The 52,089-nt window shown below is 73.0% G+C and carries 50 protein-coding genes, 2 tRNA genes, 1 other RNA gene and 1 riboswitch; of the genes, 33 read left to right on the forward strand and 20 right to left on the reverse strand.

What is annotated here, in order from left to right; translation table 11 throughout:
- Positions 1 to 36 precede the first annotated feature (36 nt).
- A complete protein-coding gene (locus ACFWDO_RS02385; protein WP_380320966.1) occupies positions 37 to 927 on the reverse strand; it encodes a MetQ/NlpA family ABC transporter substrate-binding protein in 891 nt (296 codons plus the stop codon).
- Between the two features lie 430 nt (positions 928 to 1,357).
- Positions 1,358 to 1,454: signal recognition particle sRNA small type (ffs, locus tag ACFWDO_RS02390), an RNA gene on the reverse strand.
- Between the two features lie 180 nt (positions 1,455 to 1,634).
- Here ffs and ACFWDO_RS02395 point away from each other — a divergent pair.
- Positions 1,635 to 1,719: transfer RNA gene (locus ACFWDO_RS02395), tRNA-Ser, on the forward strand.
- A gap of 61 nt (positions 1,720 to 1,780) precedes the next feature.
- On the opposite strand, the gene ACFWDO_RS02400 is transcribed toward ACFWDO_RS02395, so the two are convergent.
- The 4 genes from ACFWDO_RS02400 to ACFWDO_RS02415 form a co-directional block, all read right to left on the reverse strand.
- Positions 1,781 to 5,758, reverse strand: a complete 3,978-nt coding sequence (locus ACFWDO_RS02400) for a S8 family serine peptidase (RefSeq protein WP_380320963.1) — start codon at positions 5,756 to 5,758, stop codon at positions 1,781 to 1,783.
- A gap of 13 nt (positions 5,759 to 5,771) precedes the next feature.
- A complete protein-coding gene (locus tag ACFWDO_RS02405; RefSeq protein WP_380320960.1) occupies positions 5,772 to 8,486 on the reverse strand; it encodes a choice-of-anchor J domain-containing protein in 2,715 nt (904 codons plus the stop codon).
- A gap of 104 nt (positions 8,487 to 8,590) precedes the next feature.
- On the reverse strand, positions 8,591 to 8,749 hold the full coding sequence (locus tag ACFWDO_RS02410; RefSeq protein WP_380320957.1) for a hypothetical protein: 159 nt from the start codon (positions 8,747 to 8,749) through the stop codon (positions 8,591 to 8,593).
- Positions 8,750 to 8,861: 112 nt separating this feature from the next.
- On the reverse strand, positions 8,862 to 11,798 hold the full coding sequence (locus ACFWDO_RS02415; protein WP_380320954.1) for an AAA family ATPase: 2,937 nt from the start codon (positions 11,796 to 11,798) through the stop codon (positions 8,862 to 8,864).
- 110 nt (positions 11,799 to 11,908) lie between these two features.
- On the opposite strand from ACFWDO_RS02415, the gene ACFWDO_RS02420 reads away from it, so the two are divergent.
- The 3 genes from ACFWDO_RS02420 (at position 11,909) to ACFWDO_RS02430 (ending at position 13,794) form a co-directional block, all read left to right on the forward strand.
- On the forward strand, positions 11,909 to 12,670 hold the full coding sequence (locus tag ACFWDO_RS02420) for a class I SAM-dependent methyltransferase (RefSeq protein WP_380320951.1): 762 nt from the start codon (positions 11,909 to 11,911) through the stop codon (positions 12,668 to 12,670).
- 132 nt (positions 12,671 to 12,802) lie between these two features.
- Positions 12,803 to 13,099, forward strand: a complete 297-nt coding sequence (locus ACFWDO_RS02425) for a type II toxin-antitoxin system VapB family antitoxin (RefSeq protein WP_380320948.1) — start codon at positions 12,803 to 12,805, stop codon at positions 13,097 to 13,099.
- 50 nt (positions 13,100 to 13,149) lie between these two features.
- The gene (locus ACFWDO_RS02430; protein ID WP_380320945.1) at positions 13,150 to 13,794 is read left to right on the forward strand and encodes a LytR C-terminal domain-containing protein; all 645 of its coding nucleotides are present in this window, start codon (positions 13,150 to 13,152) and stop codon (positions 13,792 to 13,794) included.
- 22 nt (positions 13,795 to 13,816) lie between these two features.
- Here ACFWDO_RS02430 and ACFWDO_RS02435 read toward each other — a convergent pair whose 3' ends face one another.
- The 3 genes from ACFWDO_RS02435 to ACFWDO_RS02445 all read right to left on the reverse strand — a co-directional run bounded on the left by ACFWDO_RS02435 (position 13,817) and on the right by ACFWDO_RS02445 (position 16,879).
- Positions 13,817 to 15,121: a uracil-xanthine permease family protein gene (locus tag ACFWDO_RS02435; protein ID WP_380320942.1), complete on the reverse strand. Its 1,305-nt coding sequence runs from the start codon at positions 15,119 to 15,121 to the stop codon at positions 13,817 to 13,819.
- Positions 15,122 to 15,241: 120 nt separating this feature from the next.
- Positions 15,242 to 16,165 (reverse strand): LLM class F420-dependent oxidoreductase, encoded by a 924-nt coding sequence (locus ACFWDO_RS02440; RefSeq protein WP_380320939.1) that lies wholly within the window; start codon positions 16,163 to 16,165, stop codon positions 15,242 to 15,244.
- Positions 16,166 to 16,228: 63 nt separating this feature from the next.
- A complete protein-coding gene (locus ACFWDO_RS02445) occupies positions 16,229 to 16,879 on the reverse strand; it encodes a DsbA family protein (RefSeq protein ID WP_380320936.1) in 651 nt (216 codons plus the stop codon).
- A 48-nt stretch (positions 16,880 to 16,927) separates the two neighbouring features.
- Here ACFWDO_RS02445 and ACFWDO_RS02450 point away from each other — a divergent pair, with 48 nt between their 5' ends.
- The 3 genes from ACFWDO_RS02450 (at position 16,928) to ACFWDO_RS02460 (ending at position 19,243) form a co-directional block, all read left to right on the forward strand.
- Entirely contained in the window at positions 16,928 to 17,182 is a 255-nt protein-coding gene (locus ACFWDO_RS02450; RefSeq protein WP_380320933.1) for a hypothetical protein, read from the forward strand.
- Positions 17,183 to 17,268: 86 nt separating this feature from the next.
- Complete coding sequence (locus ACFWDO_RS02455; protein ID WP_380320930.1) at positions 17,269 to 18,171, forward strand: TetR family transcriptional regulator; 903 nt, start codon at positions 17,269 to 17,271, stop codon at positions 18,169 to 18,171.
- 92 nt (positions 18,172 to 18,263) lie between these two features.
- A riboswitch (FMN riboswitch) is annotated at positions 18,264 to 18,406 on the forward strand.
- A gap of 126 nt (positions 18,407 to 18,532) precedes the next feature.
- On the forward strand, positions 18,533 to 19,243 hold the full coding sequence (locus ACFWDO_RS02460; RefSeq protein ID WP_380320927.1) for a nicotinamide riboside transporter PnuC: 711 nt from the start codon (positions 18,533 to 18,535) through the stop codon (positions 19,241 to 19,243).
- Between the two features lie 29 nt (positions 19,244 to 19,272).
- Here ACFWDO_RS02460 and ACFWDO_RS02465 read toward each other — a convergent pair whose 3' ends face one another.
- The gene (locus ACFWDO_RS02465) at positions 19,273 to 20,790 is read right to left on the reverse strand and encodes a DUF222 domain-containing protein (protein ID WP_380320924.1); all 1,518 of its coding nucleotides are present in this window, start codon (positions 20,788 to 20,790) and stop codon (positions 19,273 to 19,275) included.
- 333 nt (positions 20,791 to 21,123) lie between these two features.
- Between ACFWDO_RS02465 and ACFWDO_RS02470 the strand changes: the two genes are divergently transcribed.
- A complete protein-coding gene (locus tag ACFWDO_RS02470) occupies positions 21,124 to 21,810 on the forward strand; it encodes a GPP34 family phosphoprotein (RefSeq protein WP_380320921.1) in 687 nt (228 codons plus the stop codon).
- Positions 21,811 to 21,814: 4 nt separating this feature from the next.
- Positions 21,815 to 22,378: a histidine phosphatase family protein gene (locus ACFWDO_RS02475; RefSeq protein ID WP_380320919.1), complete on the forward strand. Its 564-nt coding sequence runs from the start codon at positions 21,815 to 21,817 to the stop codon at positions 22,376 to 22,378.
- Positions 22,379 to 22,447: 69 nt separating this feature from the next.
- On the opposite strand, the gene ACFWDO_RS02480 is transcribed toward ACFWDO_RS02475, so the two are convergent.
- Entirely contained in the window at positions 22,448 to 23,692 is a 1,245-nt protein-coding gene (locus tag ACFWDO_RS02480) for an acyl-CoA dehydrogenase family protein (protein WP_380322179.1), read from the reverse strand.
- A 250-nt stretch (positions 23,693 to 23,942) separates the two neighbouring features.
- Here ACFWDO_RS02480 and ACFWDO_RS02485 point away from each other — a divergent pair, with 250 nt between their 5' ends.
- Positions 23,943 to 24,425 (forward strand): NUDIX domain-containing protein, encoded by a 483-nt coding sequence (locus ACFWDO_RS02485; protein WP_380322176.1) that lies wholly within the window; start codon positions 23,943 to 23,945, stop codon positions 24,423 to 24,425.
- Positions 24,426 to 24,501: 76 nt separating this feature from the next.
- Here the strand turns inward: ACFWDO_RS02485 and ACFWDO_RS02490 are convergent, their stop codons facing one another.
- Complete coding sequence (locus ACFWDO_RS02490; protein WP_380322172.1) at positions 24,502 to 25,809, reverse strand: Nramp family divalent metal transporter; 1,308 nt, start codon at positions 25,807 to 25,809, stop codon at positions 24,502 to 24,504.
- A gap of 118 nt (positions 25,810 to 25,927) precedes the next feature.
- Between ACFWDO_RS02490 and ACFWDO_RS02495 the strand changes: the two genes are divergently transcribed.
- The 4 genes from ACFWDO_RS02495 (at position 25,928) to ACFWDO_RS02510 (ending at position 30,739) form a co-directional block, all read left to right on the forward strand.
- Positions 25,928 to 27,223 carry a glycosyltransferase 87 family protein gene (locus ACFWDO_RS02495; protein ID WP_380322169.1) on the forward strand — a complete coding sequence of 432 codons (1,296 nt, stop codon included), beginning with the start codon at positions 25,928 to 25,930 and terminating at the stop codon, positions 27,221 to 27,223.
- Positions 27,224 to 27,355: 132 nt separating this feature from the next.
- Positions 27,356 to 29,203 (forward strand): choice-of-anchor I family protein, encoded by a 1,848-nt coding sequence (locus ACFWDO_RS02500; protein ID WP_380322166.1) that lies wholly within the window; start codon positions 27,356 to 27,358, stop codon positions 29,201 to 29,203.
- An 81-nt stretch (positions 29,204 to 29,284) separates the two neighbouring features.
- The gene (locus ACFWDO_RS02505) at positions 29,285 to 29,956 is read left to right on the forward strand and encodes an ANTAR domain-containing protein (protein WP_380322163.1); all 672 of its coding nucleotides are present in this window, start codon (positions 29,285 to 29,287) and stop codon (positions 29,954 to 29,956) included.
- An 84-nt stretch (positions 29,957 to 30,040) separates the two neighbouring features.
- The gene (locus ACFWDO_RS02510; protein ID WP_380322160.1) at positions 30,041 to 30,739 is read left to right on the forward strand and encodes an ANTAR domain-containing protein; all 699 of its coding nucleotides are present in this window, start codon (positions 30,041 to 30,043) and stop codon (positions 30,737 to 30,739) included.
- Positions 30,740 to 30,744: 5 nt separating this feature from the next.
- Here the strand turns inward: ACFWDO_RS02510 and ACFWDO_RS02515 are convergent, their stop codons facing one another.
- Positions 30,745 to 31,368 carry a PAS and ANTAR domain-containing protein gene (locus ACFWDO_RS02515; protein ID WP_380346779.1) on the reverse strand — a complete coding sequence of 208 codons (624 nt, stop codon included), beginning with the start codon at positions 31,366 to 31,368 and terminating at the stop codon, positions 30,745 to 30,747.
- Between the two features lie 127 nt (positions 31,369 to 31,495).
- Here ACFWDO_RS02515 and ACFWDO_RS02520 point away from each other — a divergent pair, with 127 nt between their 5' ends.
- The 4 genes from ACFWDO_RS02520 to ACFWDO_RS02535 all read left to right on the forward strand — a co-directional run bounded on the left by ACFWDO_RS02520 (position 31,496) and on the right by ACFWDO_RS02535 (position 33,673).
- Positions 31,496 to 31,891, forward strand: coding sequence for a hypothetical protein (locus ACFWDO_RS02520; protein WP_380322154.1), 396 nt, complete (start codon positions 31,496 to 31,498; stop codon positions 31,889 to 31,891).
- Entirely contained in the window at positions 31,891 to 32,397 is a 507-nt protein-coding gene (locus tag ACFWDO_RS02525) for a hypothetical protein (protein ID WP_380322151.1), read from the forward strand. The genes ACFWDO_RS02520 and ACFWDO_RS02525 overlap by 1 nt, the downstream gene beginning before the upstream one ends.
- A gap of 36 nt (positions 32,398 to 32,433) precedes the next feature.
- Complete coding sequence (locus tag ACFWDO_RS02530; RefSeq protein WP_380322148.1) at positions 32,434 to 32,970, forward strand: toxin; 537 nt, start codon at positions 32,434 to 32,436, stop codon at positions 32,968 to 32,970.
- 76 nt (positions 32,971 to 33,046) lie between these two features.
- Positions 33,047 to 33,673, forward strand: a complete 627-nt coding sequence (locus ACFWDO_RS02535; protein WP_380322145.1) for a dihydrofolate reductase family protein — start codon at positions 33,047 to 33,049, stop codon at positions 33,671 to 33,673.
- On the opposite strand, the gene ACFWDO_RS02540 is transcribed toward ACFWDO_RS02535, so the two are convergent.
- Positions 33,640 to 34,362, reverse strand: coding sequence for a hypothetical protein (locus ACFWDO_RS02540; RefSeq protein ID WP_380322142.1), 723 nt, complete (start codon positions 34,360 to 34,362; stop codon positions 33,640 to 33,642). The genes ACFWDO_RS02535 and ACFWDO_RS02540 overlap by 34 nt on opposite strands.
- A 187-nt stretch (positions 34,363 to 34,549) precedes the next feature.
- Between ACFWDO_RS02540 and ACFWDO_RS02545 the strand changes: the two genes are divergently transcribed.
- Positions 34,550 to 35,038 (forward strand): DUF2087 domain-containing protein, encoded by a 489-nt coding sequence (locus tag ACFWDO_RS02545; protein ID WP_380322139.1) that lies wholly within the window; start codon positions 34,550 to 34,552, stop codon positions 35,036 to 35,038.
- Here ACFWDO_RS02545 and ACFWDO_RS02550 read toward each other — a convergent pair.
- The gene (locus tag ACFWDO_RS02550) at positions 35,035 to 35,379 is read right to left on the reverse strand and encodes a hypothetical protein (protein ID WP_380322136.1); all 345 of its coding nucleotides are present in this window, start codon (positions 35,377 to 35,379) and stop codon (positions 35,035 to 35,037) included. The genes ACFWDO_RS02545 and ACFWDO_RS02550 overlap by 4 nt on opposite strands.
- A 147-nt stretch (positions 35,380 to 35,526) precedes the next feature.
- Here ACFWDO_RS02550 and ACFWDO_RS02555 point away from each other — a divergent pair, with 147 nt between their 5' ends.
- Positions 35,527 to 35,958 carry a MarR family winged helix-turn-helix transcriptional regulator gene (locus ACFWDO_RS02555; RefSeq protein ID WP_380322133.1) on the forward strand — a complete coding sequence of 144 codons (432 nt, stop codon included), beginning with the start codon at positions 35,527 to 35,529 and terminating at the stop codon, positions 35,956 to 35,958.
- A gap of 2 nt (positions 35,959 to 35,960) precedes the next feature.
- Entirely contained in the window at positions 35,961 to 36,551 is a 591-nt protein-coding gene (locus tag ACFWDO_RS02560; RefSeq protein WP_380322130.1) for a TIGR03086 family metal-binding protein, read from the forward strand.
- A 39-nt stretch (positions 36,552 to 36,590) separates the two neighbouring features.
- On the opposite strand, the gene ACFWDO_RS02565 is transcribed toward ACFWDO_RS02560, so the two are convergent.
- Positions 36,591 to 37,085: a hypothetical protein gene (locus ACFWDO_RS02565; protein ID WP_380322127.1), complete on the reverse strand. Its 495-nt coding sequence runs from the start codon at positions 37,083 to 37,085 to the stop codon at positions 36,591 to 36,593.
- 54 nt (positions 37,086 to 37,139) lie between these two features.
- Between ACFWDO_RS02565 and ACFWDO_RS02570 the strand changes: the two genes are divergently transcribed.
- Both ACFWDO_RS02570 and ACFWDO_RS02575 read left to right on the forward strand, forming a co-directional pair.
- Complete coding sequence (locus ACFWDO_RS02570) at positions 37,140 to 37,784, forward strand: hypothetical protein (protein ID WP_380322124.1); 645 nt, start codon at positions 37,140 to 37,142, stop codon at positions 37,782 to 37,784.
- Between the two features lie 78 nt (positions 37,785 to 37,862).
- Positions 37,863 to 38,381, forward strand: a complete 519-nt coding sequence (locus tag ACFWDO_RS02575; protein WP_380322121.1) for a hypothetical protein — start codon at positions 37,863 to 37,865, stop codon at positions 38,379 to 38,381.
- 191 nt (positions 38,382 to 38,572) lie between these two features.
- Here the strand turns inward: ACFWDO_RS02575 and ACFWDO_RS02580 are convergent, their stop codons facing one another.
- Complete coding sequence (locus ACFWDO_RS02580; protein WP_380322118.1) at positions 38,573 to 38,803, reverse strand: hypothetical protein; 231 nt, start codon at positions 38,801 to 38,803, stop codon at positions 38,573 to 38,575.
- Positions 38,804 to 39,254: 451 nt separating this feature from the next.
- On the opposite strand from ACFWDO_RS02580, the gene ACFWDO_RS02585 reads away from it, so the two are divergent.
- The 3 genes from ACFWDO_RS02585 (at position 39,255) to ACFWDO_RS02595 (ending at position 41,341) form a co-directional block, all read left to right on the forward strand.
- Positions 39,255 to 39,875: a hypothetical protein gene (locus ACFWDO_RS02585; protein ID WP_380322115.1), complete on the forward strand. Its 621-nt coding sequence runs from the start codon at positions 39,255 to 39,257 to the stop codon at positions 39,873 to 39,875.
- A 525-nt stretch (positions 39,876 to 40,400) separates the two neighbouring features.
- Positions 40,401 to 40,589 carry a hypothetical protein gene (locus ACFWDO_RS02590; RefSeq protein WP_380322112.1) on the forward strand — a complete coding sequence of 63 codons (189 nt, stop codon included), beginning with the start codon at positions 40,401 to 40,403 and terminating at the stop codon, positions 40,587 to 40,589.
- 242 nt (positions 40,590 to 40,831) lie between these two features.
- Positions 40,832 to 41,341 carry a hypothetical protein gene (locus ACFWDO_RS02595; RefSeq protein WP_380346781.1) on the forward strand — a complete coding sequence of 170 codons (510 nt, stop codon included), beginning with the start codon at positions 40,832 to 40,834 and terminating at the stop codon, positions 41,339 to 41,341.
- A gap of 181 nt (positions 41,342 to 41,522) precedes the next feature.
- Here the strand turns inward: ACFWDO_RS02595 and ACFWDO_RS02600 are convergent, their stop codons facing one another.
- Positions 41,523 to 44,327 (reverse strand): DNA methyltransferase, encoded by a 2,805-nt coding sequence (locus ACFWDO_RS02600; protein WP_380324737.1) that lies wholly within the window; start codon positions 44,325 to 44,327, stop codon positions 41,523 to 41,525.
- A 393-nt stretch (positions 44,328 to 44,720) separates the two neighbouring features.
- Between ACFWDO_RS02600 and ACFWDO_RS02605 the strand changes: the two genes are divergently transcribed.
- Entirely contained in the window at positions 44,721 to 45,194 is a 474-nt protein-coding gene (locus tag ACFWDO_RS02605) for an NUDIX hydrolase (protein WP_380324734.1), read from the forward strand.
- Here the strand turns inward: ACFWDO_RS02605 and ACFWDO_RS02610 are convergent.
- Positions 45,162 to 46,307, reverse strand: coding sequence for a hypothetical protein (locus tag ACFWDO_RS02610; protein ID WP_380324731.1), 1,146 nt, complete (start codon positions 46,305 to 46,307; stop codon positions 45,162 to 45,164). The genes ACFWDO_RS02605 and ACFWDO_RS02610 overlap by 33 nt on opposite strands.
- 121 nt (positions 46,308 to 46,428) lie before the next feature.
- Between ACFWDO_RS02610 and ACFWDO_RS02615 the strand changes: the two genes are divergently transcribed.
- The 6 genes from ACFWDO_RS02615 to ACFWDO_RS02640 are packed head-to-tail and all read left to right on the forward strand — an operon-like array spanning position 46,429 to position 51,760.
- Positions 46,429 to 46,875: a plasmid replication, integration and excision activator gene (locus ACFWDO_RS02615; protein WP_380324728.1), complete on the forward strand. Its 447-nt coding sequence runs from the start codon at positions 46,429 to 46,431 to the stop codon at positions 46,873 to 46,875.
- A complete protein-coding gene (locus tag ACFWDO_RS02620; protein WP_380324725.1) occupies positions 46,875 to 47,243 on the forward strand; it encodes a hypothetical protein in 369 nt (122 codons plus the stop codon). Before ACFWDO_RS02615 ends, ACFWDO_RS02620 begins: the two co-directional genes overlap by 1 nt.
- Positions 47,243 to 48,733, forward strand: a complete 1,491-nt coding sequence (locus tag ACFWDO_RS02625; RefSeq protein ID WP_380324740.1) for an FtsK/SpoIIIE domain-containing protein — start codon at positions 47,243 to 47,245, stop codon at positions 48,731 to 48,733. The genes ACFWDO_RS02620 and ACFWDO_RS02625 overlap by 1 nt, the downstream gene beginning before the upstream one ends.
- A complete protein-coding gene (locus tag ACFWDO_RS02630; RefSeq protein WP_380324722.1) occupies positions 48,733 to 50,265 on the forward strand; it encodes a replication initiator in 1,533 nt (510 codons plus the stop codon). Before ACFWDO_RS02625 ends, ACFWDO_RS02630 begins: the two co-directional genes overlap by 1 nt.
- 46 nt (positions 50,266 to 50,311) lie before the next feature.
- Positions 50,312 to 50,539, forward strand: a complete 228-nt coding sequence (locus ACFWDO_RS02635; RefSeq protein WP_380324719.1) for a helix-turn-helix transcriptional regulator — start codon at positions 50,312 to 50,314, stop codon at positions 50,537 to 50,539.
- 3 nt (positions 50,540 to 50,542) lie between these two features.
- Complete coding sequence (locus ACFWDO_RS02640) at positions 50,543 to 51,760, forward strand: tyrosine-type recombinase/integrase (RefSeq protein WP_380324716.1); 1,218 nt, start codon at positions 50,543 to 50,545, stop codon at positions 51,758 to 51,760.
- Positions 51,761 to 51,826: 66 nt separating this feature from the next.
- On the opposite strand, the gene ACFWDO_RS02645 is transcribed toward ACFWDO_RS02640, so the two are convergent.
- Positions 51,827 to 51,916, reverse strand: a tRNA-Ser gene (locus ACFWDO_RS02645).
- Between the last annotated feature and the right edge of the window lie 173 nt (positions 51,917 to 52,089).

A 52,089-nucleotide genomic window follows, 5' to 3' on the forward strand; every position in this document is an offset into this window, starting at 1 on the left:
CGGGCTGGCCGCCCGTGCGCCCCGGCCGTCGGCGGGTCAGGAGGCGGCGCGGATGTCGTCCTCGAGGCCCGTGAGGATCTTCTGCAGCTCCTCGGGGGTGTTCTTCTTGATGACGGCGGTGCCGCCCGACTGCTTCTTCTCGGCCGCGACGACGGCGTCGGAGTGCGAGATCTCCGCGAGCTTCAGCAGGTCGGGGTCGTCCTTGTCCTCGGCGCGGGCCACCCACACGTTGATGTAGGGCTCCGCGGCGGCGGAGTCCGGGTCGTCCTGGAAGAGGGCGTCGTCCGCGGAGAGGCCGGAGTCCTCGAGGAAGTCGTTGTTGACGATCGACGCGTCCACGGACTGCAGCTGGATCGGGGTCTGCTCGGCAGCGACCGGCGTCACCTTCACCTTGGAGCTGGGCAGCACGTCGGCCTCGGTGGAGACGGCGCTGCCGCCGTCCTTCAGCTCGATGAGACCGGCCTCCTGGAGCACGAGGAGCGCGCGGGCCAGGTTGGTCGGGTCGTTCGGCACGGCGACCTGGCCGCCGGCGGGGATCTGGTCGAGCGAGTCGTGCTTCGACGAGTACAGGCCCAGCGGGTAGACGGCGGTCGCGCCGATCGGCGTCAGGTCGTCGTCGGCGTCGACGTTGTAGCCGGCGAGGAACTGCAGGTGCTGGAACTGGTTCGCGTCGAGCTGGCCCTGCGAGAGCGACGGGTTGGCCTGCGTGTAGTCCTGGAGGTCGACGAGCTCGACGTCGAGGCCCTCGGCCTTCGCCTCCTGGGTGAACGCGGCCCACTTGTCGTCGGCGGCGCCGACGACGCCGACGCGGAGCTTGCCGTCGCCCGAGGCGGTGTCGGTGCCGCCGCCGCAGGCGGACAGCGCGAACGTGGTGACCGCGGCGATCGCGGTGACGGTGAGGAGACGGTTGCGGGTGCTGCGGGACATGGTGAGTCCTTCCGGGCAGGCGCCAGGTCGGCGCCGAGGAGGCGGGGTGGGTGCTGCGGCCACGGCCATCAGCTCGAGGCGGCGAGGTGCGGGGGTCCCGGCACGGCCGGGGCGGGGCGACGACGGCGGGCGTCGTCAGGCGCGATTCCGAGGGGTCGTCAGTCGAGCACGCACATTCGGCCCGCGACGGTCGCGCGGCAGCACATCTCGCCGCGACGGCAGGAGCGCGCGGTCGAGGATGCTGCGGGAGCGATGCGGGGCATGCCGTCAAGGTGACCATCCGCGGCGGCCCACCACCAAGCCCGCCAGGCAGAAATCTCACGGACCGGACGAATTTGTGTCCGCATCGTGGATTGTGTGACCCGCGGCACTCTCGCGTCCTCGCGAGGGGCGGATCGGGCCGTCACCACGGGCAGCGGGCGACCGGAAAAGTAAGGACCCCCCGCACACCCACCAGAGCTCACTTACCCTTGCTGCCTTCCGGCCCTGGGGGAGTTCGGCGAGATGGTGCCGCACGAGGGGTCTGCCCGACAGCCTAACCGAGACCCCGCCCCGTCCTGAAACCGGCACCGTCCCGAAACCGGCCGAGGACGGCACCGGGCGCGCCGCCGCACGGAGACCACCGTCACGCCCCCGCGATTCGGACGGACCCCCGGGTGTCCGCTATCCTGCTGAGGCTGCTGGCGCTCGATGCCGGCTGCGCTCCAGGAGGATTCGCCTAGCGGCCTATGGCGCACGCTTGGAAAGCGTGTTGGGTTCACGCCCTCGGGGGTTCGAATCCCCCATCCTCCGCGGCAGAAGGGCCCGCACCGATCGGTGCGGGCCCTTCGTCGTCCTGCGGTCGGTCGAGCGGTCAGCAGGCCAGCCGGTCGAGCGCGAGGTCGACCTGCGTCGGCCGCGACCCGACCCGCACCGTCCGGGACTCCGGCACGAACCCGTCCAGGTGCGCGGTGACCGTGAGCGGGTTCTCGCCCCGGTCCACCCACCGCGCGTACGACCCGTCGGCGGGGACGGTGAACGACCACGTGCTCGCCGAGCCCGCGACGCTCACGGCGGCCCCCGCAGCCGGGGCGGCCGCACCGGTGCACGAGACCCCCGACACGGTGCCCAGCACCTTGCCCCAGGACCGCGGCGGCGTGACCGTCAGGGTGACGTCGATCGGCGCGACGTCGGTCGGCGTGTCCTCGACGAGCCGGAGCTGGGCCGTGTACTCGCCGGGCTGCCCGAGCACCGTCGAGTCCAGCCGCACCTCGACCCGCGTCGACTCGCCCGGGTCGAGCGTGACCTCGCCCGACCCGGCGGACAGCCACGCGGCGTCGGACGAGTGCCCGGTGCAGTCGTCGTAGCCGGGCAGCATCTCCGCGCCGACGGTCGGCCGGAAGTTCCCGTCGCTCGAGCCACCCACCCGGACGAAGCCGCACGCCGCGGCGCCGCGGTAGACGACGTCGCCGGAGGCCGGCAGCCCCGTCCACGCGTCGGCGTCGGGGTCGTACGCCCAGCCCTCGTTGGTCAGGGCGTTGTCGGCCACCCCGCCGGACACCAGCAGGCGCCCGTCGGCCGCGGCGTAGCCCGCCGCCCAGACCGCCCGGGGCATGTCCGTGAGCTGCGTCCAGGTGTCCGTCGACGGGTCGTAGGCGTACGCGCTGCGCGACGCCGTCCCGCCGGCGACGCCGCCCGCGCACACGATCCGGTCCTCGAGCGCGCCGCACGACGTCCAGGCGGTCGCGACCGGGTACCGCGCGACGGTGCGGTAGGCGTCGGCCGCGACGTCGTACGCCGTCACGACCGCCGACCCGCAGGTGGCGGTGCAGCCGCCCACGGAGTACACGACGCCGTCGAGCGCCGCGACGCCCGCCGCGGCCATCGGCTGCGGGTTCTTCGCCCCCGTGGTCCAGCTGTCGGTGCGCGGGTCGTAGATCGCCGTGACGTCGACCATGCTCCCCGGGGCGCCCCAGCCTCCGATGACGTAGAGGCGGTCGTCGACGAACGCGCCGCCCGGCTTCATCCGCGCCTGCGGCATCGGCTCCTTCTCGTCCCAGCGCAGCGTGCGCGGGTCGTAGGCGTACACGTCGGCCGTCCCGTCCACGCCGTCGAACGTGCCGCCCACGGAGTAGGTCACGCCCCGGTACGTCGCCGCGACGTTGTCCATCACCGCGGTGGGGTGGTCCGCGAGGTCCACCCACGGGGCGGCCTGCGCCCCCGCGACCGTCGGTTCGTCGGACCCGGGACCGGCGCCGTCCGGCGCCGCGCCGCCGCGCAGCGGCGACACATCCGCCTCGACCCGGCGCGGCTCCGTGGTCCCCGCGGACGCGACGTCCCACGGCGTCACCGTGCCGCCGTCGGCGAGGGCGACCTCGAAGCCCTGCTCGCGGTCGGCGAGCTCGAACGTCGCCGGCGCGTTGCCGACGTTGCGGACCTCGACCTCCCGCGTGACGGCCCCGCCGAGCTCGACGGCACCGCTCACGGAGGTCGTGCCGACCTCGAGCCGCCCCGCACCGAGGGCGAAGTCCGCCGTGGTGGCGGCGTGCGCCCGCACGTCGGCGCCGGTGGTCCCCGGCGCGTACGCGCCGCCCAGGCGTGCGGTGAAGTCGTGCGCTCCCGTCAGCGACGAGAACAGCCAGTAGAAGCCGTCGCCCAGGGCCCGGTCGGAGCCGGCGGCGACGCTCGTCGTGGTGTCGTCCGGGGCGTCCACGCTCTGCACGCGGGCGCCGACGACGCCGTCGCCCGTGAGCGCGTCCGTCACGTGCCCCACGACGATGCCGCCCTCCGCCGGGGCGCAGTCCGCCGCGTAGCCCGCCGCGGCGGCGCAGTCCGCGACCGTCAGCGCCTTGTCGTGGACGACGTCGCCCGCCACGGTCACCGCGTCGGTGGCCGGGGCGTAGCCCGGGTAGGTCGACTCGACGACGACGTCGTACGAGCTCCCCACCGGCAGCACCACCGAGTACTCGCCGGTGGCGGGATCCGTGTACGCCGTGACCGGCGTGCCGGGCACCCGGACCCGCGCATACAGCGGCCAGCCCTGGCCGGAGCCGTCCGTCACCGTGCCGGAGACGGTAGCCGACGGCAGGCGGTCCAGCGCCACGTCGTGGTCGAGCGTCCCGTCCTGCGTGACCTCCACGTCGACGGACGTCGGCTCGGCGTACCCGAACCGCGTGACGTCCAGCCGGTAGGTCCCGACGGGGAGGCGGAACTCGAAGGCGCCGTCGGAGCCCGTCGTCATCGACCGCTCGGTGGCGCCGGCGACGCTCACCTGCGCCGCCGCCAGCGGCTCCCCGGTCGCGGCGTCCGTGACCGTGCCGGCGACCTTCCCCGCCGGGCCGGCGGGCACCGCCTCGACCAGCGCGAGCGCATCGAGCCGGCCCTCGCCGTAGACGTTGTTGTTCTCCGCGGTGCCGCCGCACGACAGGTCGGTCGTGTCGATCGCGGTGCGCGCCAGCAGCTCGCGCGTGCCCTCGACGTCGCCCCGGGCCGCGGGCCGCGCCGACCAGAGCAGCGCGACGGCGCCCGCCACGTGCGGCGACGCCATCGACGTCCCGTTCATCGACGCGTACTGGCCGCCGGGCTGCGCCGAGCGGACGTTCACGCCCGGCGCGGCGATGTCCGGCTTGACCTCGCCGTCCTGCCCCGCGCCGCGGCTGGAGAAGTCGGCGATCCGGTTCGTGGAGTCGTACGCCCCCACGGAGTAGTTGATGGTGCGGCTGCCGGGCCGGCCCGACGTCGCGCACTGCGGACCGATGTTGCCGTTGGACCACGACACGAAGATGCCCGAGGCCGTCCAGGCGGCGCTGATGTCCTCCAGGAACGGCTGCGTGGACGGCAGGTTGGAGCCCCACGAGTTGTTGATCACCTGGGGCCGCATCGACGCCTTCGGGTTGGCGCCGTGCAGGTCGGTGGGCTCGAGCAGCCACTGGGCGGACGCGATGATCGTGGCGTCGCTCTCGCAGCACCCGTTCGTCGCGATCCACCGCGCGTCGGGCGCGACGCCGATGTGGTTGGTGCCGCCGTCGTCGCCGACCATCGTGCCCATCGTGTGCGTGCCGTGGCCGTGGTCGTCGCACGGCGCGTCCGTGGGGCACACGCCGCGCGCGTCGAACCAGTTGTAGTCGTGCGTGAACGTGCCGTCGCCGTTGTTGCCGCGGTACTGCCGCACCAGGGCGGGGTGGTCGTACTGGACGCCGGTGTCGAGGTTCGCGACCACGATGCCCTCGCCCCGGGCGCCCTCCTCCTGCCACGCCTGGTCGGCCTTGATGTTGGCGATGCCCCACTCGACCGCGTCGACCGTGGCCTCCGCCTCACCGGCCGTCACGGTCGGTTCGGTGACCGCGAACTCGGGCCACAGCGCCGCGACCTCGTGATCGGTCGCCAGGCTCGTCGCCAGCGCCTCGTCCGCGCCGGTGACCTTGATCGCGTTGGTCGCCCAGAAGCTCTGGAACTCGACGCCCGCGGCGCGCAGCCGCGCCTTCGCGCCGCGCTGGCTCCTCTCTGCGGTCGCGCGCAGGGCGTCGGCCACGGCCGCGCCGCGCTCGTCCCAGTCGTCGATCGCGGCGGCCCGGGTGAGGTCGGCGCGGGCGTCGAACTCGATCCACAGGTCCACGGGCTTCCCCTGCTCGAGCTGGCGCTCGAGGCCGGGCGGGACCTTGGCCGCGGCGGCCGCCGCCTCGGACGCGTCGGCCGTGCCGGGCACGCTGCCCGCCGCGGCCGTCGCCGCCGAGCCCGGCGCCGCGAGCGCCAGGACCGTCCCGAGGGCCGCGGCCCAGACCGCGGCGGCACGGCCGCCCCGTCGTGCTCGTGACGCGCCCGCGTGCGCGGGCGTGCTGCGTCGTGTCGACATGTCTTCTCCGCCCTCAGCAGCCGGTCTCGGTCAGCGTGATGTCGTGCACCGTGGCGCGGCCCCCGAGGCGCACCTCGCCGGAGCCGGGCGCAAACCCGTCCCGTCCGGCGGTCCACGTCACGGGGTTGTCCGCGCGGTCGAGCCAGCGCAGGTAGCGGCCGTCCTCCCCGGTGACCTGGGCCCACCGGCCGGACCGGGTGCTCAGGGCGAGGGTGACGCGGTCGAGGGACACGACGTCGCCCTCGCACGTGCGCCCGGACACGGTGCCGCTGAGCGGCACCCATGAGCGGGGCGCGGTCGTCTCCATCGCGACGGTGGGGCGGGCGACGTCGTAGGGCGTGTCCTCCAGGAGGCGCACCTCCGCGAGGTGGCGCCCCGGCTGCCCCGCCGACGTGGCGTCCAGGCCGGTGCGCACGGTGACCGTCTCGCCGGGCTGCACGGTGACGGCGCCGCCGTCGAGCACCAGCCACGACGCAGCGGGCGAGGAGTCGACGCACGGCCCGTAGCCGGGCAGGGTCTCGACGCCGCGAGTCGGGTACCGCACGGACATGCCGCCCACGCGGACGACGCCGCACGCCAGCCCGCCCCGGGACACCGTGTCGCCGGCGGAGGCGAGCGTGGTCCACGTGTCGGACGCCGGGCGGTACGCCCAGGTGAGCCGGGTGGCGGCGCCTCCCGACGTCCCGCCGGTGACGACGACGCCCTCCCCGGCGGGGACCGCACCCGCGCCCTGGAAGGCGCGCGGGGCCTTCGCGACGGGGGTCCACCGGTCGGTGGACGGCTCGTACACGTAGGCCGAGCGGGTGTCCTGGCCGTCGGCCGTGCGCCCGCCCGCGCAGAAGACCCGCCCGTCCACGCCGGCGCACGCCGGGAAGGACACGGCCTCGGGATAGTCGGCGACGCGGGTGTACTCGTCGAGGGTGGCGTCGTAGGCCACGACGTCCGTGTGGCTGCAGCTCGCGGCGTCGCACCCGCCGACGGCGTACACGAAGCCGTTCAGCAGGGCCGTGCCCGCCGCGGCGCGCGGCGCCGGGCTGTCCGCGCCCGACGTCCACGCGTCGGCGGCCGGGTCGTAGAGGAGGGCGGCCGCCGGGACGCCCTTGCGGTTGTTCGAGTAGCCGCCGACGGCGACGAAGCGCCCGTCGACGAACGCGCCGGACGCGTTCTCCCGGCCGCCTCCGGGCATCGGCGCGATCTCGGACCACACCCGCGTCGTCATGTCGAGGGCGAACGAGCGGCCGGTGGTCCCGGTGGTGCTCGCCCCGCCGAACGAGTACACGGTCCCGTCGTGCAGGCCCGCGGCGTTGTCCATGATCGAGATCGGGTAGTCGGGCACCGCCTCCCACACGGCCGCGGGGTCGGCGTCCTGCGAGCCGCGCGCTACGGGGTAGGTCGGCGTGCCGAACGTCCCGTCCGGCTGACGGAGCGCGAAGCCGCGGTCGCGGGGCACGAGCCGGAACGTGGCGGGCGCCGTGCCGGTGTTGGTGACGTCGACCGAGGCCTCCCCCGAGGAGCCCACGCCGACGGCGGCCGCCAGGTCCTTCCCGGCGAGCTCCAGCCGGCCGGCGTCCAGCGCCACGTCCGCGCGGACCACCGTGCCGGGAACCACGGTGGTCTCCGCCTCCGACGCGCGGTACTCGGGCTTGGTCGCGGTCACGGTCGTCGGTCCGGGACGCCGGGAGAACGCCGCGAAGTACCCCGCGCCGTCGTCGGCGCCGTCGTCCGTGTCGCTGCCGGCGCCCGTGATCACGGGGCGGCGGACGCCGTCCACCACGACCTGCGCGCCGTCGGCCCTCGCCCCCGTGACGGCATCGTGGACCTCACCGACGACGAGCCCGCCGTCCACCGGCGCGCACGACGCGTCGGAGACGGTCACGTCGTCGACCTTCCACCACCAGTCGGAGTCGCCGAGGGAGTAGCGCCACCGCACGCGCACGTCGTCCTTCCCGGCAGCCTGCGGGAGGCCGACCGTGACATGGCGCGGCCCCCGGAAGTCCATGAGGCGCTTGCGCCAGACGTTCGCCCACGTCTGCCCGCCGTCCACGGACAGGTCGACGTCGGCCGTCTCCAGGCCGGTCACACGGAAGTCCGTCGCGAACCGCACCCGCGGCGCGGAGACGCCGCGGAGGTCCAGCGCCGGCGACACCAGCGACGTGTCCTGCTTGCCGCCGCGCCCCCAGCTCAGGCTGTCGATGACGGCGAACCCCCCTCCGCCACCCGTGTCGTTGCCCCGCCGCCCGGGGTCGTCGAACTCCCAGACCTGGCCCAGCCCGGCATGGTCGCGCACCTCCCAGCCGGGCGGGAGCGCGCCGTCCTCGAACTGCTCGTCGAGGGCCGTGTAGCCGAGCGCCCTGCACGCGGCGGCGTCGACCGGCACGTCGACGTCGAGCGACGAGGCACCCGCCGCGACCTGGACGGTCCGCGACGGGTAGCCCGGGTCGACCGGGTCGACGGTGACGCTTCGGTCGCCGGTGCCGGACGCAGACAGCGCGTACGCGCCGGTCGCCGGGTCGGTGTACGCCACCGCCCCCGGGTCGCCGTCGACGGAGACCCGGGCGTACAGGGGCCACCCGTGCCCCGAGCCGTCGCGCACCGTCCCCGACAGCGCGGCCTCGTCCGCCGCGGCCGCCGGGGCGACCACCGCCGCGGTGCCGGCCAGCGCCGCCACCACGGCGAGCGCTCCTGCCGCACGCCAGCGCCCTCCTGGGGGCAGTCCGTTCCCACTCATGCGCCTACCTCCTGTGTCCGCGGGTTCGTGCCGGTCCTGTCGTCCCCGACCGTGTGCGTCGGGGACAGTCGATCGGGATCGTCGATCGGGGTCGTGTCGCGCGGTCATGCCGGGAACCACCCGTCCGGGACGTCCGGCTCCGCCGGCTCGTCCGCGGGTGCGTGCGCCCCGGGGGCCTCAGGGGCCTCAGGGGCCACGTCCGCGGCGGGGCGCTCGGCCTCCGTGCCGGGCAGGTCGTGGTCGAGCGGGGCGGACGACGGCATGCGGCTCTCCGGGACGTGCGACGTGGCGGGCGCCGGGCACGGCCCGACACCTCGAGGTCGTCCCGAGTCTCGGCGCGGGGCACCCGGCGTCGCTATGGGGAGAAACCCGCATCTATCGCGGGAGGACGTCCCCGGCGTGCGGTGGGACCTGCCCGGCGGGTCGCAGGTCGGCGTCGAACAGCTGACGCGCCAGGCCGGCGCGCGACCCCGCGCCGAGCTTTCTCTTCGCGGCGCTCACGTGCTTCTCGACGGTCTTCGCCGACAGGTACAGCTCGCGCGCGATCTCCTCGTTGGTCCGCCCCTCGGCGACGAGCGCCGCGACCTCCCGCTCCCGGGGCGACAGGTCGTCGCCGTACCCGCGCCGCCCACCCCGGTGGCGCCCGGGGACGGGCACGCCCACCCTCCGGGCCGTGCGCGCCGCGCGCGCCTCGTCCCACGCGGCGCCCAGCTCCGCGTACGCGGCGAGGGCGGAGCGCAGCCGCGCCTGCGCCTCGGCGTGCTCGCCGGCCCGTTCCAGGCAGGCAGCCGCGGACTCGGCCGCCTGCGCCGCCTCGTACCGGCACCCGGCCGCAGCGTAGTGCTCCGCGGCGGCGACGAGGTGACCTGCCGCGGCCGCCCAGTCGTGCGAGGCGGCGGCCACGTGCCCCTCCGCGTGCCGCAGCGCGGGGGCCGCGAGGGGCGCGTCGAGGTCCCGGACGGCCGCCGCGACCCGGGACACGACGGCCTCTGCCTCGTCCTCGCGCCCGGACCGCACCAGTGCCTCCACCAGCGGCGGCACGACCCGCAGGGCCGGGGCCGGCAGCCCGTGCGCCTCCGCCCCCTCGAGGACCGCCGTGCCGAGCCGGACCGCCTCGTCCGTCGCGTCGCGGGCCGTGTGCAGACGGACCAGCGCCGCCGCCGGGACCGGGAGGAGGACGTAGATCCCGGCGTCGTCGACGGGAGCGGTCACCTCCTCCAGGCGCCGTCGCGCGTCGTCCAGGTCCCCGCGCGCCAGCGCGAGGCACCCCGCGACGGCGTCGAGCGACGCCCGCAGGTGCGGGTGCTCGGCGAGCTCGTCGACGAGCTCCTGCACGCGGTCCGCGAGCCCGTCCCACGACCCGGTGCAGTAGTCGAGGACCGCCGCGGCACGCCGCACGCGGAGCTCGAGCTTGCGGCTGCCGCAGCGGGCGGCACCGTCGAGCGCACCCCGCACGAGGGACGCCGCCGTCTCGTGGTGACCCGCGTAGCAGGCCTCGATGGCCACCGACTCGCACGCCTTGACCGCGCGGCGGGTGGCGGGCTCCCCGGCGGTCTCCTCCACGATGCGGCGGACGAGCGGCGCCCAGGCCGGGTCCCCCATCGGCGCCAGCACCATGGCCGCCTTCCCCCGCAGGAAGACACGGAAGTCTGGGTCGGCGAGCGTCGGGACGATCTGCATCGACCGGTGCAGCCAGTCGCGCAGCTCGGCCACGGGGACGTCGCGCACCGTGGGGATGCCCAGCGCGATCATCGCCCACGCCCGCAGGTCCGGCCGGTCCTCGAGCTCCTCGACCGCCTGCGCGTACATCTGCCGCCGCGCCACCGGGTCGCCGCCGCGCTGCTCCAGGTGCGTGCCGACGAGGAACCGCAGCTCGCCGCGCACGCCGGCGGGGACCCCGGCGTCGAGCACGTCGGCGAGGAGCTGCGCCACGTCGTGGCCGGCGTCGAGCGACTCGGTCGCCGCCCGCGCCAGCTTGACCGCGAGCCGCCCGCGGTCCTGCGCGTCGAGCGGCGCGTGCCGCAGCACGTCCTCGAGCAGGCGGCACGCCTGCGAGTCGTGGTGCAGCTCGACCGCCTTGTCGGCCGCACGCTCGGCCGCCTGCACCCACGCCTGCGCGGCGCCCGCGTGCCGCAGGTGGAACGCGACCTGACCCAGGGGCCGGGGCTCGAGGTCCTGCAGCACCGCACCGGCCCGCGCATGCAGCAGGCGCCGCCGCGAGGCGGGCGTCGCCTCGTACACCGCCTGCGCCGCCAGGACGTGCCGGAAGCCCGGGCGTGCGTCGTCGTCCGCCAGGATGCCGGCGGAGACCGCCTCGTCGAGGCCGTCGAGGACGTCGCCCTCGGAGCCGCCCGCGGTCGCCACCAGCACTTCGAGCGGCTGCGGCTCCTGCAGCACCGCGGCGGCCTCGACCACCGCCCGGGCCGCCCCGGACATACGACCGACCCGCTCCAGCACCGCGTCGCGGATCCGCCGCGGCACGTCGAGCTCGTCCAGCGCCCGGCGCACCCACGCCGACCCGTGCCGGACCAGCGTGCCGCGCTCCTGCATCAGCGCCAGGAGCTCCTCCACCGCCAACGGAAGCCCCGACGTCCGCTCCCACAGGTACCCGACGAACTCGTCCGAGAGCCCGTCGAAGTCCAGGATCCGCGCCGCCATCGCCCGCGTCTCGCCCGCGCTCAGCGGCTGCAGGTCCACGTGAGCGCGCGCGACGGCGGGCGGCGCGGCGTCCGCGAACGCCCGGTACCGGGCGGGCACGTCCTCGTCGCGGTACGTCACCACGAGCGTGAGGCCGGGCGGCGGGTCCGCCGCGAGGTGGCCGAGGAACTCGACGGTCTGCCCGTCGGCCCAGTGCAGGTCCTCCACCACCAGCAGCACGGGCCCGAGCGCCGCCACGACGTCGACGAGCCCTCGGAAGACCCGGTGCCGCTCCGCCAGCGGGTCCGCCAACGGCTCCGGCAGCGGGGGCAAGGAGTCCGCCAGCTCCGGGAGGAGGGGCCGCAGCGCGCCGGCGACGGGCGAGAGGTCCAGCTCAGTGAGCGCGGCGCGGTGACGCAGCAGCCCCTGGACGACCGGGCCCAGCGGGAAGGGGTCGCCGATGCGGCGGCACGCGCCGACGATCTCCGGGCGGCCCGCCTCCGCGTGCCGGGCCCGCAGCTCCGCGACCAGTCGGGTCTTCCCGATCCCGGGCTCGCCGGTCACGACCGCGACCGCTGGGGCTCCGGACAGCGCGGCCGCCAGGACCTGCAGCTCGTCGTCCCGCCCGACGAGGCCGGTGGACCCACCCCGCGTCCCCACCACGGTGTCCGTCATCGGTGATCGCGGTCCCCTCGTCGAGAAGGCTCGGCGGGCGCAGGCCGTCCGGCGCTCGAAGTGGACAAATCATGGCACGGCCGTGCCGGACAGGTTGCAGGATGGGAGGCATGGACCGCACGTTCGACGAGCTCGTCGCCGAGGCAGACTCCGCACCGATGTCCGGCTGGGACTTCTCCTGGTTGGAGGGCCGCGCCACGGAGGAGCGCCCGAGCTGGGGCTACTCCCGCCTGCTGCACGAGCGGCTCGCCACGGTCGACGCGGCGCTCGACCTGCAGACGGGAGGCGGCGAGGTGCTCGGCTCCGCCCCCGCGCTCCCCCGCCTGCTCGTCGCCACCGAGGGCTGGCCGCCGAACGTCGCCGCCGCGACCGCGCTGCTGCACCCGCGCGGCGTCGCCGTCGTCGCGCACGACGACGACTCCCCGCTGCCGTTCGGCGACGCGGCGTTCGACCTCGTGACGAGCCGCCACCCCGTGGTGCCCCGCTGGGCCGAGATCGCCCGCGTGCTGCGGCCGGGCGGCACGTACCTGGCGCAGCACGTGGGGCCCGCCAGCGTCTTCGAGCTGGTCGAGTTCTTCCTCGGCCCGCTGCCCGAGGACGTGCGACGCGGCCGCGACCCGCAGGACGAGGTGGCGGCGGCCGGCGCGGCTGGTCTCGAGCTGGTCGACCTGCGGGCCGAGCGGCTGCGGATCGAGTTCCACGACGTCGGCGCCGTCGTGTGGTTCCTCCGCAAGGTGGTGTGGATGGTGCCGGGCTTCACCGTCGACGCCTACCTGCCGGAGCTGCGCGCCCTCCACGAGCGGATCGCCGCGGACGGCCCGTTCGTCGCCCACTCGGCGCGCCACCTGCTGGAGCTCCACCGCCCCGACTGACCGCCCGGGCCACGTCGTCGCAGGCCAGCGCCCCGGCCCGCGGTGCCGTCGTGATGGGATCGTGACGACATCGTGTCCGTATCGCGAGGCAACGAGCCGGCCGGCGACGGAGCCGCCCCTACGATGGCAGCCATGATCTTCAAGGCCGTGGGGGACGGCCGTCCCTACCCCGACCACGGACACGTGACCGCCAAGGACTGGGTGGACGTGCCGCCGCGCCAGGTGCGCCTCGACGAGCTCGTGACCACCAAGCGCACGCTCGACCTCGACCACCTGCTCGCCGAGGACTCGACGTTCTTCGGCGACCTCTTCGCGCACGTCGTCGAGTACCAGGGCGTCCTGTACCTCGAGGACGGCCTCCACCGCGCCGTCCGCGCCGCGCTGCAGCAGCGGCCCGTGCTGCACGCCCGCGTCCTCGTGCTCCGTTGAGCCGCCACGCGCCCACGAACATTCCCCCGAACTCAGGTACTTTTCTTCGCGTGACAACACCTGCCCCAGACCCGGTCCGCGAGACGCGCCGCAAGCGCGAGCACGAGCGGCAGGCCGTCGTCTTCGGGGTCCTCATCGTGTTCATGCTGGTTGCCGGGCTGGCAGCCCTCGCGATGTACACGGGCGCGTTCAGCTCGCCGTTCTCGCGCCCCATCTACACGCCCGTCGCCGAGGCGGTCCAGCCGGAGCCCTGCCTGCCGCAGGTCAAGGGCCAGCCCGACGGCGCCCTCCCCGTGCCGTACTCGAACGTCAAGGTGCGGGTCTACAACGCCGCCGACGGCAGCGAGCCCCTCGCGGGGGCGAACGCCGACGCGCTCTCCGACCGCGGCTTCGACGTCATCGCGAGCGGCGACTGGCAGGCCGAGAAGATCCAGCAGTCCGAGGTCCGGTTCGGCCGCAAGGGCATCACCCGCGCGTACACGCTCGCCGCCCAGTACCCCGACGTCCGGCTCGTGCTCGACGACCGGAAGGGCGACGCCGTCGACCTGCTCGTCGGCGAGCAGTACAGCCCCCCGCTGAGCGAGGACCGCGTGCTGCTCTCCGCCGACACCCCCATGGAGGACGTGGAGGGCTGCATGCCCGCTGACGAGATCACGCCCATCCCCCAGGTGGTCGTGACCAAGAAGAAGGGCTGACCACCCGGGGGACGCGGCCCCGTCAGTCGACGGGCGCCGGCTCCGGCGTCGAGGCCGGCGAGGCCGGCTCCTGGCTGGTCCCACGCCAGCGGGCGATCGCCCGCATGCCGTGGTAGATCACCAGCGCGGACGCCGTGCCGAGGGCGATGCCCTCGAACGACAGGTCGCCCACGACCCACGTGAAGTTCGCGATGCCGACGATGAGCGGGACGGCCGCTGTGGTGAGGTTCACCGGGTTGCCGAAGTCCACCTTGGCCTGCACCCAGATGCGCGCGCCGAGGATGCCGATCATCCCGTAGAGCATCGTGGTCGCCCCGCCCAGCACGCCGTCCGGGATGGTGGCGATCAGCTCCCCGAACTTGGGCGACATCGACAGCAGCAGCGCGGTCACCGCGGCTACCCAGTACGCCGCAGTCGAGTACACGCGCGTGGCGGCCATGACGCCGATGTTCTCGGCGTACGTCGTGGTGCCCGAGCCGCCGCCGACGCCCGCGAGCGTGGTCGCGACGCCGTCCGCGAACAGCGCCCGGCCCGCGACGCCGTCGAGGTTCTTGCCGGTCATGGCGGCGACCGACTTCACGTGACCCACGTTCTCCGCGATCAGCACCAGCACCACGGGGATGAAGAGGCCGAGCACCGAGACGTCGAACGACGGCGTGACGAAGTGCGGGAAGCCGAGCCAGTCCGCCTTCCTGACGTCCGTGAAGTCGACCTCACCCTGGAGCAGCGCGGCGACGTAGCCGACCAGCACGCCGACCAGGATCGACAGCCGCCCGAGGATGCCCTTGAACAGCACCGTCACGAGGATGATCGCGGCCAGGGTGATCACCGCGGTGACCGGCGCCTTCTGGAAGTTGCCCCACGCGGCCGGGGCCAGGTTGAGGCCGATGAGCGCCACGATCGTGCCCGTCACGATCGGCGGCATGACGACGTCGATCCACCGGGCGCCGGCGAAGTGCACCAGCACACCGACCGCGGCCAGCACGAGGCCGGTCACGAGGATGCCGCCCACCGCCACGGACTGCCCGTGCGACGCCGTCGCCGCCACGATCGGGGCGATGAACGCGAAGCTGGACCCCAGGTAGCTGGGCAGCCGGTTGCGCGTGATCAGCAGGAACAGCGCCGTGCCGATCGCCGAGAAGAACAGCGTCGTCGCGGGAGAGAAGTCCGTCATCAGCGGCACGATGAACGTGGAACCGAACATGGCCACCACGTGCTGCATGCCGATGCCGATGGTGCGCGGCCAGCTCAACCGCTCGTCGGGGGCGACGACGTCGCCGGGTCCGACGTGCTTCCCGTCGCCGTGCTTGGTCCAGCCGAGGGTCATGGTGCTCCGTCCGTCGGGCCCTGAGGCGGGCCGCCGTGCTCACTCTGGATGCTCGACAGTGAACGTCCGGTGAAGATTGCCGCCGCACAGCGTACTGGGCGCGAGGGTCGGGGGTCGGTGTCAGAGCTGCGTCGCGACCTCGCGTGCCACGAGGTCCAGGTGGTCGAGGTCGTGCAGGTCCAGCGTCTGCAGGTACACGCGCTGCACGCCCTGGTCGCGCAGGGAACCGAGGAGGTCCACGGCCTCGGAGACCGTGCCCGCGACGCCGTGCTCGCGCAGCTCGGCCGGCTCGCGGCCGATCGCCGCGGCCCGGCGCGCGAACTCCGCCTCGTCCTTGCCGACGGCCAGCACGAGGGCCACGGACTGCACGATCGAGTCCGGGGTACGGCCGGCCTCGGCAAGCGCCTCGTTGATGACGCCGATGCGCGGCGCCACCGTGTCGAGCTCGGGGAACGCCTGGTTGTACTCGTCGCCGAACCGCGCGGCGAGCGCCGGGGTCCGGCGGGGACCACCGCCGCCCACGATGACGGGGATCTTGGCCTGCGCCGGCTTCGGCAGCGCCGGGGAGTCGGTGAGCGTGTAGTGCTCGCCCGAGAAGGAGTACGAGCCACCCACCGGCGTGCCCCACAGCCCGGTGAGGATCTCGAGCTGCTCCTCCAGCAGGCCGAACCGCTTCGCCGGGAACGGGATGCCGTACGCCTCGTGTTCGCGCGCGAACCAGCCGGCACCCAGGCCGATCTCCACGCGGCCGCCGGACATCTGGTCCACCTGCGCCACCTGGATCGCCAGCACGCCCGGGTGCCGGAACGTGGCCGACGTGACCAGGGTGCCGAGCCGCACCGTCGACGTGTCGCGGGCCAGGCCGGCCAGGGTCGTCCACGCGTCGGTGGGCCCCGGCAGGCCGTCGCCGCCCATCGCCAGGTAGTGGTCGGAGCGGAAGAACGCGCTGAAGCCGAGCGTCTCGGTCGCCTTCGCGACGGCGAGCAGGTCGTCGTACGACGCGCCCTGCTGGGGCTCGGTGAAGACACGCAGGTCGAGGGTCATGGTTCGCCTCTCGGGTGGAGCGGGGGTCTGGGAGGAGCGGGGGGCCGGCGCGGCGCCGGACGGTCAGTCGAAGGTCGGCGAGGAGGTGCGCGAGCGCTTCAGCTCGAAGAAGTCGGGGAACGACGCCAGCGCGACCGCGCCGTCGAAGATCCGCACCGCGTCCTCGCCGCGCGGGATGCGCGTGAGCACCGGACCGAAGAACGCCACGCCGTCGACGTGGATCGTGGGCGTACCGACGTCCTCGCCCACGGGCTTCATGCCCTCCTCGTGCGAGACGGCGAGGGCCGCGTCGTAGGCGTCCGACGACGCGGCGTCGGCCAGCTCGGCGGGCAGCCCGGCCTCCGCGAGCGCCTCGCGCGCGACGGCGTCGAGGTCGGACCGGCCGCCGGGATGGATCCGCGTGCCGGCCGCCGTGTAGAAGGCGCTGAACGCCTCCGGGCCGTGCTCGGTCTGGACGGCGGCGGCGACGCGGCCGATGCCGCGTGACCCATCGATCTTGGCTCGGTAGTCCGCCGGCAGGTCCCGGCCCGCGTTGAGCAGGTACAGGCTCATGAGCCGGAACGTGAGGCGCACGTCGCGGTGCTCCGCGACCTCGAGCGCCCACCGGGAGGTGATCCACGCGAAGGGACACAGCGGGTCGACGTAGACGTCGACGACCGGCGCGGTCGAGGAGGTGGGCGTGGTCTCAGGCGCGGTGGTGGTCCCGGAAGTCACGCCCGCCACCCTACCCAGGCGGCGAGGGCGGCGCGGTAGCCTCACCCCGTGCGCAGGGTGCGGTGGTCGAGCGTCTGGACGGTCTTCGGCGCGTGCGCCGTCGCCGTCGCCATGCTCTCGATCGTGCTCCGCGGGCGGATGTGGGCCTGGATCCCGTTCATCATCGCCGCCGCCGTAGCCGTCCGCGAGATCCGCTACCTGCAGCGCACGCGCCGCCCCGCGGACGCCGGGTTCGACGAGCCGCGGCGCGGGGCACCGGAGCGTGACGAGCCCGGGCCCGGACCCGACGCGCGACGCCGCTGAGCCCGACCGATCAGGCGCCCCACACAGGGTCCCCGCCGGGCGGACGCCAGCAGGTGCGGGCCCTCGGCCGGAGTAACCTCCGTGGCATGACCGCCGTCCGGACGCACACCCACGCCCAGGCCGTCGACGCCGCGATCGACCTCTTCTCCCGGCAGGGCTACGAGCAGACCACCGTCGAGGAGATCGCCGACGCGGCCCGCGTCAGCCGTGCCACCTTCTTCCGCCGCTTCCGCTCCAAGGAGGACGTGGTCTTCGCCGACCACGAGCTGCTCCTCGAGGAAGTCGTGGTGATGCTCGCCGAGACCCGGCCCGAGGCCCGCGCCAGCGAGGAGTCCGGGCGTGCGCCCGAGCGTGCGTGGGACCCCACGACCGATCCGTACCTCGAGGTCTGCCGGGCCGCCCGCCTCGTGTTCGACCACCACGTGGGGCAGCGCGAGACGTCGATCGCCCGCCACCAGCTGCTGCAGCAGGTGCCGGCGCTGCGCGACCGGGAGCTCGTCACGACGCACCGCTACGAGCGCGCCTTCACCGCGTACCTGCGCGACACCCTCCCCCCGGACCGTTCCACCACGACGATGTCGATCGCGTTCGCCGCGTCCGTCGTCGCGGTGCACAACGCCATCCTGCGGCGCTGGCTGCGCAACCCTCACCTGGACCTGCGCCCCGAGCTGGAGGAGGCCTTCGCCGACCTCCGACGCGCTGCGATCGCCCCCTTCCCGCACACCGACGACCAGCTCGCTGCCGCGACCGAGGTCCCGGTGACCGACGACAACGGCGCCCGAGCAGGTCGTGCCGACCGCGACGCCCCCGACGGCGACGGCGCCGACGCTGCCGGAACGGGTGTCGACCGTGCCGACCGTGCCGACCATGCCGACCGTGGCCGTACGACGACCACGGGCACCGACGGCCGACGTGTCGTCGTCACCGTGTTGGAGCCGGGTGCGGGGCCGGACGACGTGGCCCGCGCCGTCCGCGACGCCCTCTTGTGACCGCGCGCCTCTGACCGCACGCTGGAATGCGCCTGTGGCATCCTGCGTTGTGCAGGACGCCGCCGGGACCTCCGGCGGTAGACAACACGCACGTACGTGCTCCGGGGTCGGTGAAATTCCGAGCCGGCGGTGACAGCCCGCGACCCGGCCTCCTCTGCTCTACGCAGGTGGGGCCGGCTGACCTGGTGAGATTCCAGGGCCGACGGTCAAAGTCCGGATGGGAGGAAGCACGTGCGGCACGCGCCCGGTCACGGGTGGGTGCCGCCGGGCGTCGTGTCGTCGACGGCGGGCCCCGGGCCCGGCCTCGGCGGCCGTCAGCCCTCACCCCGGACGCCGCACCCTCGGACCGGGAGAGTGAACGATGGACGCGATCGACGCGTTCTTCAACGCCACGCTGACCATCGGCGACCAGCACATGTCGTGGCGCGAGATCGTCGGCAACGGCTTCGGCCTGGCGTCCGCGCTGGGCGGCATGCGCCGCAAGGTGTGGGCCTGGCCCGTCGGCATCGTCGGGAACCTGCTCCTGTTCACGGTGTTCATGGGCTCGTGGTTCGGCGACTCCAGCCGTGCGGACATGCTCGGCCAGGCGGGCCGCCAGGTGATGTTCCTGATCGTGTCGGTCTACGGCTGGGTGCAGTGGCGACGGACCCAGCGCGCGGCACTCGACGTCCGCGCGGACGGTCGGATCCCCGCCGACGGCGGCACCGCGGTGCACCCCCACTGGGCGTCCTGGCGGGAGCGCGTCGGGATCGTGGTCGTGATGGTGGGCGGCACCCTCCTGCTCACCCCGCTGTTCCGCGCGCTCGGCTCGTACGAGCCGGTGTGGTCGGACGCCTGGATCTTCATGGGATCCCTGATCGCCACGTACGGCATGGCCAAGGGCTGGGTCGAGTTCTGGCTGGTCTGGGTGGCGGTGGACCTCGTGGGCGTGCCGCTGCTCTGGTCGGCGCAGTACTACGCGACCGCCCTGATGTACGTGTTCTACGGCGCGTTCACGCTGACGGGCTTCTTCGTCTGGTGGCGCGTGAACCGTCGCGAGAAGGCCGGCGCGGACTCGACGATCGCGGCCTGAGCCCCGGGGCGCGCGGCCCGGCACGCCGGTCACGTCGCCCCCCGCGGGCAGGCGACGATCGGCCGGCCATGCCGGTCGCGAAACACCCATCCGGCCTCCGGGGTGCCCGCACGCCCACCTGGTGCGGGCTCCGCGTCCCATCGCATGGTGATGCCCCGAGAGTCGACGACATCGTGGTGGTGCCAGCACAGCAGGGCCGCGTTCTCGACGGAGGTCCGCCCGCCGTCCACCCAGTGCGTGACGGCATGGTGCACCTCGCACCGTTGCGGCGGCTCGTCACAGCCCGGCCACGAGCAGTGACGGTCGCGGGCGATCACGGCGCGCCGCAACTGCCCCGTGACGGTGCGCCGCGACCGCCCGACGTCCAGCACCGTCGAGTCCGCACCGAACACCACCCGGGTCACCTCGCTGTCGCAGGCCAGGCGGCGCAGCAAGGAGGGCGGCAGCGGTGCGTCATGGTCGGGGAACGTCGGGAGCGAGTCCTGCTCGGGGCCGGCAAGCCGCCGCGGGTCGATCCCGGCGGGCGTGCCCGCGGTCGCGCCGCCCTCGCCGGCCCGGGTCACGACGAGACCGTCGGCCCCGTCCGCACCGCGAACCTCACGGGCCAGCGCCTGCAGCTCGGTGAACGACACCGAGACCTGGAGGTGCGGGCGCACGGACGCCCCGGAACCGACCGCCGCATTGTCGAGGGCGATGCGCGCGAGGTCCGCGAGGCCCTGCCCGCGCCGCTGGGTGGGCGTCCGCGGGTCGTCGGCCGCCGGACGTCCGACCACCGCGTCGAGCGCCGCGCGCACCGCCTGGCCGTGCTCCAGCGTGAGGAACCCGGCGACGTGGTAGCCGTCCCAGGTGGGCGAGACCTCCAGGAACTCCTTCTCCCGCGCCCGGGCGTACCCGCGCTCGTCCGACTCCGGGTCCGCGACGTGCGCGAACCGCTTCACGAGACGGCGGAACTGCCCCGCCGACCGGCGATCGGCGAGCGAGACGAGCAGCTCCTCCCCCGTGGGGCCGGCCGGGACGCCCGGCACCGGCCCTGGCTCCTCCGGGGCATCAGCCTCCGGCGACGGCTGGACGACGGCGGCCGCAAGCGCTGCGCGTCGTGCCTCGGACGTGGGCGCGACGTCGACCATCGCGCGCACGTGGTCGGCGCCGATCTCCCCGGCCAGGGCCGCCGACGCCGTCGCGGGGAGCACGTCGCGCAGGGTGCGTGTCGTCCGCACGTCCCGGTGGGCGGTGGCCGGGGACACCCCCTCGGCGAGGGCGAGCCAATGGGCGAAGGAGCGCGCGCCGTCGACCGCCCACCACCCCTCGCCCTCCACCACGGGCAGGACGCGCAGGCGTGCGGCGTCGAGGCGCTGCCCGAGCGCGCGCAGCGTCCGGGAGACGTCCGCGGCCGAGCGACCGTCGAGCTCGCCGAGCCCGCCCTCCAGTACCGCCGCCGCGAGGCGGTCCACGCCCGCCGCGACGAGCACCAGGGCCGACGTGACGTCGTCGGCGCCCGACCTGGGCGCGGGAAGCGTCGCGTCGGCACGATCCAGCACGTCGATCATCGGTCCCCCTCCCCTCCGTCCGCCACGTGCCGGGTCGTTCGCCCGGCACGGACGACGCTATCGAACGCATGTTCGAAGAATGAAGGGCTCGTGCCGCGCCGCCGCCGTCCACAGGCAGCCCGCAGCGTCCGCGCGGTGCGCCGCCGTCGGGCGCCCTCTGCCTGTTCGCTCAGAGCGAACCTGCCCGCGGGCAAGGACACGGACTAGGGACCGCGCCCGGCGCCCGGCGTCCGGTGGTCACGAGTGCCGACGGATCGTCGATCCCCGCGCCACTCTCGCGCTCTGCACCCCGCACCCTGGACTCTCCGCGCCCCGGTCCGCGAGGATCGACGGGTGATCATCGCGGAGGACCTGCTGCTGCTCGCGTACGACGACGCCTCGGGCCGACCGCGGCTCGACCGCCTGCAGCTGGACTACCGACTGGCCGGCGCCCTGCTCGTCGAGCTCGCCCTGGACGGCCGGGTCGAGGTCACCACGACCGCGGGCGCGGACGCCGCCGGCCGGCGGGTGGGGGCAGGCCGGGTCACCGTGCTCGACGCGTCCCCCACGGGGCACCCGGCGCTCGACCACGCCCTGGCCTTCGCGCAGACCCGGCCCCGCACGCCGAAGAGCCTCGTCGCGCCGCTGGCCAAGGGGCTGCGCACGCAGCTGCTGACCGGGCTCGCGGAGCGCGGGGTGCTGCGGCGCGAGGACGAGACGGTCTTCTGGGTCTTCCCGACGACGTCCTGGCCCGCCGCCGACGCCACCCACGAGACGCAGCTGCGCGCGACGTGCCGCGACGTGCTGCTCGGCGGCCGCGACCCCGACGCCCGGACCGCAGCGCTGCTCGCGATGGCGAACGGCTCCCCGCTGGTCCGCGGGCTCGTCCCGCCCCAGGACCGGCGACGGGCGGAGGCGCGCGCGAAGGAGCTCGCCTCGCGGAGCTGGGCGAGCGCCGCGGTGAAGAAGGCCGTGGACGAGGTCCAGGCGGCCGTGATGGTCGCGGTCATGATCCCTGCCATGACCGCCACGACGACCTGACGCCGTGGAGCAGGTCGCGGCACGGGCCACAGCACGGGCCACGGCACGGGCCACGGTCCGCGTCACCGTCGTCCGGCACGCGGCGCCCGCCGTCTCCGGCTCCGCGCCACCGGGCGCCTGGCCGCTCTCCCCCGCCGGCCGCGCGGCGGCCCGTGCCGTCTGCCTGCCGACCGGCACGCCCGCCGTCGCGAGCGACGAGCGCAAGGCGGTCGAGACGCTGGCCCTCGCGCTCGGCGTCGCCGACGTCCCCATGGACCCGAGGTTCGGGGAGGTCCGGCGCCCACCCGAGCCCGTGGCACCGGGCTTCCGTGCGGCCCGCCGCGCCTGGGTCGAGGGCGCCCTCGACGACCGGCACGACGGGTGGGAGACGCCGGACGCCGCGGCGCGCCGGTTCGGCGACGCCGTGCGGGAGCACGCCGCCGGGCGCGACCTCGTCGTCGCGACGCACGGCATGGTCCTCACCGCGTGGATGGTCGCGCTCGGCCGTGTGCCCAGCGGGCCGCCCGCGGGCGTGTTCTGGGCCCGGCTCGGGCTCCCCGACGTCGTCCCCGTGGACCTGGACCTCTGACACCACCGGGGACGACGACGGGGACCCGCGCGGTGGCGCGGGTCCCCGTCGTGCTCAACAGGTGGAGGCTCAGGCGAAGGCGGAGACCCCGGTGATGTCGCGGCCGACGATGAGCGCCTGCATCGACTCGGTGCCCTCGTAGGTGTGCAGCGCCTCGAGGTCGGCGAAGTGCCGCGCAACGCGGTTGCCGAGCAGGATGCCGTTGCCGCCCAGCATGTCGCGGGCGATGGACGCGACCTCGCGCGCCTGACGCGTCGTCGTGTACTTGGCGAGGGACGCCTGCTCGCCGGTCAGGGTGCCGGCGTCGGCGAGGCGCGTGATCTGCGCGACGAGCAGCTGCATCTGCGTGACCAGCGACAGCATGCGGGTGAGCCGCTCCTGCACCATCTGGTTCTTGGCCAGCGGTCGGCCGAACTGGATGCGCTGGGTCGCGTACGCGGCGGCCGCCTCGTAGCAGGCGACGGCGTGCCCGACGGCGGACCAGGCCACCGCGAGGCGTGTCGCGAACAGGACGGCGGCGGTCGCCTTGAACGACGTCGCGCCGGGCAGCGCCGCGCTCGCGGGGACGAACACGTCGTTGAGCACGATGTGCGCCTGCCAGATGGCGCGGAGCGAGACCTTGCCCTCGATGGTCGTGGCGGTGTAGCCGGGCGCGTCCTGGGGGACGATGAAGCCGTGCACCTGGTTGTCGCCGTCGTCCCCGACGAGGCGGGCCCACACGACGGTGATGTCGCCGCAGGAGCCGAAGCCGATCCACTTCTTCTCGCCGTCGAGGACGTATCCCTCGACGCCGTCGCGAGTCTCCTTGCGGGCGGTGGTCTCGAGCGAGACGGAGTCCGAGCCGTGTGTGGGCTCGGTGAGCGCGAACGCGCCGAGGATCTCCCCGCGCGCCATCGGCTCGGCGTAGGTCGCGACCTGCTCGGGCGAGCCGTGCATGACGATCGACCGCAGCGCGAGGCCGCCCTGGACGCCGCAGATCGTGGCGACGGAGCCGTCGCCGCGCGACATCTCCATGCTCGCCAGGCCCTCGGCCATGAACGAGATCTTCGGGCGGCCGTCGACGTCGACGCCGTCGCGCAGGAGGTCGCGCTCGGCGAGCTTCTTCACGAGGTCGAACGGCACCTCGGCGCGCTCCCAGTAGCCGTCGATGACGGGGAGCACCTCGTCCTGGACGAACTCGCGGACGGCGAGCTGGTGGGCGCGCTCCTCGGGCTTGACGTCGGCGAAGGCGCCGACGTAGTCGAGGTCGAGCGGCTGCGAGACGTCGTAGTCGGGGGCGGTCACGCCGGGCATGACGGGGGCGGTGCGGGTCATCGACGACCTCTCTCTGCGCGGGGGTCCGGCGTTCCGGGCCCGGAGAAGGAGGGCCGACGCCGCCACGAGGCTGGTGGTGTGGCGACGCCGACCTGCTCCCATCGTCACCCGCGACGGCGTCTCAGGTCAAGCGATACTCCGTCTCACCGCCGTCGGCCGAGGTAGTGCGGATCCCTGCGAGGCAGTTCGCAAGTCCGCGAGGTAGTCCGCATCTCGGCGAGGTAGTCCCGGAGCGGGCCACACTGTGGCCATGGCGACGACCAGCGCAGGCCTCCTGCTCTACCGGACCACGCCCGACGGCGGGCTCGAGGTGCTGCTCGGGCACATGGGCGGGCCGTTCTGGGCGCGCAAGGACGAGGGCGCGTGGACCGTGCTCAAGGGCGAGCTCGAGCCGGACGAGGAGCCGCACGCGGCAGCACTCCGCGAGGCCGCCGAGGAGCTCGGGCTGCCCCTTCCAGCACCACCGTCCCCGGACGTCGACCTCGGCGAGGTGCGGCAGAAGTCCGGCAAACGCGTCGTCGCGTGGGCCCGCGAGTGGCCGCCGCCCGGCCCGGACCTGGACCAGGTCCGCAGCAACACCGTGGAGATCGAGTGGCCGCCGCGCTCGGGGCGCCGCATCGAGGTGCCGGAGATCGACCGCGTCGCCTGGTTCGGGCCCGACGACGCGCGCCGCGTCGTCGTCAGCGCGCAGGCCGCGCTCGTCGACCGCCTCGAGACCGCCCTCCGGCCCTAGCGCGAACTACCTCGCGAAGTTGCGGACTACCTCGCGAAGTTGGGGACTACCTCGCGGAGAGGTGGACCACCTCGCGTCAGGCGGTGAACGTCAGCCAGAGCAGGGCGACGTTGAGCGCCACGATGACGGCGGCCACGGCCCACGCGGCCACCTGGGTGGCGAGCCCGTTCCGGAACCCGCCCAGCAGGCCGGCGTCGCGGGTGATGCGCACCAGCGGCACCATCGCGAACGGGATGCCGAAGCTCAGCACCACCTGGCTCACGACCAGCAGCCACGTGGGCGACACCCCGGTCGCCAGCAGCACCAGCGCGGGCACCAGGGTGACCAGCCGGCGGGTGAGCAGGGAGACGCGCACGCGCAGCAGCCCCGCCATGATCTCGGCACCCGCGTAGGCGCCGACCGACGTCGACGCGAGCCCGGACGCCAGCAGCCCGACGCCGAAGAGCACGGCCACGGCCGGGCCGAGCGACGACTCGATGGCGGCGTGCGCGCCCTCGATCGAGTCGGTGCCGGTGCGGCCGGGCAGGTTCGCGGCGGCGAGCAGCAGCATCGCGATGTTCACCCCGCCAGCCAGCACGAGCGCCGCGACCACGTCCCAGCGCGTGGCGGCGAGCAGCCGGCGGACGGCGGCGGGCGACGGCCGCGCGGGCTCGTCGTCCGGCATGTCGTCCACGCCCGCGACGCCCGCGGCGAGGAGGTGCTGCCGCTGCACGCGCGCGTCGTGCCGCACGCGGTCGCGCGCGAGCGACGAGTGCAGGTAGATGGCATGCGGCATCACCGTGGCGCCGAGCATCGACGCCGCCAGCAGCACCGACTCGGGGCCGGCGAGGCGCGGCACCAGGCCGCCCAGCACGGCGCCCAGGTCGGGCGGGGAGAAGAACAGGCCCGCGCAGAACCCGATCGTGAGCACCACGAGCATCGACGTCACGACCGACTCGAAGACGCGCTGCCCGCGCCGCTGCTGCACCGTGAGCACCAGCATCGACACCCCGCCGGTGATGAGGCCGCCCAGCACCAGCGGGACGCCGAACAGGAGGTGCAGGGCGATGGCGCCGCCGATCACCTCGGCGACGTCGGTGGCCATCGCGACGACCTCCGCCTGCACCCAGTAGGCGACGCGACCGCGCCGGGAGAGGCGCTCGCCGAGCACCTCCGGCAGCGAGCGCCCGGTGACCACGCCGAGCTTCGCGGACAGGTACTGCACCAGCACCGCCATGGCGTTCGCGGCCACCAGCACCCACACGAGCAGGTACCCGAACCGCGCGCCGGCGGTGAGGTTGGCGGCGACGTTCCCCGGGTCCACGTATGCGATGGCCGCGACGAAAGCCGGACCGAGCAGCGCCACGATCCGGGCCGGGCGCGCACCCTGGCCACGTCGGCTCACACGTCTCCTTCGGTCGGATCTTTTCGGGTAGCCGAAACTCTAGACGTTGATACCCGCATCTCGCATCCTCGCCCGCCTCCGCGGCCGCCGCGGAGGGAGGTCTGCCACGATGTCGGTCGTGCCCACCACGCAGCCCCTCTCCGCGCCGAGCGCCCCCGGTCCCGTCGGCGCGGCGCTCAGGTCCCGGTGGCTGCTGGCGCTCGGCTTCGTCGTCGTCCACGCGTGGGTGGTGAAGCAGGCCATCACCTGGGGAAACACCATCTACGGGGACGTCACGCTGTACGAGTGGTGGGCCCGCCACGGCCTCACCACCGGGCAGTGGCCGGTGCTCGACTACGACTGGGTGTACCCCGCCGGCGCGCTGGTCCCGGTCACGCTGCCCGCGCTCCTGTCGACGAGCGTCCTGGGGTACGAGATCGTCTGGACGGCGATGGTCGTGGCGCTCGACGCGGTCGCCACCGTCGTGCTGGTGCGGTCCGCCCCGCGCGGCGTGCTCGGCGCCTGGTGGTGGCTCGCGTTCCTCGTCGCGCTCGGCCCGATCTTCGTCGGGCGGCTCGACGGCGTCGTCGCGCCGCTCATCCTCGTCGCCCTGGTGGTCGCCTCCCGCCGCCCCGCCCTCGCGACGGCGATCGCCACGGCCGGGGCGTGGATCAAGATCGCGCCGGGCGCCGTCGTCGTCGCCCTGGCCGCGACCCGCGCGCGCTGGCGCGACCTGCTGCGGCACGTCGTCGTGCCGGGCGCGGCGGTCAGCGTGGTCGTCGTCGGGCTGGCCCTCGCGGGCGGCGCGGGCGAGCGCGCGTTCTCCGTCTTCGGCCAGCAGGAGGCGCGCACGCTGCAGGCCGAGTCCGTGCTCGCCACCTGGTTCAGCGTGGCGCGGCTGTGGGACCCGACGGTGCGGATCGAGTACAACGACGTCATCTACACCTACGAGGTACAGGGCGAGGCCGCCCGCCAGGTCGCGTCCACGCTGGACGTGCTGCTGCCGGTCGCCGTCCTCCTGCTCGCCGCCCTCACCTGGTGGACGGCGCACCGCCGCCCCGACCACGCCGGCGACATCCTGCTGCTCAGCACCACCGCCCTGCTGCTCGCGCTCATCGTGTTCAACAAGGTGGGCTCGCCCCAGTTCGTCGCGTGGATCGGGCCGCCGCTGGCCGCCGCGCTCGCGCTGGCCGGACGCGGCACGCGCCGGCTGTGGGGGCCGCCCGCCGTCGGGGCGCTCCTCGCCGCGCTCGGCACGCAGATCGTCTACCCCGTCGCCTACGGCGAGTTCCTCGCCGGCGAGCCCGCGATGATCGTCGTCGAGGGGCTGCGGAACCTGGCGCTCGTCGTGCTGCTCGTCGGCGCCGTCTGGCGCATCGCGCAGCTCGGGCGCGACGGCGTGCGGGACGTCGTGGGCGACGACGTGCCCGCCTGAACAGGCGCGTCCCAGGCGTTCACCGGCAGGTCGGCACCCGTTCACCACGGTCTTCCCGGGCCGCCATCCGTCCTCCCTACGGTCACCCCGAGGGCGCGCAGGTGCGCGCCACCGGCCGCCACGGAGGACCCCTTGCGCATCGCCCGCACCCCGCGACCCTCTGCTCCTCGGAACCCCGCACCCCGGCTCCCGCGCCGCACCGTCGTCGGCGCCTGCGCGACGACGCTCGCCGTCGCGCTGGCCGTGCCCGTCGCGCTCACCGCGTCGGCCCACCGCGACACGACGACCGGACTCGCGCGGCCCGGCGCCGGCGTCGTCACGCAGCCGGTGACGACCTCGGCCGACGACGCCCGCATCGCGCTGTCGCCCCTCGGCTCGCACGCCACGGGGGTCTTCGACGAGTCGGCGGCGGAGATCGTCGCCTACCACGCGCGCTCGCAGCGCCTGTTCTCGGTGAACGCGCAGGCGGGCGAGGTCACCGTGCTCGACGTCGCCGCGCCGTCCGCTCCTCGCAAGCTCTTCGCGCTGCGGACCACGGGCGTGCGGGCCGCGGACGGCAGCACCGTGCCCGACGGCGCGGTCGCGAACTCGGTCGCCGTGCGGCCCGACGGCCTCGGGGTCGTCGCCGTCGAGTCCCCCGACAAGGTCTCCGACGGCTGGCTCGTGCTGTTCGACGCCGCCGGCGACGGCCGGGCCCTCGGCGCGTGGCGCGTCGGCGCCCTGCCCGACATGGTGACGATCACGCCCGACGGGCGCAGCGCCGTCGTCGCCAACGAGGGCGAGCCCGCCGACGACTTCTCGGTCGACCCCGAGGGCTCCGTCTCCGTCGTCGCGCTCCCCGACCGCGTGTCCGGCAAGAAGCTCCCGGCCGTCACGCAGTCCGCCGTACGCGCCGCGACGTTCCACGCCTTCGAGGGCGACGCGCTGCCCGACGGCGTGCGCGTCTTCGGCCCGGACGTCGCGGGACCCGGCGGGTCCCTCGCCCACCGCGTGTCGCGCAACCTCGAGCCGGAGTACGTCACGGTGTCGAAGGACTCCCGCACCGCGTACGTCGCGCTGCAGGAGGCGAACGCCGTCGCCGAGGTGGACCTGCGCAGCGCGCGCACCATGGACCTGTGGTCGCTCGGCAGCAAGGACCACTCCGAGCCCGGCCAGGGCATCGACCCGTCCGACAAGGACGGCGTCGCCGCGATCCGCGAGGTGCCGGTCCGCGGGCTCTACATGCCCGACGGGATCGCCTCGTACACCTCGCGCGGGCGGACGTACCTCGTCACCGCGAACGAGGGCGACGCCCGCGAGTGGGGTGACTACGCCGAGCCCGCCCGGGTCAAGGACCTCGGCAAGGACGGGCACGCGCCGGTCTGCGCCGACTCCCCCGCCGCCGGGCTGCTCGGCGACGAGGACCTCGGCCGCCTCACCGTCACCACCGCGTCCGGGCTGCGCGCCGACGGCTCCTGCTACGAGCAGCTCTTCGCGTTCGGCGGCCGGTCGTTCTCGATCTGGAGCACCGGCGGCGAGCTCGTCTTCGACTCCGGCGACCAGTTCGAGCAGGTGACCGCCGACGCCCTCGGCGACGCGTTCAACACCAACCACACCGAGACCAAGGGCGACGGCCGCAGCGACGACAAGGGCCCCGAACCGGAGAACCTCGCGATCGGTGAGGTGTCGGGCCGCACCTACGCCTTCGTCGGGCTGGAGCGCGCCGGCGGCGTCATGGTCTACGACATCACGCGGCCCGAGCGGGCCGCGTTCGTCACCTACGTCTCGAACCGCGACTACTCGGTGTCCGTCGAGGACGCGATCGACGACGGCGCCGACCCCGGCACCGCGCTCGCCTCGGCCGGCGACCTAGGCCCCGAGGGGCTGGCGTTCGTCCCCGCGTCCGACTCCCCGACGCACCGGCCGCTGCTCGCCGTCGCCAACGAGGTGTCCGGCACCACGACGTTCTTCCAGGTCGACCGCCTCACCGGGCGCCGCTGACCCCCGGGCGGTCGGCGTCCCGGGTCCGCACCACGCGGCCCGGGACACCGGCGGCCCCGGGTGCCGAGTACCGTGCCTGTCATGACCCTCTCGCAGTACCTGGACGAGTGCGCCACCCGTGCGGCGCTGGTCCTCGGGCACGAGATCGAGGTCAGCGTGACGGTCCGCGAGCACGGCATCTCCCTGAAGGCGGGCAGCAGCTCCCGGGCCGCGGCGCGCTGCGACCAGGCCGAGGCCCGCGCTGACACGGGGCCCTGCATCGACGCGATGCGCGTGCGGGAGGCCCTCACCACCGACGTCGCCACGGCGCCCGCGCGCTGGGAGGCGTGGGCCACGGCCGCGAAGGACGCCGGGTTCGTGCAGGCGCTGGGCGCGCCGGCCGTCGTCGGCCCCGGGGTCCAGGTCGCGCTCAACGTGTACTCGCGCACCGGCGGGGACTGGCCCGCCGACTTCGTCGCGACCTGCACCGCCTACGCCCTGCTGACCGCGGACGCGGTGCGCCTCCAGCTCCAGTTCGCCGACCTCGAGGCCGCCGTCGCGGCCCTGCACCGGAGGATCGCCGACGACGTCGCCGTCGAGCGCGCCGTCGGGGTGCTGATGGCCGCGAACGACTGCACCGACGACGACGCCCGGCGGGTGCTCCGGGCCGCCTCGCAGGCGCGCGACCTCCCCCTGCGCGAGGTGGCCGACTCGATCGTGCGGACGCTCGTCCTCGGCGGTGAGGGCGACGTCATCGGAGAGACCGATCACTGACACCGCAGGCCGACATCGCGGCACGACGACGAGCACCGGCCATCGGTGGAAAACTGGCCCCGGCGCGACAGGACGGAGCCAGCGGTGAACACCTCCGAGCTTCTGGGGCTCCTCGCCCGCGCCCTCACCGAGGTCGAAGGGGCCGACCTCTCCCCCGCGACGCGCCTCGGCCGCGCGTGCGTCGCCGTCCTGGGGGCGCAGGGCGGCACCGTGACCGTGGCGGCGTCGCCCGGCGAGCAGCTCACGATCACGACCTCCGGGGGCACGTCCGCGGAGCTCGGCGCCATGCAGGAGGTGCTGGGCGACGGGCCCGGGCACGTGGCGATCGCCGAGGACAGGATCGTGGTCACGCCCCTGCGGCCCGGCGCCGTCCCGGACGACGTCTTCTCCCTGTTCGCCGGCGGGGGCAGCGAGGACGCCACCTGGTACGCCGTGCCGATGCGGGTGGGCGGCATCCCGGTCGGTGCGCTCGGGCTGTACGTCGCGGGGTCGTCGCTCGCCCGCAGCCTGGAGGAGGCGCAGTTCCTCGCCGACGCCGTGGGGACCGCCGTGCTCGGCGAGGCCGACGAGGACGGCGCCTCCGCCCGCGCCCAGGTGCACCAGGCCACGGGGATGGCGGCCATCCAGCTGCGGCTGCCGCCCCCGGACGCGCTGGCCGTGCTCCGGGCGCACGCCTTCGCGCAGGGGGCGACGCTGGAGGCCGTGGCGCACGACGTCGTGACGCGGCGGCTGTCGTTCGCCGGCACCGAGACCGTCGAGTCGCGCCGCTCCGACGAGACCTGAGGGGCTCAGTCCGTCCGGAGCGGCGTGAGCAGCCCCTGGACCGTGGCGCGACGGTCCAGGTCCTGCCGGTGCGCGACCGCGACGATCTCGCGGGCCAGCTCGCGGATCGGGACGTTGTGGTCGTTGGAGGTACGGCGCATCATCCCGAACGCGGTGTCGGGGTCCACGTCGTAGAGCACGGCGACCATGCCCTTGGCCTGCTCGATCACCCCGCGGCTCTCGGCCGCGGTGCGGATGTCGGCCGACGCGCGCGCGTCGGCGCGCTCCGCGACCACGGCGGTGAGGTCGACGACGAATCCCTCGAGCACGAACGGCCCGGCCGCCTCCTCACGCACGCCCCGCCCGACGACGGCGATCGTGAGCTCGCGGCCACGCGCGTCGAGCAGCCGGTGCACCACGGAGAACGCCTCGCCCGTGCGCGTCGCCGCCTCGAGGGCCTCGCGGGTGCGGTCGCGGTCCTCCGCGTGCACGTGGGAGAGCACAAGCTCGGTGGTGGGCACCACCTCGCGCGGGGCGAAGCCGTGCAGGACGTACACCTCGTCCGTCCAGGCCCACAGGCCGGACGCCGGCTCGAGCCTGAACTGACCGACCAGGCGCGGGGGCTCGAGCGTCTGCCCCTCGGCTGCCACGGTGTCTACGGGCAAGGTCGCCTCCGACCACATGAAGCACACCGGCCGTTCCTTGACCGGAGATGACGACCCTAGCAAGCGGCGGGCCGGTCGGGACGACGGCGGCGCGGACCGCTACGTTGGGCGCGTGCCGACACCGCCGTCGCCTCTCCGCCCCGCCCGCCGCGCCGTCCTGGGCGCGACCTTGCTCGTCGCCGTCCTCGCTCCGGCAGGATGCACCGCCCTCCCGTCGCACGCAGGCGGTTCGCTCGAGGTCGAGGTGCTGTCCACCTGGTGCGACGACGGGTGCACGACCGCCCCCGCGGCCGGCGCCGAGGTCGAGGTGCTCCTCGGCACGGACCCCGTCGACCGCGGGACGTCCGACGCCGACGGCATGACCCGGTTCGAGCTCGACTCGGTCGGCACGTTCGAGGTCGTCGCGCACGTGGGCGAGGTGACGTCGCTGCCCTCGCAGGTGGACGTCCAGGGCGGGGGCGGCCTGACCGACGTGACGATCATGGTCCAGGCACCGGGGAGTCCGTGATGTCGGCCCGACGACGGCACCCAGGCACGACGCTTCGCTCCGCCCTCGGCCGGGTGCTCGGCGTCGTCGCCCTCCTCGTGACGACGGGGATGTCGGCCGGGTGCGGGGTCTTCCCGCAGACCGCGTACTGCGGCTCGAGCGACCCGGTGGTCACGCCCACGAGGGCGGCACCCGGCGACAAGCTCGACGTCCGGATCACCGGCGGGGGCGGCGTCGACTGCTCGACCGACCTGCCGGACCACGCCCGGTACACGATCTGGATCATGTCGCGCGTGGACGGGACGGGAGACGACGACCTCGGCACCCACTACTACTCAGCCGACCTCGCCACCCTCGACCCGGACGAGGACGGCGCCGCGCGCAGCACCGTGGCCGTGCCGCAGGACATGCCGCCCGGCCCGGCGACGATCTCGGTGGACCTCGAGAACGCCATGACCGTGTGCGAGATCGACCCGAGCATGTCGTGCGCGCCGGACCCGTTCGCATTGATCGAGATCGCGGAGTGAGCGGCCCGGGCCGCACGCCCTGCTAGGTTGCCGCGGGTGCGCAGGGTGTCGGTGGTCGGGGCGGCAGGGTCCGGGAAGTCGACGCTCACCCGGGAGCTGGCGGTGCGGCTCGGCGTGCGGCGCGTCGAGGTGGACGCGCTGTTCTGGGGGCCGGACTGGACCCCCCGCCCGCGCGACGCCTTCGAGGCGGACGTCCGGCGCGAGGTCGCCGGCGACGCGTGGGTGATCGACGGCAACTACTCCGCGCTGCTGCCGGAGGTCTGGGCGCGGGCGGACGCCGTGGTCTGGCTCGACCCGCCCCGCCGGGTCGTCATGGCGCAGGTGTACCGGCGCACGGTGGCCCGCGCCGTCGACCGGACCGAGCTCTGGCCGGGCACCGGCAACCGGCAGCGCTGGCGCGACGTCTTCGCACCCTGGCGCAAGGACGGCATCGTGCGCTGGTCGTGGGACCAGGTGGGGCGCTACCCCGAGCGGTACGGCGCGGCGATGGCCGACCCTGCGCACGCGCACCTGGAGTTCCACCGGCTGCGGTCGCGCGGCGCGGTCGACGCGTTCCTCGCGGCCGCCCGCTGAGCCCAGGTCGGCTGGTCCCGAGGTCCGCTGATCCACGGGGGCGATGACTCCATGACGCCGGGGCGGTCCACCCGTCATGACCAGAGTGGTGGGTGACATCTCGATCTCCCTGGACGGGTACGTCACCGGGCCGCACCCGGGCCCCGAGAACGGGCTGGGCGACGGGGGCGAGGCCCTCCACACGTGGGCGTTCAGCGACGACCCGGTCGACCGGGAGCAGCTCCGGTCGGCCACCGCGCGCAGCGGCGCCGTCGTGCTCGGGCGACACCTGTTCGACGTCGTCGACGGGCCGCAGGGCTGGGACGACGAGGTGGGCTACGGCGCGCTCGAGGTGGGGACGCCCCCGTTCTTCGTCGTCACGCGGCACGAGCCCGCGCGCACGCGCCTCGCGTTCTGGACCTTCGTCACGACCGGCCTGCACGACGCCGTTGAGCATGCGCGCGCTGCCGCCGACGACGTGGCCGCGGAAGCCGGCGACGACCGCGACGTCGTCCTCATGGGCGGCGGGCTCACCGTCGGGTCGGCGCTGGACGCCGGGCTGCTCGACGCCCTGGTGCTGCACCTGTCCCCCGTCGTCCTCGGGTCCGGGACACCGCTGTTCGTCGGCGGCCGACGGCACGCCCTGGTGCAGCGGACCGTGACGCCGTCGACGACGGCCGTGCACGTGGTCTACGACGTCGACGCCCGCGTGCCCGTGCGCTGATCGCCGTCGAGCACGAGGTCCGCGAGCGCCCGCCGCAGGGCGGCGGTGCCCGGGCCGGGCTCGAACGCGGGGATGCGCAGGAAGTCCTCGAGGTCGGCGCGGGAGAAGTCGCCGAGCCGGTCGGCGCGGCCGTCGCGGATGGACTCGAAGACCGTCGGGCCATGCACGAAGACCGGGTCGGTGAGCCGCAGCCCGCCGTCGGCGGCCTGGAGGATGTGGCCGGGCCGGATGTCGGCGCCGCCCCAGAGGCGGTAACGGCGGGCGCCGGCGGCGAGCAGGTCCTCGATGCGGCGGCGCAGGTCCACGACGTCGGGGTGGTCGGCGAGGTCGGCGGGCACGTCGTCGGACGGAGCGGCGTCGGTGGCGCTGGTGATGCCGAGGGACTTCACCAGGCCCAGCGCCCGGCCCTCGTCCGCGGGGTGCAGGCGCTCCATGACGACGACGTAGCCGCGGTGGCGCAGGGGCACCACGTCGTCGATCCGCACGACGAGCGGGTGCGGCCGAGCGGCGAACTCGTCGGCGAAGAGCCGGTACGCCGGGTCGAACGGCGTGACCCGCGCGGCCAGGGAACCGTCCGGGGACGCGAGCACCCACGCCCAGTCACCCGTACCGATCAGGCTCCAGCTGTGCGCCTCGAGCACAGCGCGCGCGTCGTCGGCGGTGGCGTCGGGGTCGATCGTCGGGAGCACGGCCCCAGCATCGGCCGGTGCAACCCACGCCGTCAGGTCCTTTTCGCGTACGGGAGCACGACGTAGTACCCGATGACGGTGAGCGGCGCTGAAGTGGCGCCAGGTGCTACGTCGAGGCTGCGATTGCGCCCATGTGTCGTCGTCGCCCGCCCCATACCCTGACCCGGGAACGAGCGGAGGAGATCGGGTGCTGGACGACGAGGGCGTGCGCGACACGCTGAAGCGGTGTCGGATGCTGATCGGTGCGGTCCGCGCGCCGAAGTTGCGCCAGGACCTGGCGTCGGCGCTCGACGGCGGCGCGGACGTGGGCCCGCAGGTCGCGGCGCTGCGCTGGTTCGACGACGGGGATCCCGACCAGCGTCGGCTGGCCGATGACGCCGCGGCGCTCGGCAGGCTGCTGTCGGAGCACGGGATCCTGGCGTACGGGCCGATCTCGGAGTGGCCCGCGCGGGAGCAGGACCGGCCGGGGCTCGCGCGCGCCGTCGTCGACCGGGCGTTCGTGGGCGAGCGACGCGGCTGGATGACCGAGGTCGAGCTGAACGCGCGCCTGGCGATGCTGTTCTTCGACCCGTCCGGGCTGCGCCGGTTCGCCGTGGACACCGGCATCCTGGAGCGGGAGGCGGACGGCTCGCGCTACTGGCGGGCCACTGACCAGCGCGGACTCGCTGCGGTCTAGAAGGGCGCGAGCGTCTCGAGCAGGATGGCGCCGACCATCCCGGCGAGCGACAACGAGATGACCAGCACGGGCGCCCGGCGACGCCGGCGGAGGGCGCCGACCTCCGCGCCGAGCACCCAGACGAAGAGCACGAGGGTCAGGAGCCGCCACACCACGCCGCCCACGGAGGGCGCGTCGACGACGGTGAGGACGTGCCGCCACCACGCGCTGACGAAGAGGCCGGCCACGCCCGCCTGGATCAGCGCGAGGCCCGTCACGGCCGCCGCCCGCAGCAGCCGGTCGCCGCGGTCGTCGGCGTCCGCCCCGGCGAGCTCGTAGCCGTCCGTGCGTCGCGCTGCCATCGTCGGTGGTCTCCCGCTGGTCGTGGGTGGCGCCGGTCGCCGGCGCCTGGCCGACCAGTGTCCGGCGCGGAGGCGCGAAAGTACAACCATCCTGGCGAGATTCGTCACCTCCTGACAATGATCACCAAGTGGTGATAATTTTGTGTCATGGCCTCGCCGGAACGTCGTGACCTCCTCGGGCTGCTCGGCCCGCTCTACCGCAGCCTGCGGCGCGCGGAGGACCGCTGCGCGCAGGCGGCCGGGCTGTCGATGTGGCAGTACGCGGTGCTGTCCGTCGCCGCGCGGGAGGAGGGGCTGAGCCAGACCCAGCTCGCCGACCGGCTCGGGTACAGCCGGAACCGGATCGTCGGCGACCTCGACGTCCTGCAGGCCCGCGGCCTCGCCGAGCGCCGCGCGGGCGCCGACCGGCGCCGCAACGCCATCCACGTGACCCCCGCCGGGGTCGCCACGGTCGCCGAGATCCAGGGGGCCATCTGGGCCGCCGAGGACGAGCTGCTGGCCCACCTGCCGGCGGGCGGCCGCGCGTCGTTGCAGTCGCTCCTCGAGCACGTCGGGGCGCGGCCCGAACCGAGAGGCTGATCATGGACACGTCCGCGCTGCACACGGCTACCGAGGCGTTCGCCGCCCTCGTCTCGGAGGTGACGCCCGGCGACCTCGCCGCGCCCACCCCCTGCGAGGGCTGGGACGTTGCGGACCTCTACCGCCACGTCGTCACCGAGAACGTCCACTTCGGCCAGGCCGTCGCGGGCACCGAGGGTGCGCCGTCGGACCTGGAGCAGCCGCCCGGCCTCGACCGCGTCGGCCCCGCCTGGCCCGGGCTGGAGACGACCTACCGCCGCACCGCCGGCCTCATGGAGCGCGCCTTCGCCGACGTCACCGATCCCGAGCAGCGGCGACCCGTACCAGGCGTGCGGGGCGAGCGCGCCGTCGCCGACCTCTACGAGATGCAGCTGTGCGACACCGTCATCCACACCTGGGACCTCGCCCGCGCCCTCGGCCTCGAGGACGACGACGTCGACCCCGCCCTCGCGCAGCGCGTGCTGCGGCGCATGCAGGCCGGACCCGACACCTCCCGCGGCCCCGGCCGCGCGTTCGCCGAGGTCCGCGGTGCGGCCCGCCCCGGCGCCGGCGTCCTCGAGCAGATCATCCTGCTGTCCGGCCGGACGCCCTGAGGGGCGTCGGGCCCGCACCGGGAGCCGTCGCCCGGGCCGTCAGCGCGCGGTGACGATCCCCTCGCGTCCGAGGTGCGCTCCGACGGGCCCGTCCCGCCAGTCGAGGTCATAGAGGCTGACCTGGATGCGGGTCGTCGCCGGGTGCGCGCCCAGACCGGGAGGAAGGACCGTCGCCCGGCCGCGCGAGTCCAGCGCGAGGATCTCGGGGTCGCGGACCTGCAGCTCGTCGACGACGAGGAGCAGCTGGTGGCGCCGACGCGCCACCCCGGTGACGTGGTCCCAGGGGACCTGGAGCCGGTAGCGGTCCCGCTGGACCGCGAGCCCGTCGTCGGAGACGGTGAGGGTGCGGCGCCGGGCCCGCGCCCAGGCGAACGGGACCGACAGGAGCATCACCGCGCCGAAGGCGACGGCTCCCGCGACCCCGGACGGCCCCACCAGGGCCGCGAGGCCGAAGGCCGCGGCCGTCACCGCGACGGGTGGCACGACGGCGCTCACGAGCACGACGGCCGGTCGGAGGCGGAGCTGCTGCGGCATGGGACCGAACCGTAGCGTCCACCGACGGCCCGTGGTACCGCTACTCTTCGCGTCGTGAACGACGACGTGGTCGAGCTGAAGGTCCGCTTCCGCCGACGGACCGGGAAGATCGCCATCGCGGTCGCCGCCGTGCTGGTGCTCCTCGTGACGTGGTGGACGGTCTCGGGAACGGCGGCGGTGGCGATGGGGTCCGCAGCGTCGTCCGGCGTGGGGCACTGGGACCAGTGCAAGTACGCCGACGACGATTTCTGGGCCCTGTACGCCCAGGACGAGGCGCCCGTGGCGGTCCAGACCATCCGCAACGACGGGCGGTGGCCCGTCGTGGTGGTCAGCCGGCGGCCAGAGGCCTTCCGCTTCAGCCCGCCGCCGGCCGACTTCCGGGACGACTCGATCTTCCCCGCCGATCCGGCCGACGGGGCTCCGCCGGAGTCGGAGACGTCGGACCGTGTCACCATCCCGCCCGGCCGGGAGGCGTCGATGTGGATCATCGACCCGTTCCGGCGTGTCGACGGCGCCATGGTGTTCGGCCAGACGCGCTCCAACGACCGGGAGGGTGCCGAGAGCGCGCCTGTCACCGTCTGGTCGCTCGGCGTCCCCCGCGACGTCGACATCGCCCTCCTCGGCACCCTGTGGCAGAGCCCGCTGACCAGCGACTCGTCGGACTTCCAGGACGAGCTCGCGCTGCTGTGCGACGAGTGATCCGGCGATCGGTGGGGCACCGACGTCGATAGGCTCGCGAGCGTGGACCGACCAGGAGCTCCGGTGCAAGGTCAGGAGATGTCCGCCTACCCTCCGGCTCCTCCGCTGGCGGTGGACTGGACGCGGGCCCGCGCGGCGCTGTCGACCGTCGCCCTGCTCGGGGTGGAGACGGTCATCAGCCTGGGCGTGATGTTCGGGACGGGCCTGCTGGTCTGCGTGGTGTCGGGCCCGTACGAGGACCTGCTCTCGGTGGTCGGGTGGGTGTTCTGGAGCGCTGTCTTCGCCGTCGTCACGACGGGGGCGGTCCTCGTCGTCGGGCTCCCGCTCCGCTTGGCCCGGCCCCTGCGCTCGTGGTGGGAGCGCAACGGGGAAGTCATGCTGCTGGGCGTGCTGGTGGGCGTCGCCCTCGTCGTCGGTGCCTTCGTCGCGGGGCATCCCGGCACCGTGAACGCGGACGGCGTCGAGCTGGCGGTGTACGAACCGCAGTGGGTTCTCCTGCTGGCCGGCTGGGTCGTGCTGGCGTTCTCGTGCGCGTACGTGCGCTGGCCGCGCCGCTGGACACCCCGGAGAACGACGAAGGGCCCCACGCCCGCGTGATGCGGGTGGGCCCTTCAGGTGGCGGTAGCGGTGGGCTCCAAAACGGCGCGTTGGTTCGCCCTGCTCGCTCGGGGTGTTCTGGCATCTGACCTGGTCTTTTACGGCTTCGTCCGTTGGATCGGGTTGCACCCGCCGGCTCCGATCTGCCGTCCAAAAAGGAGGCAATTCGGCGACCTACCGACCGTTAGCCGCTACGAGCTGCTGTCCGTGCTGCGACCGCGCCGTCGTGCGATCAGCGACTCCACAGTCATCCCGACGGCACCGATGACCGCCAGAAGCCAGAGCACAGTGAGGGGCGCTCGAATCCAGTCCGTCAGGACTCCTTCGGTCCACCAGATCATGAGGAACCAGGCGACGAGGAACATGCCCAGCAAGACGTGCCGCCAAACGTTGCGCAACCGGCTCGGCCCGTCCATCGGCATGACGCGAAGAGTACTGCCGACATGGGCCATGTCGGAGCCCACGCCGCGGCCGTCGTGCAGCGCCAGCAGGAGGCCCGGTGCACAGGGAGGCGCCGTACCGATAGCGGAGCATAAGAGGTCGTCGGAGGTCCGGGTCAAGGGTGGCCGCAGGCCATCGCGTAGCGACGCCGCAGGCGCCCTTGACGCGGGCCGGAGGCGGCCGGATGCTCGGCGGTCGGTACGGGGCCGGACAGCGAGACGCCGCACGTACTCAGCCACGAATTGCGGACGGTACACGCTTGGCATCACCGTCGAGCGAGGTCCCGGAGTCATAGCCCTGCTCCCGGCGATTGACGCTCGACGCTGGTCCCGCGATGATCCCCAGGCAGTGCACGCCACCGCAGACGCGCAAGTTCCTCTTTCGAGCAGCACACGCGGTGTCCTGGACCCGGAGCAAAGGTTGACAGAAGACATGGAGCAAGCTGGTCCCGAGCCAAGGTCGGCGAACCTCGGTGCCGCCGGAGGTGCGGAGCTTGCCAACGGAGACGTGATCTATCGCGTGTCACCCGGCCTCCGAGTGGGCACCGCTGTGGCCGCGCCGCTGTGGATACTCCTGTTCCTTGCCCTCACCACCGTCCCCCTTCACCCCGATGACACGCTTGGCAGCATCCTGTTCGGGTACACCCTCGTCGGGGGCGGCGGTGTCTTCGCCCTCCTGATCGGTCGCGGATGGATCCGCGTCTCTGATGAGGGGATCAGCACCCGCAACATCTTGACGTCGACGTGGGTCCCGTGGAACGAGGTGGAGGCCCTCGAGTCCGGATCGAAGGTCGGCATCGTCAAGCGCGACGGTCAGACGTGGTGGTGCTGGGCGGTCCAGCGAGCGAACATCGCTGGAATGCTCAATCGGCGCTCCCGGGTCGACCGGGTCGTCGGTGAAATCGAGCTCCGTCATGCCAGGGCCACCTCGGTCTCGGTCCCCGAGCCTGGCGACAACATCTCCCGCAGGTCGCTGATACGACCTGCGTGGTGGGAATGGATCGTCATCGCCGGGTACGTGGCCACAGCCATCGTGGGGCTCGCCGGCACTTAGGGTGCGGGCCACGCGCGGGCGCGGTTCGACGCGGGCCAGTGTTAGGCGAACGCGATGCGCCGTGACCCGCACGCGACGTACGGCGCGCAACCACGGCGGAACCACGGAAGCGACCCTCGCAAGTAGCGCCAGGCCGCGTTGTTCCTGTGAGGTACGCCGGCCGGAGCGGGCGGTGGGGTGCGCGCAGCGAGCGGAGCGAGCGAAGCGCGGGGCCCCGACGTCTGCTCCGGCCGGCGTGCCGAGCGCGGCGCATGCCGCGCCTTGAGTCAGTAGAGAAAGTCCTCACGACATGACGGCGTCAAGCAGGTCCCGCTTCAAGGCAGACTTGGACCTGACCTGCCCCTCCCCCGGGTTCGGGAAGACGCACCCGAAGCCGCGGAGACACCCTTGAGACCGGCTTACCCAGCTGAGGAGCCTCATCCGGGCGGGAATTCACCCGACGACCCGGCGCGGACACGCCTGGCCCTCTGGCGAGTGTCGGACGGTACGTGCATCATGATGAACTCATCCGACCAGGAGGCCAGAGTGAGCGTCACACTGCTAACGCGGGATCAGGCAGTCGAGCGGCGGGCAGACTTGCTGAGCCGCCTTGGATTGACCGAAGAGGAGCTCATGGGCCGAGCGCGGCGTTACGAGCTCACGATCGCCGAGCGCGACGTTGCAGATGAAGTCGAGGGCTTGACGTACCTTCTCGGAGCAACCAGCGAGCAGTGACTTTCGATCCAGATGTGCAACTAGCGCACGAAGCCGAATGCTTCGCGTCAAGTTGCACATCACTGCTTAGCAGGGTGATTCTAACTCCCTGCCCTGAGTTTGTTGCGGATGGCATGCTCGGAAACGGCGTGTTCTTTGTTAAGCAGAAGGAATCCTCCATCCCGCTTGTTCGCACAGACGGGGAACTCGTCCTCTCCTTACAGGCCAAGTTCGACTGCCGCCTCGGTGGCAAAGATCGGCAAATGAAGACCCTCAAGTCGGAGATCAAGGTTTTTCCGGCGACGGATGGCCCGGCCCGACCGCTTGTGCGCTATGACTTTGTTGAGGACCCGATCGGCGACGTTCCGGCGGCCCACGTTCAGTTTCATGCACCACATCCTGAGCTCGAGCAAGCGATGACGCGTGCAGATGCTGGCACCCGGCGCGGCAAACAGCGAAAGAAGAGGGTTGACAGCGGCAAATCTCCCGAGGCCTCAGAACTGCATTTCCCGGTTGGGGGCAGGCGTTTCCGGCCATGCTTAGAAGACGTGCTTGAGGTCCTGATTGTCGAGTTCGGGATTCGATGTGTCGATGGCTGGCGAGATGCGCTCGCAGACTCGCGTGAGCGCTATCGCTCCATTCAGTTGCGAGCCGCCGTTCACGACTCGCCTCGCCACGCGATTCAAGAACTAGCGCAGATGGGGTACCGAATTGAGTGGACGGGCGAGGGTCAAGAGCCGACGGGGAATGCCGCCAGGATGCGCGAGATGTAGCTTCCTGCCGTCGGAGCGGGCACACCCTACTCGTTTGACTCCAGCGCTCTGCATGCAGGGACAATGCGGAGCGTTTCTTCAGCACTGTGTTTCTCCTGAGGAGGTGCAGACTGCGTCCGCGACCTGCACCATCGCCTGTCGGACTGGTGTCTTCGACGCGGCCCACGGGCGGTCGGCGTGGTCACGCCCGCTTGCTCCGGCGAGCCCTCGGTAGAGGGAGTGTTTCGGCCGCGGTGAGCTTCGCGTACGCCGAGAACAGCGCCGTTAGCCGAGCCTCATCGCTGACCGGCGCCGTAAGACCGAATGCTCGGTCGACGTGCGCATCGAGCGCGCGGTGGGCCTTCAGTAGTTCTGCTGCCATCGCGAGCGGGTTGTAGTGTTCGGCGAGCGACCGCTCGGGGTGCCGCTCGCGAGCAACGAGCACACCGCGACCCGCCTCGCAGATCGCCTCACGCCTCTTGGCGTCGACCGCGGGGAGCGGGAACGTGTTCCAAGTCAGGGTGTTCGCGAAGTTCGGATCGGATTTGATCCGGCCCCCGACAGCCTTCTGCCAGGTGATGAACATGGACGACGAGAGTATGGCGAACGCGAACCCGTCAGGGTCCTCGCACTTGTAGACCTTGTTTCCGGCGACGATGTCAGGACTGAGGTAGGCAACTGTCGCCCAGCGGCGCGACTCGGTGAATACCGACGGGATTCCGACGTAGGGAACGGTCGGTTGGGAACGCTGCCCGAAGAGGTACGGAGTCTGTGCCATCTCTCGTGTCGATGCCGCGGACGACTCACGACGGACGTCTGCCACCAGCTTCAGTCTGGTGCGAAGCACCTCAGACTTCGCAACGTCGGCCGGATCGAGGTCCTCCATCCACAGGCACCACCGCTTGAGGTCGTTGATGAACTCCTTGCCCATCAGGAATGGGCGAAGGTACTTCGCCGCGATCGGATCGGCGGCGACCTCCGCGTACTCATCGGGGGTGACCAACAAGTGGCCTCCATCGCGCGGCATGCTGCCCATCGACACGCTCGGAAGCCCAGACGCCAACGGCACGCGACGCTGCTCGACGAGGATGTTCGGTCCGTCAGCGAGGTAGGCGTTGATGCGCTGGGCGACCACGTGTCGAGTCGGTTCGCCCCGCAGCGCCTCGTAGTCGTAGAGCCAGGCGGGCCGGCGCGGGTGCTTGTCGAAGCCGATGATGACGCAGTGCACGGCCGCGGCGTCCGGGGCCTCGGACGTCCATGCGAAGGTGCGGTGAGCGAACTTGATGCGCCAGCCAGCGGCGAACACTGGTCCGAAGAGCGCGGGGACGGGCTCGCCTTGGGTGATCGAATTCGTCGAGACGAAGGCGAACTCGCCCTCGTACCCGGGCTGCTCGAACAGGGCGAGGGCCTTGGCGTACCAGCCGGTGACGTAGTCAAGTCGGCCGATGTCGTTGCGTCCCCACACGGTTCGAAGCTCGGTCGCTTGGGTGTCGCTGCGTGAGGCGTGCCCGAGGAACGGCGGGTTGCCCAGCACGTACAGGTGCTCGGAGGGCTCGACGACGGTCGCCCAATCGAGCGTGAGCGCGCTCTGCCCTGCCCGGATCGTGTCGATCTTGTTTAGCGGCAGGGTGTCCGGGCCCTGGCCGAGCGCGAGCTCCATAGCCTGATTCGCCTGGTGCTCGACGAGGTGCAGTGCCGTTGCCGCGATCCTGGCTGGCCAGTCGTCAATCTCGATGCCGTGGAAGCTCTCCAGGCGGACGGGAAGGTCCGCGACGTCGAACATCAGGGTGGCCTCGTGTCCGCGGACGCCGAGCTCTTGCAGCCGCGTGAGGACGGCGAGGTCGAGCGCGCGCATCTCGCGGTACGCGACAACGAGGAAGTTTCCGCATCCACACGCGGGGTCGAGGAAACGCATCCTGCCCATGTCACGACGCAGTTCTCGCAGCTTCTTTGCGTCGTGGAGCTGGTCCGTGTACCGCTGACGCAGCTCGTCGAGGAACATCGGGCCGATGAGCTTCAGGATGTTCGTCTCGGTCGTGTAGTGCTCTCCGAGCTCGCGTCGGGCCTTCTTGTCCTTCACTGCCTGGAACAGAGAGCCGAAGATCGCCGGCGAAATCGCGGACCAGTTGAACGTGCACGCGTCCAGCAGGCGACGTCGCATCGCTGCGTCGAAGGACGGGATGGGCAGGTTTTCGACGAACACGCCGCCGTTGACGTACGGGAAGCGGCCTACGAGCTCGTCGAGGTTCCGCTGGCGCCTGCCAGGGTCGGTCGCCATCACCTGGTAGAGGTGCGTCAACTGCGATCCGAGGTCGGAGCCGTCCTCGGAGGTACGGGTCGCGACGAACTCGTAGAACAGGTCCCGCTCCCACACACCAGCGTCGTCGGCGTAAAGCGCGAACAGCGTGCGCACGAGAAAGACGGATGCCTCGTGGTCGCCGTATCCGGAGCCCTCCAGGCCCTCCCACAGCTCGGCCATGATGCGCGCCGCCTTGACTGAGGCCTTCTCCTGGTCGGTCGAGCCGAACTGGCGCACGCCATAGCCGGCGAAGAACGCCATCCGCTCGGCGTTGGAGGGGAAGTCCGCGAGCGTGAACTCAACCGCGCCGGGCACGTCACCAGCGACTGCTTCGGCGTGGAGGTCGAGCAGTCGGAAGCGGCGGAAGTCGGAGGTGATGACCCACCGCGGCATCTCCGCGTCGCTGAGCGAGTCCAGGTAGTCGAGCGCTTGCTTCTCAGCCTCGACAAGATCCTTGCCAGCAGACTTCATCTCGATCGCCGCGACCCCTGGGACCAGTGCGTCGATGTAACCCCGGGCACCGCTCGAGGAACGCTTCGCGCGGAACTCATACAGCCCTGCGCGGGTCGCGGTGATGCCGTACACAGCGAGCAGGTCCCGCACGAACGACTGTGCCTCACCCCGCTCGTATCCCTCGGCGTCTCTCCAGTCATTGACGAACCCTGCAGCGCGTGTCCGGATCTCGTTCAGGGACGGGGGCTTCGGCATGGTCTGGAGGGTACTGCTGGCTGCGCCAAGAGGATGTCTGCCACACGCTTCTCCGTCGGCCCCGTTCAGCCGGTCTCCTGGCCCGGGTGCAAGGATGAGGCTATGGACGCGGGCGGTACTGAGCTCTGGAACACCACGGAGGTTGCCAAGTTTCTCGGCGTGAAACCGGGGACTGTGAGCGCGTACCGCCATCGTGGTCAGATGCCGGCACCGGCGCGGACAGTTGGGGCACGGACACACCTATGGGACGCGGCGACCATCCGAGCGTGGCGCGCGGAGCGCCGAGACGGTGCGGATGCTGAGACCAGTAATCCGCCTCGTAGGACGGACTCGCACGAGTGGTTGGTCCACGGTGAGCGTGACCTCTACTCGTCGGAGTGGGTGCGGCTCAGCATGGTCGATGTCGAGCCGCCGAGCGGCGGGCGCTTCGAGCACCACGTTGTGACGATGCGGCCGGCCGCGATGACTGCTGTTCTTGATAAGGAGGGTCGGCACGTCGGGCTGATCTGGCGCCATCGGTTCGCGCCCAATGTGTGGAACTGGGAGCTTCCCGGGGGGCTCGTCGATGACGGCGAAGATCCGGCGGAGGCCGCTCGCCGCGAGCTGGTCGAGGAGGTCGGACTGCGCGTCGAGGGACTCCGGCACCTGGTCACGTTCGAGCCGGTGATCGGGATGGTCCGGAGTCCGCACCACGTGTACGCCGCGACGGCCCTTGATGGCGCTTCGACTCCGACCGAACTCAACGAGGGGAGCGGGCTGCAGTGGATCGCCCTCGACTCGATCCGCCGGCGCATCGAGGACGGTGAGGTCCAGAATTCGGGAACCCTCGTGGCGCTACTGCACTTGCTCGCCTTCGGCACCGAGTAGCGCCAGGATGCGGGAGCGCTGACGCTTCGATCCGGTCGCGGAAGACAACTTGGACGCGTGTTGCGCGTGGTGGCGTGCTGCGTCGGCTTGCCTGGCAACCGTGTAGGCAGTTGCCAGGTCAGCATGGAGGCCCGCCGCGGCTCGGTTGAAATCGGGGTCGAGCCGGCTCAGAGCGTCGTTGAGGACCTGTATCGCCTCCGGATGCCCGAGCCGGGCGAGGCAGCTCCCGCGCCATCGGGCGAGATGTGCGGAGTCCAGAACAACGAACGGGACGTCGTCGCCGTCGAGGGCTTCAGCGGCCCGGTCGAGAAGGCCAAGCGTCGTCGATGTGTCGCCGGCTGCCGCGTGCGCCTCGGCCTCCGCCGCGAAGAGCCAGGACCGAACCACGCCCGGAACGCTTGTGCCGGCCATCTGGCGCGCCGCTTCGAACTGCTTGATCGCCCTCGACGTCCTACCGGCGTCGAGCAACGCGTATGCCTGCTGAGCGGTCACGTGGGCGGCGACGGCGTTGTCTCCGGCCTCGGCGGCCAGAGCTCGGGCTAGGTTGTGCAGGCGCCACGAATCGGAGGCCCTCCCGAGGTCGAGTGCCAGCCATCCCGCAAGTGCGGCGGCCTCGGCGCCAGTTGTGGCCATCCCTTCTCGGACGGCTCCGAACTCTGCCCACTGAACGAGGTCAGCCACGTTATGTGCGTGCGCTTCAGCCTGTCCGAGCAGCCTTCGGGCGCCCAGGCGACGATCCAGGACGCGGAGGCTCTGGGTCTGCATTTCGAGCCGGTCGACGAGCTCGGCGTCCACCACTGACGATTCTGCCCGGGCGAGCAAGTCCAGGAATTCGTCTGGGGAGTCGCTCCGTGTATTGACCTGCGCTACTCCGAAGGTCCGCGCGAGCAATGCGGCGTACTCGTCGCTTGGCCTCCGCTCGCCGTTGACCCACAGTCGGATCATCCGTTTCAGGCTGTCGTCCCCGGGCAGCTTGGCGCCGTCAGTGGCTGCGGTCCGTCGCATGGCCGCGATGAGGCGCGAACGGCTCCAGCCGCGCGCTGCGCACATCGCCCCGATGTCGAGCGAGTCCCCTCCGAGTCCCCCGGAGTCCTCTGCCGTGGTCGGTTCCACCTTGCCCAGTCTGTATCAGGCAGTGCTGGTCGGCAGCACTTGCACCCTACAGACACAGTCTGTACGGTCGACCTAGGCAGATACAGAGTGTGTCTGTAGAAATCGCGAAGGAGTGGGCACGATGGCGATGCAGAAGCGATTCCCCGTCGATCACGCGATGGTCTTCCCCAACGGCGCTTTCCTCCACGGTGAGGTCACGGCGGTGGCGGACTTCAACGCTCCTGCCGGGCCGGAGGGCCAGCGTCCGCAGCAGCGAGACAAGGACACCGACCTGCCGCTGTGGCAGTGCGTCGTGATCGACGGCGACGAGGAGGCCGGGCGGCGGGACATCGGCGTGACGGTGAAGATCGCGGCGAAGTACCAGCCGGTGCCGCCGGAGAACAAGTCCCCGATGCCGTGGACGCCGGTGGAGTTCGTCGGCCTGACGGCGCTGCCGTACGTGGACGATAACGGCACCCGTCCCCGCATCGCCTGGTCCTTCCGAGCCAGCGACCTGGTCGCTCCCGGGCAGGGCCGCACCGAGGCGAAGCCGCCCGAGGCCAAGGCCGAGTCCAAGGCGGCGGCCTGATGTCCACGCCCGTGAGCGGTGGGCTCGCGCCTGCGGAGCTGCTGCAGGTCGCTGGGGACCTGGTCGAGTGGGTCGGCGGCCGGGTCGGGTACCTCGCCCTCGGACGCACCTGCGTGAGTGTGCATGTCGACTCCCAGGAAGATGCCGAGCACCTGGCCCGCCTGCTGTCGCTGGGCGAGGTGACCGAGTACCCGCCCGAGGAGCACGCCCGAGGGTTCACGGTCTGGTCCTCGATGTCCGGGGTCGAGCCCCGGTTCGCGGTGCACTATGCCGGCGAGCTCGTCCGACCGGTGCGCGCGTTCCCTCCGGTCGAGCCGTGGTGGGACGACCTCGACGACCGTCCGACCGGTGGGGCGGAGGCGGCGTGATGGACGCGCTCGGCATGGCGTGGGTCGTCATCCGGACGGTCGCGGGTGCGGTGTGGCACCTGGTCTGGTGGACGCTGCGGTCCTGGCGGCTGCTGCTGGCCTGCGTCGTGCTGGGCAACGTCCTGCTCATCCTCGATCACCGCCTCGCCGGCTACGCGGTGATGTGGTGCGTCCCGGCGTTCTGCCTGCTGCGCGCGGTCTGGTCAGTCGCACACCCACTGTCCTATGAGGCGGTACTCGGCGGGCCGATCCGGCGTCGCGGGTGGCGTCGGTACTTGCGCAAGCAGTGGCCGAAAATCGCCGACCGTTGCGGCCTGGCGACCTCGGACTCCGACGACGGGGCACGGGTGATCCCCCTCCTGCGCCGTGTGCGCACCTCGGGGAACACGCTCACCTTCCGGGTCCGCCCCCGCGTGGGACACACCGTGGACGACGTCGCGGCCGCGGCCGAGGCCATCGCGACGTCGGTCGGAGCCGAAGCGGTCGAGACCCAACGGATCGGCGGCGGGTGGCTCGAACTGTCGCTCACGATGCGCGAGCTGCTGCACGTGCCGACCCTGCCGGTGATCCCGTCCGCGATCGAGACCGGCGCGGTCACCCTCGGTCGCACCGCCGACGGGTCACTGTGGCGTCTCGACCTCGCGGCCCGGCACACCCTCGTCGTGGGCCGCTCCGGGTCGGGGAAGGGGTCGATCTTCTGGGGCATCGCTGGGAACCTCGCCCCGGCCTCGCACGCCGGGATGGTAGAGCTGTGGGGCGTCGATCTCAAGGGCGGCGTCGAGGTCTCGGTGGGGGTGCCGATGTTCTCCCACGTTGCCATGAACGAGCCAGACGCGGTCCGGCTCCTCGGCGACTTGCACCGCGTGATCGTCCACCGGCAGAGCCTCATGCGTGGCCTGGCGCGCACGTTCACCCCTTCACCGGGCGATCCCGTGCACGTGCTGATGATCGACGAGCTCGCCGTGCTGACCGCCTACGCCTCCAAGGACGTCGTCAACGAGGCCGCGACCCTGTTGAAGCTGATCCTGACCCAGGGGCGTGCGTTCGGGGTCATGGTCGTGGCGTTCGTGCAGGACCCGCGCAAGGAGACCGTGGGCATGCGCGACCTGTTCACCCAGACCATCGCGCTGCGCCTCGCGTCGGCGTCGGAGACGCGCATGGTCCTCGGAGAGGGCATGGCTGCCGCGGCGCCCGCCCACCACGTTGCGACCACGATGCCCGGCGCCGGGTACCTCGTCGGAGACGACGGCCACGTCGAGCGCGTACGCGCGGACTACTGGGCCGACGACTTCATCCGCATGGTCGCCGCCACCTACCCCGCACCGCCCGCGCCCCCGCTGCCCGCCGAGTCCGAGGCGGGCTCCCCCGTGGGCGATGACGTCCCAGCGGAGGCCCCGGGCGAGACCGTGGAGACGGCGCCGCGTCCGCGCACGCCGCGCAAGCGGTCCCCTCGCAGGTCGACCGTCGAGCGGGATGCCGAGGTCGCCTGATGAACGCGGCCACGACGACGGCTGAGGGCTTCTGGGGGCATTCCCCCGAAGTCCCCCTCGACCTGGCCGACCTCACCGACGTGCAGGCCGCTGGAATCGTGGCCCGCCTGCGCGACCGCACGGCGGGAGCCTTCGCCGAAGCCGCCGCCCGCACTGGCTACTGCTCCCACCCCGTCCGGTTGCAGGGCACCTCGACGACGATCGACGCGGCGACGGGTGAGGTGCTGTCGCAGTTCAGCTCCGCCGACACCCCGCTCGGCACCCTGTACCGGGCATGTGGCAACCGGCGCGAGTCCGTCTGCCCCGCCTGCTCCCGCGTCTACGCCCGCGACACGTTCGAGATGATCCGCACCGGCCTGCTGGGCGGCAAGACCGTCCCCGACACCGTCGCGGACAACCCGCTCGTCTTCGCCACCCTCACCGCACCGTCGTTCGGGCGCGTCCACGGCACCGGAGGCAAGCACGGCGGCGGACGCTGCCGCCCCCACGGCATCGGCGTCTGCCCGCACGGTCGCCCGCGCTCGTGCACCGCCCAGCACTCCGACACCGACCCCCTCGTGGGTGGGCCGCTGTGCGACGCCTGCTACGACTGGCACTCCGCTGTCGTGTGGCAGTGGCACGCCCCCGAGCTGTGGCGCCGCTTCACCATCGCCCTGCGCCGCCAGGTCGCCGACCGCCTCGGCGTCCGCGAGTCCGCCCTGCGCGACGTCGCGTCGGTTCAGTTCGCCAAGGTCGCCGAGTACCAGGTGCGCGGCCTCGTGCACTTCCACGCCCTCATCCGTCTCGACGGACCAGATGGGCCCGGCTCCCCCGCACCCTTGAATGGCGAGACCCTGGCCCAGGCTGCCAGGGACGCCGCACGGGCTGTCGTGGTCACCGCTCCCCCGGTCGACGGCGGCGACGTCCCGCGCGTGCTGCGCTTCGGCAAGCAGCTCGACGTGCGGTGCGTGCGCTCCGGCGTGCCGGACAACGACGACGGCACCGACGACCTGCGCCCCGAACAGGTGGCCGGCTACCTCGCGAAGTACTCGACCAAGGGAACCGGAGCCGACCCGTCCGCCCCGCGACCGCACCACCAGCGCCTCATCCGCACCTGCCGCTGGCTCGCGGAACGCGCTCGTACCGCGTGCCGAGGGCTCGCAGGCCCGGACCCCGAGGACGACGACGGCTGCCTGTGCGGGCAGTGCGCCGACAGCCCCTACCGGCTGCTGACCAAGTGGGCGCACATGCTCGGCTTCCGCGGCCACTTCTCCAGCAAGTCCCGGCGGTACTCCATCCCCCTCGGCCGGCTCCGCCGAGCCCGCGCACGGTTCCAGAAGCTCAAGGCCGACGCCGACCGCGACGGCACCCCGATGGACACCGCCGACCTCGAGAACCGCCTGCTCGCCGACGACGAAGGCACGACGCTCGTCATCGGGCACTGGACGTACGCCGGAACCGGCTGGACCAACCCGGGAGACAAGGCCCTCGCCGACGCCGCTGCCGCCCGTGCCCGCGAGTACGCCCAGTGGAAGGCCAGCCGTACCGCATGACCCGCAACGACGAGGGACAGAAGAACGGACACGGGAGGGAATTGCAATGAGCACCACGAGCGTGAACCAGATCGACAGAGCGACCACCCGTCGGCGCCTGATGACGCCGGACGAGCTCGCCGAGTACCTGGGCGTGAGCCTGCACTGCGTGTACGCGTGGTCGAGCCGCGGCGGTGGGCCGAACGTGGTCCGCGTCGGCGCCCGCCTGCGCTATCGGCCCGACGACGTCGAGGCGTGGCTGGACCGGGTCACCGACGACCACGCGGTGGGCTGACCGATGCCTCGCAAGCCCATCGAGCCGGGACGCTGGGGGCAGATCCGCCGCCGTGAGATCTCCCCCGGCGTCTGGCGGGCGCAGGCGCTGTACCGCGACTTTGCCGGCGTGCTCCACAAGTACGAGGCCCGCGGACCGTCCGGTGCTGCGGCGCAGCGTCGCTTGGAGGACAAGCTGCACCGTTCGAGCGCGGACGGTACGACCAGCGGTGGCGCCGCCATCACGCCGGAGTCCCGGATGACGGTCGTCTTCGACCAATGGGTCTCAGAGAAGCGGGTCGAGGGGCAGATCACGCCGCAGTCGCTCACGACGTACCTCGGCGTGCTGGAGCGGGACCTGCGTCCGGCGTTCGGCGCACTGCGAGTTCGGGAGGTGACTCCGGTCGCGGTGAACCGGGTGCTCATGGCGCTGAGCGCGGCGCGGAAGTTCGACACCGCCCGGCAGGCTCGCAACGTGCTGTCGCAGGTGATGATGATGTGCGTCCGGTACGGGGCGGCGCCGTTCAACCCGGTGCGGGACGCCGTGACGGTGCGCAAGCCTCGACGCGACGAGGTCCGCGCCCTCGGGCTGGAGGACATCGCCCTGCTGCGCAAGGCCGTCCGCGAGTGGGAGAACCGCCCCGCGCTCCCTCGCGGTCGGCGGAACATCACGCTGCTGCCGCAGATCGTGGACACGATGCTCGGCACCGGGCTGCGGATCGGTGAGTGCCTGGCGCTGCGGGAGGCGGACCTCGACCTCGAGGCTCTGATCCCGACGCTCACCGTGACGGGCACCATCGTCCGCGTCGAGGGGCGGCTGCTGCGGCAGTCCAAGCCCAAGTCGGACACGTCGCGCCGCACGATCACGCTGCCGGCCTTCGTCGTCGCCGCCATCACCGAGGCGCTGGACCTCGGGCTCGACGGCGGTCCGGACGACCTCGTGTTCCCGTCGACCAACGCCACGCCGCGCGCACCGAGCCGGATCCGCGACCAGCTCCGCGACGCGCAGGCCGCCATCGGAACCAAGGTCACGCCGCACGACTTCCGCCGCACCGTCGCCACCCAGGTCGCCAACTCGACCACCATCGCGAACGCGACCGCGCTGCTCGGTCACGCCGACGAGGGCACCACCGTGCGGCACTACGTGAAGCGGACCCACGTCGCCCCGGACCTGCGGACGGTGATCGACCAGCTCGTCACCCAGGCGTCGACGTCGGGCGTCCCGGAAGGGAAAACGGAGTGAAAAGGGAGTACGGGAAACGACGAAGGACCCCACAGCCGCAGGAATGTGCGGGTGGGGCCCTTCGGGTGGCGGTAGCGGTGGGATTTGAACCCACGGTGGACTTTCACCCACACACGCTTTCGAGGCGTGCTCCTTAGGCCGCTCGGACACGCTACCTCGCCGGTCGGACCGGCCCACCGAGGATACCCAATGGATCGGCAGACTCGAAATCCGGACGGCGGCGGGCGGGACGGACCGCCCGCCCCCGGGGGGTGGGGGGGGGGGGGGCCGCGGGGGAGGCGGCGGGCGGGCCCGCGGGCCACGCGCCCGGCCCGGCGGTGGGGGGGGGC

The organism is Isoptericola sp. NPDC060185 (genome assembly GCF_042728595.1).
Classification (GTDB): domain Bacteria; phylum Actinomycetota; class Actinomycetes; order Actinomycetales; family Cellulomonadaceae; genus Isoptericola.

Bases quoted from the DNA above. Each gene is read 5' to 3' on its own strand.
- ACFWDO_RS02385 (WP_380320966.1), bottom strand. From the start codon at position 927: ATGTCCCGCAGCACCCGCAACCGTCTCCTCACCGTCACCGCGATCGCC.
- ACFWDO_RS02400 (WP_380320963.1), bottom strand. From the start codon at position 5,758: ATGTCGACACGACGCAGCACGCCCGCGCACGCGGGCGCGTCACGAGCA.
- ACFWDO_RS02405 (WP_380320960.1), bottom strand. From the start codon at position 8,486: ATGAGTGGGAACGGACTGCCCCCAGGAGGGCGCTGGCGTGCGGCAGGA.
- ACFWDO_RS02410 (WP_380320957.1), bottom strand. From the start codon at position 8,749: ATGCCGTCGTCCGCCCCGCTCGACCACGACCTGCCCGGCACGGAGGCC.
- ACFWDO_RS02415 (WP_380320954.1), bottom strand. From the start codon at position 11,798: ATGACGGACACCGTGGTGGGGACGCGGGGTGGGTCCACCGGCCTCGTC.
- ACFWDO_RS02420 (WP_380320951.1), top strand. From the start codon at position 11,909: ATGGACCGCACGTTCGACGAGCTCGTCGCCGAGGCAGACTCCGCACCG.
- ACFWDO_RS02425 (WP_380320948.1), top strand. From the start codon at position 12,803: ATGATCTTCAAGGCCGTGGGGGACGGCCGTCCCTACCCCGACCACGGA.
- ACFWDO_RS02435 (WP_380320942.1), bottom strand. From the start codon at position 15,121: ATGACCCTCGGCTGGACCAAGCACGGCGACGGGAAGCACGTCGGACCC.
- ACFWDO_RS02440 (WP_380320939.1), bottom strand. From the start codon at position 16,165: ATGACCCTCGACCTGCGTGTCTTCACCGAGCCCCAGCAGGGCGCGTCG.
- ACFWDO_RS02455 (WP_380320930.1), top strand. From the start codon at position 17,269: ATGACCGCCGTCCGGACGCACACCCACGCCCAGGCCGTCGACGCCGCG.
- ACFWDO_RS02460 (WP_380320927.1), top strand. From the start codon at position 18,533: ATGGACGCGATCGACGCGTTCTTCAACGCCACGCTGACCATCGGCGAC.
- ACFWDO_RS02465 (WP_380320924.1), bottom strand. From the start codon at position 20,790: ATGATCGACGTGCTGGATCGTGCCGACGCGACGCTTCCCGCGCCCAGG.
- ACFWDO_RS02480 (WP_380322179.1), bottom strand. From the start codon at position 23,692: ATGACCCGCACCGCCCCCGTCATGCCCGGCGTGACCGCCCCCGACTAC.
- ACFWDO_RS02485 (WP_380322176.1), top strand. From the start codon at position 23,943: ATGGCGACGACCAGCGCAGGCCTCCTGCTCTACCGGACCACGCCCGAC.
- ACFWDO_RS02505 (WP_380322163.1), top strand. From the start codon at position 29,285: ATGACCCTCTCGCAGTACCTGGACGAGTGCGCCACCCGTGCGGCGCTG.
- ACFWDO_RS02525 (WP_380322151.1), top strand. From the start codon at position 31,891: ATGTCGGCCCGACGACGGCACCCAGGCACGACGCTTCGCTCCGCCCTC.
- ACFWDO_RS02535 (WP_380322145.1), top strand. From the start codon at position 33,047: ATGACCAGAGTGGTGGGTGACATCTCGATCTCCCTGGACGGGTACGTC.
- ACFWDO_RS02550 (WP_380322136.1), bottom strand. From the start codon at position 35,379: ATGGCAGCGCGACGCACGGACGGCTACGAGCTCGCCGGGGCGGACGCC.
- ACFWDO_RS02555 (WP_380322133.1), top strand. From the start codon at position 35,527: ATGGCCTCGCCGGAACGTCGTGACCTCCTCGGGCTGCTCGGCCCGCTC.
- ACFWDO_RS02560 (WP_380322130.1), top strand. From the start codon at position 35,961: ATGGACACGTCCGCGCTGCACACGGCTACCGAGGCGTTCGCCGCCCTC.
- ACFWDO_RS02565 (WP_380322127.1), bottom strand. From the start codon at position 37,085: ATGCCGCAGCAGCTCCGCCTCCGACCGGCCGTCGTGCTCGTGAGCGCC.
- ACFWDO_RS02575 (WP_380322121.1), top strand. From the start codon at position 37,863: ATGTCCGCCTACCCTCCGGCTCCTCCGCTGGCGGTGGACTGGACGCGG.
- ACFWDO_RS02580 (WP_380322118.1), bottom strand. From the start codon at position 38,803: ATGCCGATGGACGGGCCGAGCCGGTTGCGCAACGTTTGGCGGCACGTC.
- ACFWDO_RS02585 (WP_380322115.1), top strand. From the start codon at position 39,255: ATGGAGCAAGCTGGTCCCGAGCCAAGGTCGGCGAACCTCGGTGCCGCC.
- ACFWDO_RS02595 (WP_380346781.1), top strand. From the start codon at position 40,832: ATGAAGACCCTCAAGTCGGAGATCAAGGTTTTTCCGGCGACGGATGGC.
- ACFWDO_RS02600 (WP_380324737.1), bottom strand. From the start codon at position 44,327: ATGCCGAAGCCCCCGTCCCTGAACGAGATCCGGACACGCGCTGCAGGG.
- ACFWDO_RS02605 (WP_380324734.1), top strand. From the start codon at position 44,721: ATGGTCGATGTCGAGCCGCCGAGCGGCGGGCGCTTCGAGCACCACGTT.
- ACFWDO_RS02615 (WP_380324728.1), top strand. From the start codon at position 46,429: ATGGCGATGCAGAAGCGATTCCCCGTCGATCACGCGATGGTCTTCCCC.
- ACFWDO_RS02620 (WP_380324725.1), top strand. From the start codon at position 46,875: ATGTCCACGCCCGTGAGCGGTGGGCTCGCGCCTGCGGAGCTGCTGCAG.
- ACFWDO_RS02625 (WP_380324740.1), top strand. From the start codon at position 47,243: ATGGACGCGCTCGGCATGGCGTGGGTCGTCATCCGGACGGTCGCGGGT.
- ACFWDO_RS02630 (WP_380324722.1), top strand. From the start codon at position 48,733: ATGAACGCGGCCACGACGACGGCTGAGGGCTTCTGGGGGCATTCCCCC.
- ACFWDO_RS02635 (WP_380324719.1), top strand. From the start codon at position 50,312: ATGAGCACCACGAGCGTGAACCAGATCGACAGAGCGACCACCCGTCGG.
- ACFWDO_RS02640 (WP_380324716.1), top strand. From the start codon at position 50,543: ATGCCTCGCAAGCCCATCGAGCCGGGACGCTGGGGGCAGATCCGCCGC.